General features: G+C 64.2%; 47 protein-coding genes and 2 pseudogenes (2 of these 49 cut by a window edge). 18 read left to right on the forward strand and 31 right to left on the reverse strand.

Annotated features, from left to right (window positions below):
• The 12 genes from miaB to BAC01S_RS33695 form a co-directional block, all read left to right on the forward strand.
• A protein-coding gene (gene miaB / locus BAC01S_RS08065; RefSeq protein WP_027794302.1) for a tRNA (N6-isopentenyl adenosine(37)-C2)-methylthiotransferase MiaB crosses the window boundary here: on the forward strand, window positions 1-996 show its 3' portion. 378 nt of this gene lie to the left of the window's left edge; 996 of the gene's 1,374 nt are visible here — the last part of the coding sequence; its start codon lies off the left edge, out of view; it ends in the stop codon at window positions 994-996.
• A gap of 34 nt (window positions 997-1,030) precedes the next feature.
• Entirely contained in the window at window positions 1,031-2,137 is a 1,107-nt protein-coding gene (locus BAC01S_RS08070; protein WP_027794303.1) for a PhoH family protein, read from the forward strand.
• A gap of 35 nt (window positions 2,138-2,172) precedes the next feature.
• Entirely contained in the window at window positions 2,173-2,634 is a 462-nt protein-coding gene (ybeY, locus tag BAC01S_RS08075) for an rRNA maturation RNase YbeY (protein ID WP_027794304.1), read from the forward strand.
• 30 nt (window positions 2,635-2,664) lie between these two features.
• Window positions 2,665-3,339 carry a gamma-glutamylcyclotransferase gene (locus BAC01S_RS08080; protein ID WP_027794305.1) on the forward strand — a complete coding sequence of 225 codons (675 nt, stop codon included), beginning with the start codon at window positions 2,665-2,667 and terminating at the stop codon, window positions 3,337-3,339.
• Between the two features lie 136 nt (window positions 3,340-3,475).
• Window positions 3,476-4,369 (forward strand): HlyC/CorC family transporter, encoded by an 894-nt coding sequence (locus BAC01S_RS08085; RefSeq protein ID WP_027794306.1) that lies wholly within the window; start codon window positions 3,476-3,478, stop codon window positions 4,367-4,369.
• A 213-nt stretch (window positions 4,370-4,582) separates the two neighbouring features.
• Window positions 4,583-6,292 (forward strand): apolipoprotein N-acyltransferase, encoded by a 1,710-nt coding sequence (gene lnt, locus BAC01S_RS08090; protein ID WP_027794307.1) that lies wholly within the window; start codon window positions 4,583-4,585, stop codon window positions 6,290-6,292.
• 158 nt (window positions 6,293-6,450) lie between these two features.
• On the forward strand, window positions 6,451-7,458 hold the full coding sequence (gene glyQ, locus BAC01S_RS30640) for a glycine--tRNA ligase subunit alpha (RefSeq protein WP_084168343.1): 1,008 nt from the start codon (window positions 6,451-6,453) through the stop codon (window positions 7,456-7,458).
• A gap of 16 nt (window positions 7,459-7,474) precedes the next feature.
• Complete coding sequence (gene glyS, locus BAC01S_RS08100) at window positions 7,475-9,574, forward strand: glycine--tRNA ligase subunit beta (protein WP_027794308.1); 2,100 nt, start codon at window positions 7,475-7,477, stop codon at window positions 9,572-9,574.
• 30 nt (window positions 9,575-9,604) lie between these two features.
• On the forward strand, window positions 9,605-10,168 hold the full coding sequence (gene gmhB / locus BAC01S_RS08105) for a D-glycero-beta-D-manno-heptose 1,7-bisphosphate 7-phosphatase (protein WP_027794309.1): 564 nt from the start codon (window positions 9,605-9,607) through the stop codon (window positions 10,166-10,168).
• A 72-nt stretch (window positions 10,169-10,240) separates the two neighbouring features.
• Window positions 10,241-11,002: a lysophospholipid acyltransferase family protein gene (locus tag BAC01S_RS08110; RefSeq protein WP_027794310.1), complete on the forward strand. Its 762-nt coding sequence runs from the start codon at window positions 10,241-10,243 to the stop codon at window positions 11,000-11,002.
• Between the two features lie 72 nt (window positions 11,003-11,074).
• On the forward strand, window positions 11,075-11,941 hold the full coding sequence (locus BAC01S_RS08115) for a M48 family metallopeptidase (RefSeq protein WP_027794311.1): 867 nt from the start codon (window positions 11,075-11,077) through the stop codon (window positions 11,939-11,941).
• Window positions 11,942-12,073: 132 nt separating this feature from the next.
• The gene (locus BAC01S_RS33695) at window positions 12,074-12,496 is read left to right on the forward strand and encodes a serine O-acetyltransferase (protein ID WP_084168356.1); all 423 of its coding nucleotides are present in this window, start codon (window positions 12,074-12,076) and stop codon (window positions 12,494-12,496) included.
• 89 nt (window positions 12,497-12,585) lie between these two features.
• Here BAC01S_RS33695 and BAC01S_RS33700 read toward each other — a convergent pair whose 3' ends face one another.
• The 12 genes from BAC01S_RS33700 to gloA all read right to left on the reverse strand — a co-directional run bounded on the left by BAC01S_RS33700 (window position 12,586) and on the right by gloA (window position 26,802).
• A complete protein-coding gene (locus BAC01S_RS33700) occupies window positions 12,586-13,365 on the reverse strand; it encodes a heparin lyase I family protein (RefSeq protein ID WP_084168358.1) in 780 nt (259 codons plus the stop codon).
• A gap of 4 nt (window positions 13,366-13,369) precedes the next feature.
• Window positions 13,370-14,077 carry a WecB/TagA/CpsF family glycosyltransferase gene (locus BAC01S_RS08120; RefSeq protein WP_281175880.1) on the reverse strand — a complete coding sequence of 236 codons (708 nt, stop codon included), beginning with the start codon at window positions 14,075-14,077 and terminating at the stop codon, window positions 13,370-13,372.
• 60 nt (window positions 14,078-14,137) lie between these two features.
• Complete coding sequence (locus BAC01S_RS08125; protein WP_027794313.1) at window positions 14,138-15,145, reverse strand: glycosyltransferase; 1,008 nt, start codon at window positions 15,143-15,145, stop codon at window positions 14,138-14,140.
• Entirely contained in the window at window positions 15,142-16,398 is a 1,257-nt protein-coding gene (locus BAC01S_RS08130; RefSeq protein WP_043201582.1) for a hypothetical protein, read from the reverse strand. Before BAC01S_RS08130 ends, BAC01S_RS08125 begins: the two co-directional genes overlap by 4 nt.
• 52 nt (window positions 16,399-16,450) lie before the next feature.
• The gene (locus BAC01S_RS30645) at window positions 16,451-17,782 is read right to left on the reverse strand and encodes a flippase (RefSeq protein ID WP_245616535.1); all 1,332 of its coding nucleotides are present in this window, start codon (window positions 17,780-17,782) and stop codon (window positions 16,451-16,453) included.
• 80 nt (window positions 17,783-17,862) lie between these two features.
• A complete protein-coding gene (wecC, locus tag BAC01S_RS08140; RefSeq protein ID WP_027794315.1) occupies window positions 17,863-19,113 on the reverse strand; it encodes a UDP-N-acetyl-D-mannosamine dehydrogenase in 1,251 nt (416 codons plus the stop codon).
• Between the two features lie 28 nt (window positions 19,114-19,141).
• On the reverse strand, window positions 19,142-20,290 hold the full coding sequence (gene wecB, locus BAC01S_RS08145) for a non-hydrolyzing UDP-N-acetylglucosamine 2-epimerase (protein ID WP_027794316.1): 1,149 nt from the start codon (window positions 20,288-20,290) through the stop codon (window positions 19,142-19,144).
• Window positions 20,291-20,337: 47 nt separating this feature from the next.
• Entirely contained in the window at window positions 20,338-22,551 is a 2,214-nt protein-coding gene (locus BAC01S_RS08150) for a polysaccharide biosynthesis tyrosine autokinase (RefSeq protein ID WP_027794317.1), read from the reverse strand.
• Between the two features lie 3 nt (window positions 22,552-22,554).
• Complete coding sequence (locus BAC01S_RS08155) at window positions 22,555-22,998, reverse strand: low molecular weight protein-tyrosine-phosphatase (RefSeq protein ID WP_027794318.1); 444 nt, start codon at window positions 22,996-22,998, stop codon at window positions 22,555-22,557.
• Complete coding sequence (locus tag BAC01S_RS08160) at window positions 22,995-24,158, reverse strand: polysaccharide biosynthesis/export family protein (protein WP_084168362.1); 1,164 nt, start codon at window positions 24,156-24,158, stop codon at window positions 22,995-22,997. The genes BAC01S_RS08155 and BAC01S_RS08160 overlap by 4 nt, the downstream gene beginning before the upstream one ends.
• A gap of 95 nt (window positions 24,159-24,253) precedes the next feature.
• Window positions 24,254-25,663, reverse strand: coding sequence for an undecaprenyl-phosphate glucose phosphotransferase (locus BAC01S_RS08165; protein ID WP_043201587.1), 1,410 nt, complete (start codon window positions 25,661-25,663; stop codon window positions 24,254-24,256).
• A 755-nt stretch (window positions 25,664-26,418) separates the two neighbouring features.
• A complete protein-coding gene (gene gloA, locus BAC01S_RS08170) occupies window positions 26,419-26,802 on the reverse strand; it encodes a lactoylglutathione lyase (RefSeq protein WP_027794321.1) in 384 nt (127 codons plus the stop codon).
• Between the two features lie 172 nt (window positions 26,803-26,974).
• Between gloA and panE the strand changes: the two genes are divergently transcribed.
• Both panE and BAC01S_RS30650 read left to right on the forward strand, forming a co-directional pair.
• Window positions 26,975-27,922: a 2-dehydropantoate 2-reductase gene (gene panE / locus BAC01S_RS08175; protein WP_027794322.1), complete on the forward strand. Its 948-nt coding sequence runs from the start codon at window positions 26,975-26,977 to the stop codon at window positions 27,920-27,922.
• A gap of 108 nt (window positions 27,923-28,030) precedes the next feature.
• Window positions 28,031-28,970: pseudogene (locus BAC01S_RS30650) on the forward strand (DMT family transporter).
• A 9-nt stretch (window positions 28,971-28,979) separates the two neighbouring features.
• Here BAC01S_RS30650 and rsmA read toward each other — a convergent pair.
• From rsmA to BAC01S_RS08200, 4 genes are all read right to left on the reverse strand, one after another.
• Window positions 28,980-29,813, reverse strand: a complete 834-nt coding sequence (rsmA, locus tag BAC01S_RS08185; protein ID WP_027794323.1) for a 16S rRNA (adenine(1518)-N(6)/adenine(1519)-N(6))-dimethyltransferase RsmA — start codon at window positions 29,811-29,813, stop codon at window positions 28,980-28,982.
• Between the two features lie 15 nt (window positions 29,814-29,828).
• A complete protein-coding gene (gene pdxA / locus BAC01S_RS08190; protein ID WP_043201589.1) occupies window positions 29,829-30,851 on the reverse strand; it encodes a 4-hydroxythreonine-4-phosphate dehydrogenase PdxA in 1,023 nt (340 codons plus the stop codon).
• A 13-nt stretch (window positions 30,852-30,864) separates the two neighbouring features.
• Window positions 30,865-32,232, reverse strand: coding sequence for a peptidylprolyl isomerase (locus BAC01S_RS08195; protein ID WP_027794325.1), 1,368 nt, complete (start codon window positions 32,230-32,232; stop codon window positions 30,865-30,867).
• 101 nt (window positions 32,233-32,333) lie between these two features.
• Window positions 32,334-34,703 carry an LPS-assembly protein LptD gene (locus tag BAC01S_RS08200; protein WP_027794326.1) on the reverse strand — a complete coding sequence of 790 codons (2,370 nt, stop codon included), beginning with the start codon at window positions 34,701-34,703 and terminating at the stop codon, window positions 32,334-32,336.
• A gap of 221 nt (window positions 34,704-34,924) precedes the next feature.
• On the opposite strand from BAC01S_RS08200, the gene BAC01S_RS08205 reads away from it, so the two are divergent.
• The gene (locus tag BAC01S_RS08205; RefSeq protein WP_027794327.1) at window positions 34,925-35,974 is read left to right on the forward strand and encodes an aminoglycoside phosphotransferase family protein; all 1,050 of its coding nucleotides are present in this window, start codon (window positions 34,925-34,927) and stop codon (window positions 35,972-35,974) included.
• A 64-nt stretch (window positions 35,975-36,038) separates the two neighbouring features.
• Window positions 36,039-36,728, forward strand: a complete 690-nt coding sequence (murU, locus tag BAC01S_RS08210) for an N-acetylmuramate alpha-1-phosphate uridylyltransferase MurU (protein ID WP_027794328.1) — start codon at window positions 36,039-36,041, stop codon at window positions 36,726-36,728.
• A 26-nt stretch (window positions 36,729-36,754) separates the two neighbouring features.
• Here the strand turns inward: murU and BAC01S_RS08215 are convergent, their stop codons facing one another.
• Window positions 36,755-38,638, reverse strand: a complete 1,884-nt coding sequence (locus BAC01S_RS08215; RefSeq protein WP_027794329.1) for an ABCB family ABC transporter ATP-binding protein/permease — start codon at window positions 38,636-38,638, stop codon at window positions 36,755-36,757.
• Between the two features lie 210 nt (window positions 38,639-38,848).
• Here BAC01S_RS08215 and BAC01S_RS08220 point away from each other — a divergent pair, with 210 nt between their 5' ends.
• Window positions 38,849-39,250: an acyl-CoA thioesterase gene (locus BAC01S_RS08220; protein WP_027794330.1), complete on the forward strand. Its 402-nt coding sequence runs from the start codon at window positions 38,849-38,851 to the stop codon at window positions 39,248-39,250.
• Here the strand turns inward: BAC01S_RS08220 and BAC01S_RS30655 are convergent.
• On the reverse strand, window positions 39,190-42,540 hold the full coding sequence (locus BAC01S_RS30655; protein ID WP_084168366.1) for a sensor domain-containing protein: 3,351 nt from the start codon (window positions 42,538-42,540) through the stop codon (window positions 39,190-39,192). The genes BAC01S_RS08220 and BAC01S_RS30655 overlap by 61 nt on opposite strands.
• A 175-nt stretch (window positions 42,541-42,715) precedes the next feature.
• Window positions 42,716-43,198, reverse strand: coding sequence for a nitrate reductase associated protein (locus tag BAC01S_RS08235; protein ID WP_027794331.1), 483 nt, complete (start codon window positions 43,196-43,198; stop codon window positions 42,716-42,718).
• Between the two features lie 111 nt (window positions 43,199-43,309).
• Here BAC01S_RS08235 and fdhD point away from each other — a divergent pair, with 111 nt between their 5' ends.
• Complete coding sequence (fdhD, locus tag BAC01S_RS08240; RefSeq protein WP_027794332.1) at window positions 43,310-44,134, forward strand: formate dehydrogenase accessory sulfurtransferase FdhD; 825 nt, start codon at window positions 43,310-43,312, stop codon at window positions 44,132-44,134.
• 51 nt (window positions 44,135-44,185) lie between these two features.
• Here fdhD and BAC01S_RS08245 read toward each other — a convergent pair whose 3' ends face one another.
• The 12 genes and pseudogenes from BAC01S_RS08245 to ubiB all read right to left on the reverse strand — a co-directional run.
• The gene (locus BAC01S_RS08245; RefSeq protein WP_027794333.1) at window positions 44,186-44,956 is read right to left on the reverse strand and encodes an enoyl-CoA hydratase; all 771 of its coding nucleotides are present in this window, start codon (window positions 44,954-44,956) and stop codon (window positions 44,186-44,188) included.
• Window positions 44,957-45,053: 97 nt separating this feature from the next.
• On the reverse strand, window positions 45,054-46,253 hold the full coding sequence (locus BAC01S_RS08250) for an acetyl-CoA C-acyltransferase (RefSeq protein ID WP_027794334.1): 1,200 nt from the start codon (window positions 46,251-46,253) through the stop codon (window positions 45,054-45,056).
• A 38-nt stretch (window positions 46,254-46,291) separates the two neighbouring features.
• Window positions 46,292-48,733 carry a 3-hydroxyacyl-CoA dehydrogenase/enoyl-CoA hydratase family protein gene (locus BAC01S_RS08255; protein ID WP_027794335.1) on the reverse strand — a complete coding sequence of 814 codons (2,442 nt, stop codon included), beginning with the start codon at window positions 48,731-48,733 and terminating at the stop codon, window positions 46,292-46,294.
• A 136-nt stretch (window positions 48,734-48,869) separates the two neighbouring features.
• A complete protein-coding gene (locus BAC01S_RS08260; protein WP_027794336.1) occupies window positions 48,870-50,657 on the reverse strand; it encodes an acyl-CoA dehydrogenase C-terminal domain-containing protein in 1,788 nt (595 codons plus the stop codon).
• Window positions 50,658-50,724: 67 nt separating this feature from the next.
• Window positions 50,725-51,324, reverse strand: a complete 600-nt coding sequence (locus BAC01S_RS08265; RefSeq protein ID WP_027794337.1) for a TetR/AcrR family transcriptional regulator — start codon at window positions 51,322-51,324, stop codon at window positions 50,725-50,727.
• Window positions 51,325-51,563: 239 nt separating this feature from the next.
• Window positions 51,564-52,880 (reverse strand): annotated as a pseudogene (locus BAC01S_RS08270) (phospholipase D-like domain-containing protein); the annotation flags it as partial.
• Window positions 52,881-52,942: 62 nt separating this feature from the next.
• On the reverse strand, window positions 52,943-53,419 hold the full coding sequence (nudB, locus tag BAC01S_RS08275; protein WP_027794339.1) for a dihydroneopterin triphosphate diphosphatase: 477 nt from the start codon (window positions 53,417-53,419) through the stop codon (window positions 52,943-52,945).
• Between the two features lie 94 nt (window positions 53,420-53,513).
• The gene (gene aspS, locus BAC01S_RS08280) at window positions 53,514-55,319 is read right to left on the reverse strand and encodes an aspartate--tRNA ligase (protein ID WP_027794340.1); all 1,806 of its coding nucleotides are present in this window, start codon (window positions 55,317-55,319) and stop codon (window positions 53,514-53,516) included.
• 78 nt (window positions 55,320-55,397) lie between these two features.
• Complete coding sequence (locus BAC01S_RS08285) at window positions 55,398-56,027, reverse strand: DUF502 domain-containing protein (RefSeq protein WP_027794341.1); 630 nt, start codon at window positions 56,025-56,027, stop codon at window positions 55,398-55,400.
• Window positions 56,028-56,102: 75 nt separating this feature from the next.
• A complete protein-coding gene (locus tag BAC01S_RS08290; protein ID WP_027794342.1) occupies window positions 56,103-56,462 on the reverse strand; it encodes an FmdB family zinc ribbon protein in 360 nt (119 codons plus the stop codon).
• Window positions 56,463-56,613: 151 nt separating this feature from the next.
• The gene (locus tag BAC01S_RS08295) at window positions 56,614-57,261 is read right to left on the reverse strand and encodes a methyltransferase domain-containing protein (RefSeq protein ID WP_027794343.1); all 648 of its coding nucleotides are present in this window, start codon (window positions 57,259-57,261) and stop codon (window positions 56,614-56,616) included.
• A gap of 39 nt (window positions 57,262-57,300) precedes the next feature.
• On the reverse strand, window positions 57,301-57,671 hold the 3' end of the coding sequence (gene ubiB / locus BAC01S_RS08300) for a ubiquinone biosynthesis regulatory protein kinase UbiB (protein WP_027794344.1). 1,207 nt of this gene lie beyond the right edge of the window; 371 of the gene's 1,578 nt are visible here — the last part of the coding sequence; its start codon lies off the right edge, out of view; its stop codon occupies window positions 57,301-57,303.

The following is a 57,671-nucleotide window of genomic DNA, read 5'->3' on the forward strand; positions in this document are numbered from 1 at the left end:
GACATCACGTTCCCGGAAATCGAGAAGTTCGACCATCTGCCGCCCGCGCGCGTGGAAGGCCCGAGCGCGTTCGTCTCGATCATGGAAGGCTGCAGCAAGTACTGCAGCTACTGCGTCGTGCCCTATACGCGCGGCGAGGAAGTGTCGCGCCCGCTCGACGACGTGCTCACCGAAATCGCCGGACTCGCCGACCAGGGCGTGCGCGAAGTCACGCTGCTCGGCCAGAACGTCAACGCCTACCTTGGCGCGCTCACGGCCGGCGCGACCGACATCGCCGACTTCGCCACGCTGATCGAATACGTGGCCGATATTCCCGGCATCGAGCGCATCCGCTACACGACCTCGCACCCGAAGGAATTCACGCAGCGCCTCATCGATACCTACGCGAAGGTGCCGAAGCTCGTGAGCCATCTGCACCTGCCCGTGCAGCACGGCTCGGACCGCGTACTGATGGCGATGAAGCGCGGCTATACCGTGCTCGAATACAAGTCGGTGATCCGCAAGCTGCGCGCGATCCGCCCGGACCTCTCGCTTTCCACCGACATCATCGTCGGCTTCCCGGGCGAGACCGAAGAGGACTTCCAGAAAACGATGGCGCTCGTCGAAGAGATGAAGTACGACACGAGTTTCTCGTTCATCTACAGCCCGCGCCCCGGCACGCCCGCCGCGAACCTGCACGACGACACGCCGCGCGAGGTGAAGCTCAAGCGCCTGCAGCACCTGCAGGCCGTGATCGAAGAGAACGTGCAGCGCATCAGCCGGTCGATGGTGGGCAAGGTCGAGCGCATTCTCGTGGAAGGTCCGTCGCGCAAGGATCCGGGCGAGCTCTCGGGCCGCACGGAGAACAACCGCGTCGTGAACTTCCCGGCACCCCTCGCTTCGCATGCACGCCTGATCGGCCAGATGATCGACGTGAAGATCAATCACGCGTATCCGCATTCGCTGCGCGGCGAGCTTACGCTCGCGCACGAGGACACGTCGGCGCTCCCGCACTGAACGCGCGAACCCTGAACCGGAGTTCACTGCTACCTTGAAGAATCAGCAACAGCAACTCGAATTCAACGCGCCGCGCGACGACAACGCGCGGCTCGCCAACCTCTGCGGCCCGCTCGACGAAAACCTGCGGCAGATCGAACAGGCGCTCGACGTCACGCTCTCGCGCCGCGGCCACAGGATCGCGATTCGCGGCCGCGGCGCGAAACTCGCGCTCACCGCGCTCGAGAACTTCTACAACCAGGCGCGCGATCCGCTTTCCGTCGACGATATCCAGCTGGCGCTCGTGGAAACGCGCCATCGAGGCAGCCAGGCGAACGACGCGCGCAATGGCGCTAACGGCGGGAATGGCGGAAGCGGCGGAAGCGGCGGCGCTGTCGAGATCGACCCGCGCTTTCGCGGCGACCCCGATCATCCGTTCGACGAACCCGCGGGTCAGGACATCGACGCCGAGGAACTCGGCCCGAAGCTCTACACGCGCCGCGCCGACCTGCGCGGGCGCACGCCCGCGCAGCGCGAGTACCTGAAGCAGATCATCTCGCACGACGTGACGTTCGGCGTAGGCCCGGCCGGCACCGGCAAGACCTATCTCGCGGTGGCCTGCGCCGTGGACGCGCTCGAGCGCGACCAGGTCAAGCGCATCGTGCTCACCCGCCCGGCCGTGGAAGCGGGCGAGCGTCTCGGCTTCCTGCCGGGCGACCTCGCGCAGAAGGTGGATCCGTATCTGCGTCCTTTGTACGACGCGCTCTACGATCTGCTCGGCTTCGACAAGACGGCGAAGATGTTCGAGCGCCAGATGATCGAGATCGCGCCGCTCGCCTACATGCGCGGCCGCACGCTCAACCACGCGTTCATCATCCTCGACGAGGCGCAGAACACCACGCCCGAGCAGATGAAGATGTTCCTCACGCGGATCGGCTTCGGCTCGAAGGCCGTCGTGACCGGCGACACCACCCAGGTGGACCTGCCGCGCGGCCACAAGAGCGGCCTGATCGAGGCGCAGCAGGTGCTGGCCAACGTGCGCGGCATCGCGCTCACGCGCTTCACGAGTGCCGACGTCGTGCGCCATCCGCTCGTAGCGCGTATCGTCGAGGCATACGACGCTCATTCGAAGAAGGACGAAGGCAACGGCGACGCCCGCTGAGTGCCCGTCCGACCGCAAGCGCTGCTCGAGCTTTTATGGCCCGCACACCGAAACTCAAACTGACCGTGCAGTTCCCCGCCGCCAAGGCGTTCCCACAGCACAAGGCGGCGCTGCCGCGCGCGACCGTGGCGGCGTGGGTGAAGTCCGCGCTTTTCGCCGATGCCGAGCTGACCGTGCGCTTCGTCGACGCCGAGGAAGGCCGCACGCTCAACCGCACCTATCGCGGCAAGGACTACTCGACCAACGTGCTCACCTTCGCCTATGCGGAGAGCGAGGACGACCCCGTCACCGGCGACCTGATCCTCTGCTGCCCGGTGGTCGAAAAGGAAGCCGCCGAGCAGGGCAAGCCGCTCGCCGCGCACTACGCGCACCTGCTCGTGCACGGCGCGCTCCACGCGCAGGGATACGATCACGAGGACGAGGCCGAAGCCGAGGAAATGGAAGGCATCGAGACCGAAATCCTGACCTCGCTGGGCTTTCCCGATCCGTACAAATAAGCCCCGGCGTCGCTGCCCGGCCTGCACGAGATGAGCGCGAAGACCCCCGATCCGCTTCACGAACCGCCCTCGGGCGGCACCGCGCCCGCCCCCGGCGCCGGCTACCCGCCGGCGCTGGGCGAGCCGCGCCTGCTCACCGAAGCCGAACTGCGCGCCTCGCTCGAAGACACGCTTGCGGACTGGGACCGCGCGGGCGACCTGTGGCTCTTCGGCTATGGCTCGCTGATCTGGAACCCGGGGCTTCCCACCGTCGAGAACGTGCGCTCGCGCGTGCACGGCTTTCACCGCGGGCTCTACCTGTGGTCGCGCGTGAACCGCGGCACGCCCGAACAGCCGGGGCTCGTGCTCGCGCTCGATCGCGGCGGCTCTTGCGCGGGCGTGGCGTTCCGCCTCGCCGCCGAGGGTGTGATGCCCCACCTCGAAGCGCTCTGGCGCCGCGAAATGCCGATGGGCTCGTACCGGCCGGCGTGGCTGCCCTGCGCGCTCGACGACGGGCGGCGCGTTGCAGCGCTCGCCTTCGTCATGCGGCGCGACGTGCCCACCTACACCGGCAAGCTCACCGACGACACCGTACGCACGGTGCTAGGCTGCGCGAGCGGGCGCTACGGCACGACGCTCGACTACGTGCGGCGCACGGTCGACGCGCTGCGCGACAGCGGCATGCCCGACCGGGCTCTGGAGCGGCTGCTCGCGCGCTGCGCCTGAGGCATCTGCACGACATCTGCGTTACGATTGGGTGGCCGGCGCCCCTGGCTTACACAGACGCGCCACGGGCATGATGTATCCTTAACCTTCCGCAACAGCGCGCCCGGCCATCAACTGGCTTTCAAGGCGCACCACCATGAACGACTCCTATCCCAGTCGACGACATACCGACAAACCGCAGGAAAAGCGCTCGCTGCTCGAGCGACTGACCGACTTCATCTCGCCCGAGCCCGACTCGCGCAGCGAGCTTCTCGAAATCCTCCAGGACGCGCACGCCCGCAATCTCATCGACGCCGACTCGCTGTCGATGATCGAAGGCGTGTTCCAGGTCTCCGAACTGTGCGCGCGCGACATCATGATCCCGCGCGCCCAGATGGACGCGATCAACATCGCCGACCGTCCCGACGACTTCATCCCCTTCGTGCTGGAGAAGGCGCACTCGCGCTACCCGGTGTACGAGGGCAATCGCGACAACGTGATCGGCGTGCTGCTCGCGAAAGATCTGCTGCGCTACTACGCGCAAGAAGAGTTCGACGTGCGCGGCATGTTGCGCCCGGCCGTGTTCATTCCCGAATCGAAGCGGCTGAACGTGCTGCTGCACGACTTCCGCGTGAACCGGAACCACATTGCGATCGTCGTCGACGAATATGGCGGCGTCGCCGGCCTCATCACGATCGAGGACGTGCTGGAGCAGATCGTTGGCGACATCGAGGACGAGTACGACTTCGACGAGGAAAGCGGCAACATCATCGCCGCGCCGGATGGGCGCCACCGCGTGCGCGCGCTCACCGAGATCGAGCAGTTCAACGAGGTGTTCGGCACCCATTACCCCGACGAGGAAGTCGACACGATCGGCGGTTTCGTCACGCACCACTTCGGGCACGTGCCGCACCGCGGCGAGAAGGTGCGGATCGGCGACCTGATCTTCGAGGTGCTGCGCGCCGACGCCCGCCAGGTTCACATGCTGCTCGTGCGCCGCGACCCGATGGCCGGTCAGCGCGAAAGCGAGCTGCAGCCGCCGGGAACCTGAGCGGCCCGCCAACCAGGCGACCGACGACGCCAGCCTCCGGGCTGGCGTTTTTGCTTCGGACGCCAGGGGACCGCGAGCTGGCCCCTGGCGGTTCCAGACGACCGTCCCGGTAACGACGCACGAAAATGCTATCGTTGCGCTCGTCCCGCAATTCGCGCTCGACGCGCCACCGCCGCGCTCGCGCTTTTTTACTGCAGCACTTCTTCGCACCGTATGGCCGAACCCATTGATAACCGCGCGCGCTCCCAGGCGCGCGCGACCGAAACCGCTAACGGTGTCGCGCGCCGCGCGCTGCCCGTCTGGCACTATCTCGCCACCGCTGCGCTGGGCGCGCTCAACACCCTTTCCTTCGCGCCCACGCCGCACGGCGGCTGGCTCGAAATCGCCATCTTCGCGGGCTTCTACTTCTGGCTCACGCGCACCGCGGGCTGGAAGAGCGCGCTCTTCACCGGTTGGGCATTCGGCTTCGGCAACTTCGTGATCGGGGTGTGGTGGCTGTACGTGAGCATGCACGACTACGGCGGCATGCCCGCGCCGCTCGCGGGCGCCGCGCTCGCCCTGTTCTCGCTCTATCTGGGGCTCTATCCAGCCCTGGCCGCCGCGGTCTGGTCGTTCTGCGCGGGACATGCCCGCAACGGCCGCGCGGACGACATTCCGTTCTCGCCCACGTGGCACGGCGCGTTTGCCTTCGCGAGTGCATGGGCGCTCGGCGAATGGGCGCGCGGCTACGTCTTCACCGGCTTCCCGTGGCTCTCGAGCGGCTACGCACAGGTGGACGGACCGCTCGCCGGCTATGCCCCCATCGCTGGCGTGTACGGCGTGGGCTGGGTGCTCGCCCTCGTCGCGGCGCTGGTCACGCAGGCGCTCGTGCGCGCATGTGCGCTGAAAGGACGCCCCTTCGCCGACGCGCCCGCGGCACCGGCGCGACGCCGCGGGGCGCCGCGCGCCGCCGTCGCGATGCCGGCCGGTGTCGCCGTGGCCGCGATCGCCGCCGGAATGCTGCTGCCGCTCGTGCCGTGGACCGAACCCAGCGGCGCGCCGCTGAACGTGCGCCTCCTGCAAGGCAACGTCAAGCAGGAGATGAAGTTCTCCGAAACCGGCACGATGGCCGCCCTCGACGAATTCCAGCAGCTCATCACCGAAAAGCCGGCCGACCTCATCGTCACGCCCGAAACCGCGATCCCCGTGCTGCTGCAGGACATGCCGCAGCCCTTCGCCCTGGCGATCCGGCGTTTCGCCGACTCCACCGGCACGGCCGTCCTGTTCGGCGCCGTCGGCGGCACGATCACGCCGGAAGGCCGCGTCGTCGACTTCACGAACAGCCTCTTCGGCATCACACCGGGCAAGCCTGGGCTCTATCGCTACGACAAGCACCATCTCGTGCCCTTCGGCGAGTTCGTGCCTTGGGGCTTCCGCTGGTTCGTGAATCTCATGAACATTCCGCTCGGCGACTTCGCGCGCGGTGCGCCCGTACAGCCGCCGTTCCTCGTGCACAACCAGCCCGTGGCCGTCGATATCTGCTACGAAGACATCTTCGGCGAAGAGATCGCCCGCACCGTGCACGAGAACGCCGCCTCGCCCGGCATCCTCATCAACTCTACGAACCTCGCCTGGTTCGGCGACACGATCGCGCTCGACCAGCATCTGCAGATCGCGCGCATGCGCTCGCTCGAAACCGGCCGCCCCATGCTGCGCGCCACCAATACGGGGGCGACAGCCGCCATCGACGCCCACGGCCGCGTGATCGCGCGCCTGCCCACCTTCACGGCGGGTTCGCTCGACGTGCGCGTCGAGGGCACGGCGGGATTCACGCCTTACGTGACGAGCGGCAACAATACCGTGGTCGCGATTTCGCTCCTGATGCTGGCGTTCGGCTTCGCCTTCGGGCCGGGACGGCCGGGGCGCGGCAAGACTCCGCGCTAACCCCGCAATCGCCGCCCAGGTCTCAATACCGCGCCAATCCGGTAAAATTCAACGTTTTAGCACCAGGCCGTCTTCCGGCCCGGGCTGCCGGGCCCTCGCCCGCGCGCGCCGCCGGAGCCGTGGTTTCCTGCCCCAAAAAAGCAAACTGCAGGCATTTCATGCTCACGTTTCAGCAAATCATCCTGACGCTCCAGTCCTACTGGGACAAGCAGGGCTGCGCGCTGCTCCAGCCGATCGACATGGAAGTCGGCGCCGGCACCTCGCACGTCCACACCTTCCTGCGCGCGATCGGCCCCGAGCCGTGGCGGGCAGCCTATGTGCAGCCGTCGCGCCGCCCGAAAGACGGCCGCTACGGCGAAAACCCGAACCGCCTGCAGCACTACTACCAATACCAGGTGGTGCTCAAGCCCGCGCCGGAAAACATTCTCGACCTGTACCTCGGCTCGCTGGAAGCGCTCGGCTTCGACCTGAAGCAAAACGACGTGCGCTTCGTCGAGGACGACTGGGAGAACCCCACGCTCGGCGCCTGGGGCCTTGGCTGGGAGGTGTGGCTCAACGGCATGGAAGTCACGCAATTCACGTACTTCCAGCAGGTGGGCGGGCTCGACTGCAAGCCGGTGCTCGGCGAAATCACCTACGGGCTCGAGCGCCTCGCGATGTATCTGCAGAAGGTCGAGAACGTGTACGACCTCGTCTGGACCGAGTGGGAGGAACAAGGCCCGAACGGCCCCGAGATCCGTCGCCTCACCTATGGCGACGTGTACCACCAGAACGAAGTCGAGCAGTCCACGTACAACTTCGAGCACGCGAACGTCGACCTGCTGTTCACGTTCTTCAACGCGTACGAAGGCGAAGCGAAGCGCATGATGGAGCAGCAGCTCGCGCTGCCCGCCTACGAACTCGTGCTCAAGGCCGCACACACGTTCAACCTTCTCGACGCGCGCGGCGCGATCTCCGTGACCGAGCGCGCGGCCTACATCGGCCGCATTCGCGCGCTCTCGCGCAGCGTCGCGCAGTCGTACTACGAATCGCGCGAAAAGCTCGGCTTCCCGATGCTCGGCAATCCGGTGCACGGCGTGCCCGGCCTCACCACCGACGAACAGGAAGCCGCGATGCCCGCGTGGGCGCCGCCGCTGAAGGTCGAACGCAAGTTCGACGAGGAATGACCGGATCACCAGAACAATGACCCAAGCCCATCACGCCACCCTCCTCGTCGAACTGCTGACCGAGGAACTGCCGCCGAAGGCCCTCGCGCGCCTCGGCGACGCCTTCGCCGAAGGCATCGCGCAGCGCCTCGCCGCGCGCGACCTGATCGAAGGCAATCTCGCGTTCGAACGCTACGCCACGCCGCGCCGCCTCGCGGTGACGATCAAGAACGTGCGCAGCGTCGCGCCCGAAAAGCAGGTGCGCGAAAAAGTGCTGCCCGTCTCGGTCGCGCTCGACGCCAACGGCCAGCCTACCGCACCGCTCGCGAAGAAGCTCGCGGCGCTCGGCTTCCCCGACTTCCCCGTGAGCGACCTCGAACGCGCCTCGGACGGCAAGAACGAAGCGTTCTTCCTGCGCTACGCGGCACCCGGCGCGACGCTCGCCGACGGCCTGCAGGCCGTGCTCGACGAAGCGCTCACGAAGCTGCCGATCCCGAAGGTCATGACCTACCAGCGCCCGGACGGCAGCAACGTGCAGTTCGTGCGCCCCGTGCATCGCCTGACCGCGCTGCATGGCGACCAGATCGTGCCGGTGAGCGCATTCGGCGTGGACGCCGGCGACACCACGCGCGGCCATCGCTTCCTCTCGGAAGGCACGATCGCCATCACGCGCGCCGACGACTACGCGCACACGCTCCAGCACAAAGGCTTCGTGATCGCGAACTACGCGGACCGCCGCGAATCGATCCGCTCGCAGCTGATCGCCGCGGCCGGCGGCGACAAGGCCGTGATGCCGGAGGCGCTGCTCGACGAAGTGAACTCGCTCGTCGAATGGCCGGTCGTGTACGCATGCAAGTTCGAGGACGAATTCCTGCAAGTGCCGCAGGAATGCCTGATCCTCACGATGCAGACGAACCAGAAGTACTTCGCGCTCACGGACGAGCAAGGCCGCCTGCGCTCGCGCTTTCTGATCGTCTCGAATATCGCGACCGACACGCCCGCCGAGATCGTCGAAGGCAACGAGCGCGTCGTGCGCCCGCGTCTGGCCGACGCCAAGTTCTTCTTCGAGCAGGACAAGAAGAAGCCGCTGGCCGACCGTGTGCCGCTGCTCGCGAACGTCGTGTATCACAACAAGCTCGGTTCGCAGCTGCAGCGCGTGGAGCGCCTCGAAGCGCTCGCGGGCGAGATTGCGCAACAGTGCGGCGCCGACGTCGCGCTCGCGAAGCGCGGCGCGCGTCTCGCGAAGGCCGACCTGCTGACCGACATGGTGGGCGAATTCCCCGAGCTGCAAGGTACGATGGGGACGTACTACGCGCGCCATGACGGCGAGCCCGAAGAAGTGGCGATCGCCTGCTCCGAGCACTACCAGCCGCGCTTCTCCGGCGACGCGCTGCCGGGCACCCCCACGGGCACGATCGTCGCGCTCGCGGACAAGCTGGAAACGCTCGTGGGCATCTGGGGCATCGGCCTCGCGCCCACCGGCGAAAAGGATCCGTTCGCGCTGCGCCGTCATGCGCTGGGCGTGCTGCGCATTCTCGTCGAAAAGCAACTGCCGCTCGACCTCGTTGAACTGCTGCGCGCGGCTCAAGGCCAGTTCGCCGACGTGCCCGCCGTAACCGACTCGACGGCCGCGATCTACGAATTCTGCATGGACCGCCTGCGCGGCTTGCTGCGCGAACGCGGCTACGCCGCCGCCGAAATCGACGCGGTGCTCGCGCTGAACCCCACGCGACTCGACGACATCGTCGCGCGCCTCGACGCCGTGCGCGAATTCGCAGCGCTCGCCGAAGCGGCCTCGCTCGCGGCCGCGAACAAGCGCATCTCGAACATTCTCAAGAAGTCCGAGATGGCCGACGACGCCGGCGTGCAGATCGCGCTCTTCGTCGAAGCCGCGGAAAAGGCGCTGCATGCGCAGCTCGAACAGGTCGCGCCGCGCGTGGAATCGCAGCTCGCTTCGCGCGAGTACACGGGCGCGCTCACGGCGCTCGCGGCGCTGCGCGAAACAGTCGACACGTTCTTCAACGACGTCATGGTGAACGCCGAAGACCCGGCGCTGCGGGCCAATCGTCTCGCGCTGCTCAAGGCGCTGCATCGGCAGATGAACAGCGTCGCCGACATCTCGCGGCTGGCCGCCTGATGTTGCCGGCCCACTACTGAACGCGACGCCATGCCGACCAGCTCCAGCAGAAAACTCGTGATCCTCGACCGCGACGGCGTAATCAACGTCGACTCCGACGCGTACATCAAGTCGCCCGACGAATGGATCGCGATCCCCGGCAGCCTCGAAGCGATCGCCCGCCTGAACCAGGCGGGCTACCGCATCGCGGTGGCGACGAACCAGTCGGGCATCGGCCGCGGCCTGTTCGACACCGCCGCGCTCAACGCCATGCACATCAAGATGCACCGCCTCGCGGCTGCCGTGGGCGGACGCATCGACGCCGTGTTCTTCTGCCCGCACACGGCGCAGGACCACTGCGACTGCCGCAAGCCGAAGCCCGGCATGCTGAAGATGATCTCGGAACGCTTCGAAGTGGCGCCGGAGGACACGGCGGTGGTGGGCGACTCGCTGCGCGACCTGCAGGCGGGCGCCGCGCTCGGCTTTCCCACGCACCTCGTGCGCACCGGCAAAGGCGAAAAAACCCTCGCTGCGGGCGGCCTGCCCGAAGGCACGCAGATCCATGACGACTTGCGCGCGTTCGCACTCGACTTTCTTGCCAACGAGTCCGCCTGAACTCATGCGACGCTAACCCGACCGGGCAAGGCGCACAACGGCGCCACCCGCTCAATCCTCCCGGCCCGATCGATGCGCTTTCTCCGTTCCCTGCTGCTGTTCATCTACTTCATCGTGTTCACGATGCCTTACGCGACGGCGTGCTTCATCGCCTTCCCGTTCATGAACGCCGACCGACGCTACTGGATGGCAGTAGGCTGGTGCCGCACGACGCTCTTCGTCACGCGCTGGCTCAACGGTATTCGCTACCGCATAGAAGGCCTGGAGAATCTGCCTGACGGACCGGCGGTGATTCTCTCGAAGCACCAGTCGGCCTGGGAGACGCTGGCCTTTCCCGCACTGATGCCGCGGCCACTGTGCTACGTGTTCAAGCGCGAACTGCTCTACGTGCCGTTCTTCGGCTGGGCGCTCGGCATGCTGAAGATGGTCCACATCAATCGCAAGGAAGGCAAACACGCTTTCGATTCGGTGACGCGCCAGGGCAAACAGCGCATGGCCGAAGGCGCGTGGGTCATCATGTTCCCGGAAGGCACGCGCACGCCCACGGGCAAACAGGGCAAGTACAAGACCGGTGGAGCACGCTTCGCCATAGAAACCGGCGCGCCGGTTGTGCCGGTCGCGCACAATGCGGGTCGCGTCTGGCCCCGCAACTCGTTCATCAAATATCCGGGTATAGTCACGGTGTCGATCGGCAAGCCGATCGAGACGACCGGACTCTCGCCCGATGCCGTGAATACGCGTGTGGAAAAGTGGATCGAAGCCGAGATGCGGCGCATCGACCCGGCGGCGTATCGCGAGACCGATGGCGCGTCGGCCAATACGGCACGCATCTGATGTGCGCGGGCCGCAACTGGGCGACGCGAGCATCGCGCAAGCAGCACACGCTCAATCGCACCCGACCTGACGATGCAGAAGTCCAACACGCCGCGGCCTGCTGCGGCGCTCGATAACCGGCAGCTCGATTTGCCGCTTTTTGGCGAGGCGGCGCCGGACGTCCTGCCGCGTTCCCCCTCGCCTACGCCGACACCCTCCCAACATCCGAATAAAGTGCCGCTCGCTCCGGACGGCACGCGGCTGCGCAGCGTCGCCCTGGGCGCTCGCACACTGCATTACCGGCTCAAACGCTCGTCGCGTAAATCGATCGGCTTCGTGATCGACAGCACCGGGCTTGCCATCACGGCGCCGCGGTGGGTGACACTTGCCGACATCGAAACGGCGATCGCCGAAAAGCAGCGGTGGATCTTCGCGAAACTGGCCGAGTGGCAGACGCGCGTGGAGCAGCGTGCGCTGCCGCGCGTGGAGTGGGGGGACGGGGCGGAACTGCCTTACCTTGGCAAGCCGATACGGTTGCGGCTTGGGGCTTCCGTTCTCGCCTTCGACGAAGAAACGCGAGTGCTCGCGTTGCCCCTGCCTCCCCACGCGGATTCGCAGCAGATCAAGGACCGCGTGACTGGGTGGCTGCAAGGCGAAGCGACGCGGGTTTTTGGCGACCGGCTTGGCGTCTATGCGGCGAAGCTTGGGGTCGCGTTCCGGTCTTATGCGCTATCGTCTGCGGCCACGCGCTGGGGTAGCTGCTCAAGCGAAGGGCGGATCCGGCTCAACTGGCGGCTGATTCACTTTCCGCTTTCTGTTGTGGACTACGTCGTGGCGCATGAACTCGCGCACCTCCGGGAGATGAATCATAGTCCGCGATTCTGGCGGACCGTAGAGTCGATTTTTCCGGAGTTTCGGGAGGCGAGGAAGGTGTTGAAGCAGTGTCCATTGGAGATGTAATGACGAAACGGCACAACGTCGCTTCCCGGTCATCCCGCCGGCTGAAGAAGACGATTTGGGAACTTGTACTATAGAATCATTCAAACGCGTGTGAGATGCTGGCGAGTCGCATCCTTATCACTTGCCAGTGAGATGATATATATCTTCCGATTGTCGAACTTACTCTATCGCTACCACGTGCCTTTCCTGCCGCGGCTTCTTAAAATCGTCAATCGCATCCTCTTTTCCGTTTCGCTACCGCCGTCGGTTCAAGTCGGAAGGAACGTCACGTTCGGCTATCAGGGCTTAGGTATCGTTGTGCATCGGCATGCCAAGCTGGGGTCAAACATTATTATTTCCCCGAACGTCGTTATTGGAGGTCGAGGGGGCGGCCGTCCTGGCGCACCAATCATCGAAGACGACGTCGTTATCGGGGCCGGTGCGTGCATTCTTGGCTCCGTAACCATCGGCCGCAATGCAGTGATCGGTGCGAATGCCGTTGTTCTAACAGATGTTTCGCCTCACACGACAGTGGTTGGAATCCCGGCTCGACCTGTCGAAAAAAGCGCTCAATAAGTCCGACGCTGGATCGGTTGGCATCACGCCCCGAAGATATGGCAGCCGCCACTAGTCTGCTATGCTTTATTTATATCCCGCCCAAAAAGTCAGGGCATGCCGTCAACACGCCTGACCTCCACGTTGCCGAAATAAAGAGTCCGATCTTCAACATCCGTCGGGCGTGATTTCCACCACCATTTGTATATGCCGATTTTCAGATATGAATCGGCATCTCCTTTATATGCATTTCCGCACCCCGGGCAGTTAACGACGCGCGTGCCATTCATATACAGTTCGGTGATGGAATTCACGCCGGAATGATCTGCTTTGTAAATCAGCCGCCAGTTGATCATCTTGCCTCGATCTGAAGCCGGATTGCCGAACACGAATATATGCGCAGGATCATCGCGTGCGTCCCTGATTTCCACCTGATAGCGGCCATTGACAAATCTGATCGAAAAAGGCGGAGACCCCAATCCTCCTTTGGGCCCTTGCAGTATCTGCGTAAATAATTCCGGCTGCCGCGAGTCAAATTGATAATTCTCCGGAATCCCTGTCGACCACGCCACCTCGTAGGTAATTCCCGGTATGAAATGAAAGATTTTTGCAAATGCCAACTCTGCTCTCGGCGTACCGTTCGCGACACCGTTGAAGTTGTCGCTGCGGCGAACAGATACCCTCACAAGCGACTTGTCTGAATTATGCCCTTGCACAACCGATATCGCTCCCGGCGGTGCCTGTACGACGACGCGCTCATCTATGCCGGATTTCCAGCTGCTTCTGAAAATATATTCGCCTATTCCGGCATCTTTCGACGGACCAGAGCAATCGACGAATATGAGCGGCGTGATTATCGCCAGCGCCAAAATTCTGTAGATGCTGTTCACACACTTACCCCAGCGTGGGCTTAAACAGGGTCATCATTCTTTCGCGCAAAAGCATTACGCTAAATTTGCAATTGGTAATCAGGTATCTTTTCCACATCCGACGAGGTTCCTGAATCACCCTGAACAGCCATTCCAATCCTGACTTCTGCATCCACAACGGCGCCCGTCGGACTTGCCCGGCGATTACGTCGAACGTACCGCCCACGCCCATAACAAAATTCACGCCAAGCTTATCTTTCCAGCGATCGATAAAAATCTCCTTCTTCGGCGAGCTGATGGCCACGAATAACAACCTCGCCCCAGATCGGGCTATCTGATTTACAACCGCTTCTTCATTTTCCTCAAAATATCCGTGATGAAGCCCGGCGATCTGCAATTTTGGATACCCTTTCGCTAATATTTCGCCTGTCTTTTCCACGACCGCCTGAGTCCCACCCAAAAAAAATACCGGCAACCCCTCTTCCTCAGATTTTGCGATCAGATTACTAAATAGATCGATTCCGGCCACCCTCTCAGGAACGTCGTAACCTAAAATTCGAGCCGCCCAGACAACGCCCATACCATCGATATTGATGACGTCACAGTTGCGAACCGAATCGGCAAGACGGCGGTCAGAACGCATATTGACTATCTTGGCGACATTAACAACAACATGTTGGGTAAAGATCCGCTGCCTCACCCGATCCGAGATCCAGCACACCATCTCATCCATCGTCGCCACATCCATAGGGCAATTAAATATATTCATTCTTCGCATGTTCGTTCCTGCTATTTAATTAATTTCATTCGTCCTGGTCCCGGCACCGCTATTTCGGTCAGACAGCTGTCCTTCAACAACGTCCTCGTAGAGCCTCATTAATCGACAGGCAATATTCCCGGAAAAATATCCCAGCTCGGACAACCGATCACGCCCTTTGGAGCGCGTACCCAGCGTCAGTATTCCAGCCACCTGCTGGGCCAATATCTCGGGATCCCGACTTGCAACGACGGCATTGCCCGGACAATCCTTCAACATAACGCCGACATCCCCGACGTTCACCGACACAACGGGCAATCTCATCGACATGGCCTCTTTGACAGACTGCGGGGACCCTTCCCTATGGGACGTCATCAACATACAATCCGCGGTGTCTAGCAGCTCGCGCACAGCCACTCTGGATAAACCGTCGATATGGCGTTCGGTAACGTTAATTCCCCATCTGGAGCGGACTATTTCAAGTGTTTTGGTAAATAGCGGGTAGTCTTTTTCGGCTCGCTTCGGTGAAGACGGGAAAACTACGACCTGGCCTTGTTGATCGCGGTCCTCTCGATTGAGATTCGGTGAAAAGAAAATCTCATTGACTGCGCATGGAATGACAAAACATGCCTTGGGGATCGCTCCAAGTCGACCTCGAATTTCTTCGCTCACCACAATACAAACATCTGAAAATTTTGCCGCCAGCAGTGAGGCGATTCGCGTCAAACCACCTCCCATCACGTCTGATCCGTGAAAGGTGACGAATACCCGAGCTCCCGTACCAAGCTTGACCAACGGCGCGGATATAGCCGAGAGGCCGAAGTGATAGTGCACTATGTCGTATCTTCGCCTTTTTACCGCCCACATCACCCGAACCAGGCTTTCCAGGTAGCTGAACTTACGACGGAATCCGTCTATCGTCAGGACGTCGACATCCCCCCCGGCGACTCGAAGCGCCTGAACCTGCTCTTCAACAAAGATCCCTTGCGTAACGTGATTCTGATTTGCACCGGGATACATGTTTGTCACGACCAATATCTTCATCGGGATGCTCGCCCCGCAAGTGATACAGGCATCCGGGAATTGCTGCGTTCCTTCTGTTCAGATATCCAATACATAACCAGCAGCGCCGGGAAAACGTAGGATGGCGATAAGATTGCGAGCGAAAATGCGTTGTCGAACAAGAAAGCTGCAACCACATAGATCCATATTCTATTTGTCACATAGCGCTGTCCATACATTACGACAATAAATAACCACAACACTCCACCCAGCAGCCCCAACTCGACGAACAAATGAGGATAAAACGTATCAGTTGTCTTAAGAATATCCTGCATACCGTACCAATTGAAATGATAATAGCTGTATAACGGAGAATTATATTTCACCGATGCGGGACCACCAAAAGATCCAAGCCCTTCACCCAGGAAATTTCCCCGAATAAGCGACTCCCACATGACTCTGTACGATTCCGCCCGGGCAGAATTTCCCGCCACGATATAAAACGATATCTTCGATTCAGCAAGGGCCAGGATCTGATCAAAAAATCCAAGCGTGAATGCAAAAACAACGAGTGCTATTCCGGCGAGCGCCAAAATATATGCCTTTCCCCTGATCGTTTTCAACACGACCGGATATGCAAGAAGAACCACAAATAATTTAAAAGAGAAGCTAAGAATTGAAAATATCACGATGCAATATTTCCACAAACCAGTTCGCTTTCTGTTTTTTCCCAGTGTCAACAATAGTAATGCGCAGAAATTCATGAACCCAAATTCCGAGAAAAAACCTATCCACCCCTGAGCACGGAGGTAGAGACCAGAGTCGATTCGGACAGGGAGCAGTAGCGGCAGCTTCAGAATATAGGCTGCGTAAAAATAGCACTGAAAGATATCGTTCGTTACAACAACAAAGAAAAACATGAGTACGACGACACGCAATCTATCTCTGTACGCATAAAGCGCAATGGTTATTGCAATTGGAAATATGAACCTTTGCAGCTCGTCGATACCCGCGACCAAATTGAATGAACGGATCAGCCCAATCATAAGAACCACGATTAGCGGACCGATCAGCAGGATATATTTATGGAACCGCGGCCTCAGGGCGACGCTCATCCCCAACAAACCAAATGCTGCCAACTTCACCACAACCGATCTGTCATCTTGAACGGACAGCATCATGTCTGAAATGCAGAAAGTCAGATAGGATAATGCGATAAGCCATGCACCAAATGCTGATGCACTTACTTGCCTATCTACCACATGCGGAACATCCTGATATTGACGGGAAATCATTTCATTCAAAACCTGATCTATGCCGATTCGAACATATCGAATGACACATCCACTACGAACAAATCCATCTCTTCAATGGCACACAGCCGGATATGCAATAGCGCCTCAATTCCCTGTTTGAAATAATCAAAATTCCATACAGAAGAAGGACAATGGCTTCTGAAATCAACAGCGAAACAGCGGCGCCTTTGGCTCCGAACCGGGGGCTCGCAAGGATCACGGCTACGACATTCACTATCCCCCCTATCAGCATGATCAGTGAGCGCTTCCGTGCGCCTCCGAAGGGAACCAGTATCTGCAAACCGATAAAATATGAAAGGTTGCCTACCAGAGCGCACAAGGCAAGCAACTTCAGGATTTCGGCCGAGCCGTCGTACTTCGCGCCGAGGACAAAGTTCGATATATTTGATGAACCACAGAAAAAGCCGGCGACCACAACAATGGTCGATAGCTGAACGGCTCCCACCCCGAGGACCGTCAATCGTGCAGCCTCGTTACGACGCGCCTTGAAAAGGGCAGATATTCGCGGGAAAAAGACCTGATTGATCTGCGCCGGTATAATATTCCCGACATTTCTTATTTTGTCCGCAGCCGAGTACACACCAACGGCATATGCGCCTGCGGTCGTACCAAGAATAACAATGTTCGCTGAGCTAAATAAATTTACTGCTGCGGTCGCGACAAACATATCCGCTCCCTGCCTCAACCTCCTCCAGATCGCCCTCGGGGATACCGCGGGACGCCGCAATACTCCGGTTTCAAATGCGACAAGAAGAGATAACAGTGCAGCGGCCAAAGGGCCGCCGGCCTGGATCATGGCAGCCGCAACAACGTCGCCCGGCCCTTTCACGAAAATGAAAGTCAGCGGCAGCATAGTGGCACGAGCGATCAGCACCACAATGGCCAGTGTCTTAAAGCGCTCCAACCCCTGCATAAGCCAGTACATCGTAAAGACATTGGCTACAACGGCAAGCCATGAGCAAAGCACAACCTTAAAATCAGCTGCCAGCTGGGTATTGAATTGGAGCGCAATGATAAGGATAACGAGAGAAGTGACGCACAAAATTGCCTTGCCGCCGATGATGGACCAGATCAACTCATTCAACGCGTCCTGATTGGTCCGATTTTCAACGACAGCTTTGGGCCCACTTAAATTGAACCCCCATTCCGTCAACGTAGTGCCATAGGTTGCGGCAGCCGTCGCAAATCCGAAGACACCGAACTCGTGCGGTCCTAGCACCCGCGCGAGATACGGAAATGTCGCAAAGGACATGACGTATGCGCCAAGCTGGAGAACCATCATTGCGATGAAGTTTCGTCCAATGCCGGCGGCAGCGCCTCGTTCCTCGGTACCGTTATCTCGCTTGGCCAATTTTTTTCTCAACACATCACGCGGTATGCCCCACAAAATGGAGAGCTACCGCGTTCACATAATTACGGATCAGTTCTGGTTGATCGTCGGACTCAGGCCGGCGTACTGCTCAGAACACCACGCGTATCAATCACCACCTTTGCCTGCAAGCGAATCGGGTCGACCTGTTTAAACTGGGAGTGGTCGACAAGGATCACGATCACATCCGCTTCGGCCATTGCCGTGCGTAGGTCACAGAGGCCAACACGCCCATCGAGTTCGGGCGGCAGCTTGCGTATATTGGGCTCCACCGCAACCACCTGCCCCGGGAATTTCCCCGCCAGTTCCTTTGCGATTTCAACCGACGGACTCTCGCGCAAGTCATCGATATTCGCCTTGAACGCCAATCCAAGGCAGGCAATCAACGGTTCGCGGAATCGCCTGGCCGCACGTTCCGCGCGCTCGACTACCCAATGCGGCTTATCGTCATTCACCGTCCGTGCCGCACGAATGAGCCGTGCCTGCTCGGGCGCCGAATCGACGATGAACCACGGATCGACCGCAATGCAATGGCCGCCCACGCCGGGGCCAGGCTGCAGAATATTGACGCGCGGATGGCGGTTCGCCAGCTTGATGAGTTCCCACACGTTGATGTCCAGCCGATCGCAGATCAGCGAAAGCTCGTTGGCGAAGGCGATATTGACGTCGCGAAACGAGTTCTCGGTCAACTTGCACATCTCGGCGGTCCGCGCGTCGGTCACGATGCACTCGCCGCGCACGAACACCTGATACAGGTCGCGCGCGGCCTCACTGCAGCGGCGCGTCATGCCGCCGATGACACGATCGTTCTCGACCAGTTCGCGTATCACGTGCCCAGGGAGCACGCGTTCCGGGCAATGAGCGACACGCACATCCGACGCGTCACCCATTTGCTGCGGGAACGTCAGATCCGGACGCATCTCCGCCATCCACTCCGCCATTTTTGCGGTCGCGCCGACGGGAGAAGTCGATTCAAGCACAACCAGATCGCCCTTCTTCAGCACGGGCGCGACGGCACGGCTCGCCGCTTCGATATATGAGAGATCGGGCTTATGGCCGTCGGTAAACGGCGTCGGAACTGCGATAAGGAATGCGTCGGCCGGTTCCGGGGCCGTCGTCGCCCGCAGATACCCCTGCGACACGGCCGCGTGCACAAGCATGTCGAGTTCCGGTTCGACGATATGAATGGCGCCCCGGTTGATCGTATCGACAGCATGCTGGTTGACGTCAACACCAATCACCTTCTTCCGGCGCGCTGCAAACGCAGCCGCAGTAGGCAGTCCTATATAGCCCAAGCCGATAACAGAAATCGTTTCAAAGTTCATCATGATCTAGCCTTTTATCCCGACGTGGTCATGCCGCACGATCTGCGGCTCCCAACCAGTCACTCACCACCTTCGCAATCCGGTCGCACGCGTACCCGTCGCCGTACGGGTTGTCACCCCGGCTCATCGCTGCGTAGGCGCCGCGGTCGTCGAGCAGCTGCCCCACACCGCTCACGATTGCGTCTACATCCGTGCCAACGAGACGCACCACGCCCGCATCCACGGCCTCCTGCCGCTCGGTTGTCGCGCGCATCACGAGTACAGGCTTGCGCAACGAGGGCGCTTCCTCCTGAATCCCTCCGGAGTCGGTCAGGATCACCCAGGCCCGATCCATCAGACTGACAAACGGCAGATAGTCGAGCGGTTCGACAAGATGCACATTCGGAATGCCGGTCAGCAGACGATTGACCGGTTCGCGAACGCTCGGATTCAGATGAACCGGATAGACGATGTCCACTTCCGGCCGGGTTCGAGCCAGTTGCGCGAGCGCGGTGCAAATGCGTTCGAACCCGTCGCCGAAGCTCTCGCGGCGATGCCCCGTCACGAGGATCAGGCGCCGAGCCGGGTCGAGACGGGGGAGCGCACGCTGCGCTTGTTCGCGCAGTCCGGCGTCGGCTGCAAGACGCTCTCGCACTTGAAGCAACGCGTCGATGACGGTATTGCCCGTGACGACAATTGAAGTCGCCGGTACGCCTTCGTCCAGCAGATTGCGCTGCGCTCTTGCCGTAGGCGCGAAATGCAGCGCGGCAAGCGCGCCGGTGAGCTTGCGATTCGCCTCCTCCGGCCACGGTGAGAGAAGATCTCCGGTCCGCAAACCGGCTTCGACATGCGCTACGGGCACGCGGGTATAGAACGACGCGAGCGTCGCCGCCATCGTCGTAGTCGTGTCGCCGTGGACAAGCACCAGATCCGGCCGCGCCTCCGCGAGCACGGCGCGCATGCCGCTCAGGATGGAGGTCGTAACGTCGTAGAGATCCTGGCCTCGCTTCATGACGTTCAAGTCGAACTCGGGCTCTATCGCAAACAGGCTGAGCACCTGATCAAGCATCTCTCGATGCTGCCCTGTCACGCAGACCTGGCAGCGAATACCCGGCTCGCGCTGAAGGCGCCTGACAAGCGGCGCCATTTTTATTGCTTCCGGCCTCGTGCCAAACGTTAGTAGTACTTTTCTTTCCATTGATGCTGTTCCTCGCGAACGACGCCTCGATTTCGAGGCGTACGGCCTCAGTCCGGCTTCTTGCCGTAGTTCGAATATGCGCCGTAGGCTGTTCCGCGCTCGGGTACGTCCGTCAGCAACAAGCCGTCTACGCTCACACCCGCGCTCGCCAACTGCCGCGTGCATTCGCGCAGCTCGGCGGCGGAATGACGGCCATGCCGCACCACCATCAAGGTGGCACCGGCGTGCTTGCCGATTACGACCGGATCCGTGACCGCCAGCACAGGCGGCGAATCGACGATAACCATGTCGTACACGGTGGCAAGCTCCTTGAGCACTTCGCCTAGCCGATCGCGAAGGAGAAGCTCGGCCGGGCGATCCGGGATCGAGCCGGACATCATCACGTCGAGATTCGGCAAGACTTCGCGATGAATCACGTCCTTCGGACTTCGTCCCGTAAGAACCTCGGAAAGGCCAGGCTTGTTATTGATCGAAAAGTACGTGTGGACGTCACCGCGCCTCATGTCGGCGTCGATCAGCAGAATCCGCTTGCCCGTTGCCGCCAGGACGGTTGCGAGGTTGACCGAAACAAACGATTTGCCCACGCCCGGCCGTGGCCCGGTCAACATCACGATGTTGTTCCCGGGTTTGAGCACGCCGAACTGCATGGCTGTACGCAGGCTGCGCAGGCCCTCCACGGCGACGTCGTCCGGATGAGCGGCTGCCAGCACGGCCGGCCTGGTCGGATTGCGGCGCACGGACTGACGAAGCGCCAGCTCCTTGTCGCTATGCGAAATGATGGCGTAGACCGGAATATCGACCATGCGCTCGATCTCCGCCGGACTTTCCAGACCGCGATTCAGCATGCGGCGGCCCAGCGCAATCGCGCAACCCAGCAGCAAGCCGAGAACGGCGGCGATGGGCAGCACGAGAATCTTCAGGGGGCGAACAGGTTCTTCGGGCAGAACGGCGTAGTCCACGGTCCGCACGTTCCCGAGCTGCCCCGCCCTCAGCACGCGCAATTGCTGCGTGCTGTCGAGCAGTTTCATATACAGATCGGTGTTGACCTTCACATCCCGCATCAGGCGCAGAGCTGTCTGCTGCGTCGCGGGTAAGGCCGTCACCTGCTGTTCGTACTGGTCCAGCTGATGCTCCAGTTCGGCAATACGCGCATCCACGGCAGCAACCGACGGATGGGATGCGGTGTAGCGCTGAACCAGATCGGCTCGCTGCTGTTGCAACTGGATTAACTGGGTCTTCGTATCGACGACCGTCTGCAGCAGGAGCTTGCCCTGCGCGTCGAGATCGATGGCGCCCGACTTCTCGCGGAAGTCGTTATATCGCGCTTCGGATTGGTCGAGGTCGGCACGAAGCTGGGGCAACTGGTCACCCAGAAACGTCAACATCTGCTGCGCCTGTGCCGACTTGCGGTCGACGTTGCGTTGTACGTAGATGCTCGCAATCGTGTTGACGATAGCGGTGATGCGCTGCGCGTCGTCGCCGTCCAGTTTCAAGCTGATAATGCCGGACTGCTTCGTGACTTCCGCGATATCCAGCTTCTTCTGGAGCCTGGCGACAGTCTCTCGGGTGGAGTAGCGTCGCAGATCGAATCGCGTACCGGGCCGCGCGAGCAGCGACGATAGTTTGAGCGTGACGGGGCCATACTGGGTATTTCCCACCGTGGTCGCTCCAACCCGTCCGCGGATCGCAACATGGCCATCCGGGTCGGTCAGTTCGAACTGTTCGCCGTCAAGCGCGGTCAGTTTGAACCTCTTCTCGTACAGCGCCGCAGGCACGTCGAATTGACCGACGTTGATCCGCTCTCCCCCCCAGGCGTAGCGGGTCATCCCGAGCATCGGGGGTAGGAGTTCGTCGGTGAATTGCGACCTGTAACGCGCGACGGGCGCACCGATCACCGGGAAATAATGCGGGCGGGCGTCGATATCGACATGCAGCTTGCCAACCGTATCGCCCACCACCATCCGCGACCGGATCAACTCGATTTCGGCATCGGCGGTTGCCTTCGACTGAAACAACGAGGCGAGATCACCCAGCTTGTCGTTGATCGAGTCCATGCCCGAATCATCGTCCACCTGGATCAACGCATCCGCGCGATAAACCGGCGTACCGAGAAACGCATAAAGCGCGCCGATCGCGAACACAACCGCCGTAACGATTCCGATCAGCGTGGCGTTCTCCCGAAGCACGCCAAGCAACTCCGAGAGATCGATTTCGTCATCATCCGCCGCATCTGCCACGGTGTTTTGCTTAAGAAGAGTCATGATTCAATGAACCTGCTGTCCTGCCAGAACGTCGCGCCAGTGCGCGACGCCATGTTCGATCTGCGCAACCGCCAGGTCGAACGTTGCCCGATGCCGTCGATACGGATCGACAATGTCAATGCCCTCGCCTTCGATCAGGCGAAACACTTTGCCGCGCGCGTAGGGCCATGCGGATTCGATCCGTTCACGCTGCGCCTTCGTCATGGTGATAATCAGATCGGCGGCGCGCACGCGTTCATCCGTAAGCGGCGTCGCCACGTGGCTCTCGAGCCTCACTCCACGATCGCGTGCCAGCTCGACCATGAGCGGGTCCGCGCCCTCCCCCACCAGCGCGTGCGTGCCGGCCGAACTGAAGCCGATGCCGGGCAGCGACCGCGCCAGCATCGCGGCCGCCAACGGACTGCGGCAGATGTTGCCTTCGCAAACAACCAGAACGGTTTCGATCATTTCGCCACCAGGCCAGCGGTCAATCCCGCGTTGATTGCCGGAATCAGCAGCGTCAGCACACGGTTGAAGCGGACAAGGCCATTGCCGTCGACATAGACAACGTCTTTGGGCTGCAGATCGAATTCCTTCGCCACGAGCATGGCCACCGGCGATCGCCCGTCCAGGTGGAATACCTGCGGCTTGTCGTTCAACGCGCCGCGAATCACGAACATTTGCGCCGCGTCCGCGGTCGACGAGTTCACGCTGCCCGCCTGAGCGATCGCGTCGGCCAGTGTGATGCGCCCCGTGCGTTTCGGAATGGCCGACATGGGCTTGTTGACTTCGCCCATCACGTACACGTCGTTTTCGTCGCGTGCAACAACACGCAGCATGTCGCCCGGCTTGAGATACAGCCGCGACGGACTGAGGCCGCTCGCCACCATGTCTGTCAGGTTGAGGCGGAAAGACTGTCCACCGCGCACGAGTTCGATATCGCTCTGGTCCGCCGTGTCGGCAAAACCGCCGGCCCGCGAAATCGCCTCATACAGCGACATCGGTACATCGTTGACGGCGATCACGCCAGGGCTGCGCACCTCTCCGTCGACATACACCTCATGAGCGCGGTAGGACGCCATACGAACGGTCACCTGCGGCTTCACGAAATAGTGAGCGAGCGCCGCCGCCAGACGACGTTGCACTTCTTCCGCGCGAAGACCCGCAACGTGCATCGTGCCCGCGTAGGGGAACGTCAGGTCGCCCGATTGGTCGACGACGAAGCCCGAGAAGGGGTCGCCGGGGCGCGTGGACGCCTGCGACTGCGTACCGCCAACAGCCTGAGCGAGCTCAGGGTGATCCCACACTACGATCTGCAGGACGTCCCCAGCGCCAATCGCATAAGGCTGCGGAACAGCCGAAAGCAGATCCGCCTGCTGTTTCCGCTGGTTCACGCGCGCTTGCTGAAGTTGCTTCACGTAAGCAACGTCGAGTTCCGTGATGGGCACTTCCGGCGTAGCGGAAGTTGCGTCCGCCACGTTCGTTGCCGAGCCTCCGCCCACGGTTGACGAGATGCCTGGCTCAGCGCCCGCGGCGCCGGGCGAAGTCGATTGACCCGGCGAAACCGGCATACGCATGCCCGGGGCAACCGCGCAGGCGCCCAGCGCCGCGCAGAGCGCGATGACCATGCTTGCGCCTGCGAGTCGCGCGGGGACGTCGAACCCCGCCGGGCGGCCAGCACCCGTTTTCTTTGATCGTTTCAGCACTTCCACTTTCCAGCCATTCAATAAGCGTTGCGATGTATCAGTCCCTTGAACACCGTCGCGATTACGATGCGCATGTCGAGCCCGAAGGACCAGTTACTGAGGTAATAGAGATCATGTTCGACGCGCCCCTGCATCTTCTCGACGCGATCTGTTTCGCCGCGAAAGCCGTTCACCTGCGCCCAGCCCGTGATGCCGGGCTTGATGCGGTATCGATGGATGTAGCCCTCGACGATGTCCTGGTAGAGCGTGTCGTGCTCGATGGCGTGCGGCCTCGGTCCGACGACCGACATCTCGCCGCGCAGGACATTGAAAAACTGGGGCAGTTCGTCGAGGCTCGTGCGGCGCAAAAACGCACCGACACGTGTGATGCGCGGGTCGTTGCGCGTAGCCTGCTTGACGACGCCATGGGCCGTTTCATGCACGCGCATGCTGCGAAACTTGTAGATTTCGAACACCTTGCCGTTCGCACCTTTGCGCTTCTGCGTGAAGAGCACCGGCCCATGCGACGAAATCTTCACGGCGATCGCGATGATCAAAAGCAGCGGCGAGATCGCAAACAACACCATCAATGCGAATGCGCGATCGAAGATATTCTTCGCAAGGAGCGCGTCCGACGATAGCGGCGAACCCACGAGGTTGATGGCCGACGTGCCGTCGAGGTCGACCATTTCGCCCTCGAAAAGCGCAAGCCCTCTCACGTCGGGAATGAAACGAATGTTGATCAGATCGTTGCGAAACAGTGCGATAAATTCGAGAATCGTTTGCTGTTCCGTGAGCGGCAACGCGAGCCACAACTCCTCGACCTGGTAGCGACGCACGTATTCCACGAAGCCGAAGCGGTCGCGAAAGGCAGGGATGGTGCCCGGTGCTGCGCCCGCTTCCAGGCCGGTGTCGAAGATCGTCGAAACGAGGTAGGCCGAATCGGGCGCCGACCCGACCTTGCGTAGCAAATGCCCGCAATGAGCGCCGCTGCCCACGATCGCGACTGCGCGCGTGCGGGCTCCCTGGTCCGTGCGCCGCAAGCTGAGCCAGCGTTCGAAGAACCGGCAGATAACGAGACCAAGCCCGGAAATGAGCGCCCAGCGTGCAAACCAGCTGCCGGCGGGACGATAGGGATCGAGCAGGATGATAACGAGCAGCATGGCGACGGCGAGCACCATGATCCACGCCAACGCAGGCATACAGACGCATCGCCAGAAGACCTGCCGGCGGGCGATCCGGTACAGGCCGAATACCGGAAACAGGAAAGCGGAAGTCAGCAGTGCAAACGCAATGAGGGCGCTGTCGTAGCCGGGCTGGCCGACGTTCGCCTCGAGACGCAATGCAACAGACGCCCCAAGGGCAATCACGACGATGTCCAGCAGACGCGCCAGCGTGCCGCTACGGCCTCGCGGTGCGCCGGCATCGCGGTGAGCGGGCAAATGCATGGAGCTTTCCAGGGATGAATGGATAGCCGCATCGCTGCCGATACGGTTCGTCATAGCGGGCGCAGACCTGCTGCGACGGCTTGCCGAAGGTTCATTCGAAGGGGTTCCAGCCACGCGGTACATCTGTCAGGGAAGAGAAATAAGAATTACAAGAAGGCCGATAAGCTGCCGACACGTCGCCCATTCCTCTCTCCGTGAATTCGGAGACGCTTGCGTGCGCATAGGAAAACTGTCGCCATACGTACCTGAAGGTGGGCACCTCGGACACCACCTTTCACGCACGATTCACGCGCGAGCCTTTATCGACGAATCGCTTTATGGTTAATGACCGACGAAGTAATTCTCGTAGGCCATTACTTTTGCGTATATAGGATTAGTCTGATAAGAACCCGCGCGCGGCAGCGCACACAGCCCTCACGTCATCTCGATATCACTTCAGCACTCGATGTGACGCGGCCCTGACCCGCAGATCACTATCTGGAAATTGTCGATGCGAGGGTTTGTTTCGAAATATTTCGGTCTAGGCGATACGAGCGGAATTACCCGATGATGCGGACAAAACGAGAACTATTGTGCAAACCGCGCAACGCGCAGATAGCCGCACTTATTCCTTCGTAAAAAAGGCAGAATTTTAAATTTCTGCAAATCGCCCGATATTGTTTTTCTATTTGTCGAGCGCAATATCAATTACAAATAAATCTTGACAGCATTCCAAGACGGCATCGGAATTTTCCGACACCGTCCACGGTCCATCCCTACTTCTTCTGAATAAACTCGATCTTGTATCCGTCCGGATCGGTCACGAACGCGATCACCGTCGTTCCGTGCTTCATCGGGCCGGCCTCGCGCACCACGGTGCCGCCCTGCTCCTTGATCTTCGCGCAGGCGGCATAAGCGTCCTCGACCTCGACCGCCAGATGCCCGAACCCCGTGCCGAGGTCATAGGAAGGCGTATCCCAGTTGTGCGTGAGTTCGATCACCGTGCCGTCGCGCTCGTCGGTATAACCGACGAAGGCCAGCGTGAACTTGCCGTCGGGAAAGTCTTCGCGACGCAGCAGTTTCATGCCGAGCAGTTCGGTGTAGAACTGGATTGAGCGATCGAGGTCGCCGACCCGGATCATCGTGTGAAGGAGGCGCATCGTGTACTCCGTTTTGCCGTCGTCAAAAACGGGACTGTACCAAAATCCCCTGCGCTGTGCCGACGCCGGCAAGTGCAGCCGATTTGCTCTAGCATGAACGCCATCCCGAATTTGCCGGCCGGATCGGCAACGCGGCGGCAAATCAGGCAGTCAATCGATTCGAGGAGCGGACATGCGGATTCTGGTAGTGGGCGCAGGGGCGACCGGTGGTTACTTCGGCGGCAGGCTGGCCGCCGCCGGGCGTGACGTGACGTTTCTGGTCCGGCCAGCCCGCGCCGCACAGTTGCGCGAGGCAGGGCTCGTGATCCATAGCCCGCATGGCGATCTCCATCTGCGCGACGTGAAAACGATCACGCAGGACGGACTCGAGGCGGGAAACGCGCAGCCTTTCGACGTCGTGCTGCTGAGCTGCAAAGCCTACGATCTCGGCGGCGCCGTCGACTCCTTCGCTGCGGCGGTGGGCCCGTCCACGCTGATCCTGCCGCTCCTGAACGGCATGCGTCATCTCGACGTGCTGCAGGCGCGCTTCGGCACGCAAGCGGTGCTGGGCGGCGTCTGCCTGATCGCTTCGACCCTCAACGCCCAGCGCGAGATCGTGCATCTGAACGACGCGCATGCCATCACCTTCGGCGAGCTGGGCGGCGGTATCTCCGCAGGCGTGCAGGCTGTCGCCGATACTTTCTCGAATGCCGGCTTCAACGTGAAGGCCAGCGAGCGGATCCTCCAGGAGATGTGGGAGAAGTGGGTATTCCTGGCCTCGCTCGCGGGTTCGACGTGTCTGATGCGCGCGCCGGTAGGTGTCATTCTCGCGACGCCCGACGGCGAAGCGATCATCGAGCGCCTTTTCGCCGAATGCCGCGCCGTCGCCGCGGAGAACGGCCATGCGGTGCGCGATGCGTTCCTCGAACGTTCGCGCTCGATGCTGTTCGCCGCCGGCTCGCCGCTCACGGCCTCGATGCTGCGCGACGTGCAGAACGGCTCCCGCACGGAAGCCGACCACGTGCTCGGCGACCTGATCCGGCGCGGCGCCGCGGCGCAGGCCGGCGACGCGCTTTCGGTGCTGCGCGTCGCCTACAGCCACCTGAAGGCCTACGAGGCCCAGCGCGACGTAGCGAACTGAAGGGCCAGCCGGGGCAGCGCTCCCTGCCCGCGTCAGGGGTATCGGCGTTCCTTACAGACGGATTTGTTATCGTAACGATCCGCCTTACAGCCGTTCCCCGACCGACCGATGAGCACCGTTGCCCTTCCAGCCCGCCGCGCGCCAGACAGCCAGGCAGTGATCCTGATGGTCGTGCTCTGCGCGATCTGGGGCTTGCAGCAGGTCGCCATCAAGAGCGCCAATGTCGCGCTGCCGCCCGTGTTTCAGGCCGGGCTGCGTTCGGCGATCGCAACAGTGCTCGTGTGGGGGTGGGCGAGCCGGCGCGGCACGCCGCTCTTTCGCGAAGACGGTACGCTCGGCGCCGGCCTGCTCGCGGGCGTGCTGTTCGCCGGCGAGTTCGTCTGCATCTTCCTCGGGCTCACGATGACGAGCGCGTCGCGCATGGCCGTGTTCCTCTACACCGCACCTTGTTTCACGGCCCTCGGCCTGCACTGGTTCACGCCGGGCGAGCGCATGCGGCGCACGCAGTGGATCGGCATCACGGTGGCGTTCGCCGGCATGGCGCTCGCGTTTGCGGATGGTTTCGCACGCAACGGCGCGGGGGGACTGGCGCGCGACGCTGACCGGTCTTGCCGGCGACGCGCTCGGCGTGCTCGGCGGCGCGCTGTGGGCCGCGACTACGGTGGTCGTGCGCAGCAGCACGCTCGCCCATATCAGCGCGAGCAAGACGCTTTTCTATCAACTAGCGGTGTCGGCGGTGGTGTTGCTCGCGCTCGCGGCGGGGCTCGGCCAGCTCGAAGTGCATACGGTCACGCCGCTTGCGATCGTGGCGCTCGGCTATCAGGCCATCGTCGTCGCGTTCGCGAGCTATCTCACCTGGTTCTGGCTGCTCACGCGCTATATGGCGTCCCGGCTTTCCGTATTCTCGTTTCTCACGCCGCTCTTCGGCGTGACGTTTGGCGTGCTGCTGCTCGGCGAGTCGTTCAGCGGCCGCTTCCTGCTGGCCGCCTTGCTCGTGCTGGCCGGCATCGCGCTGGTGAACGCGCCCGCCAGGGCGCAGGAGCGCTAACGACGCGGCTCAGCTGCCCGTCTGCCCGGCCGGTCCCAGCGCCTGGGCAATGCGCACGTACTCCTCCACCGGCACCTCTTCCGCCCGGCGGGCCAGATCGAAGCCGAGCGCTTCGAAGTCGAGGCGCTCGCGGTAGTCGCCAAGCGTGTTGCGCAGCATCTTGCGCCGCTGCGAAAACGCGGCGGTCACGAGCTCGCCGAGCATCGCCTCGTCGACCTCGGGCAGTTCGTGCGGCGCATACGGAATCATGCGGACGATCGCCGAATCGACCTTCGGCGGCGGCTGGAACGATTCGGGCGGAACGTCGATCAGCTTGTCGATGACGTAGCGGTACTGCAGCATCACGGTGAGGCGCCCGAACGCCTTGCTGCCGGGCTCCGCGACCATGCGCTCCACCACTTCGTTCTGCAGCATGAAGTGCTGATCGATCACGCAAGGGGCGAATGCGGCGAGGTGAAACAGCAGCGGGCTCGAAATGTTGTACGGCAGGTTGCCCACGATGCGCAACGACGGTTTCTCGCCCGGCGCGGCGAGCGAGCTGAAATCGAAAGCGAGCGCGTCGCCCGCGTGCAGCTCGAGCAGCGCGCCGAACTTCTTCGTGAGTCGCGCGATCAGGTCGCGGTCGAGTTCGACGGCATGCAGCGGCGACTCCGGGGTCGCGAGACGCTCGATCAGCGGCTCGGTGAGCGCGCCGAGACCCGGCCCGATCTCGACCATGCGCTCGCCGCGCTGCGGGCGAATCGTGTCGACGATCGAGCCGATCACGCCGGTATCGACAAGGAAGTTTTGGCCGAAGCGCTTGCGCGCAAAGTGGCCCTGGTGCTGTCTGCTGCTGTTGGACATCGTCTGGAGTATCAATCAGAGGGCGCGGCGGTGCCGCGCCATCGAAACGGCGGTATCGATCGCGGCGATCAGGCTGCCCGCGTCGGCACGGCCCGTGCCGGCGAGGTCGAGCGCGGTGCCATGATCGACCGAGGTGCGGATGATCGGCAGGCCCAGCGTCACGTTGATGCCCTCGCCGAACGTCGCGTATTTCAGGACCGGCAGGCCCTGGTCGTGGAACATGGCCAGCACGCAGTCCGCATCCTTCAGGTAACGCGGCTGGAACAGCGTATCGGCGGGATAGGGGCCCCGGACGTCGATGCCCGAGTCCGAGGCAAGCTTCAGCGCCGGCGTAATCGTTTCGATCTCCTCGCGGCCCAGGTAGCCGTTCTCGCCGGCGTGCGGATTGAGCCCCGTGACGAGGATGCGCGGCTGCGGCACGCCGAAATGGCGGCGCAGGTCGTGATCGATGATGCGCAGGGTCTCGACCAGCCCGTCTATCGTAAGGGCAGCGGAGACGTCCTTGAGCGGCAGATGGGTCGTGGCAAGCGCGACACGCAGCGGCCGCGCGCCGGTGCCCGCCAGCATCATGACCACGCGCGGCGTGCCGGTGCGCTCGGCGAGGTATTCCGTATGGCCGGTGAACGGCACGCCGGCATCGTTGATCGTGCTCTTCTGCAGCGGCGCGGTGACGATGGCGTCGAATTCGTGCGCAAGCGCGCCGTCGATTGCTCGGTCGAGCAAGCTCAGTACATAACGGCCGTTCGCGGCATCGAGCTTGCCCGGCTGGGCGGGCGCGCCAAGCGGCACATGTTCGGCCCGCACGCGGGAGCCGGCCTGAAGCGCGGTCCAGTCGACGTTCACCGCACCCGCGCGCGCCGCGAGGAGATCCGCGTCGCCGAGGACCACGAACTCGGCATCGGGCCAGTGGGCCGCCGCGCCGGCAAGCGCCGCCGCAGTCAGCTCCGGGCCGACGCCGGCGGGTTCGCCGGTGGTGATGGCGATACGCAGCGGCCCCACCCCTCGCGGAGCCGGCAACGAGGATGCAGGGGCGTTCACGGCGCGTTTTCCTTTAGTTCTGCGGCGGCGTCATGCCGGGGATCTTGTAGTCGACGTAGGCGCCGTCACGCAGCTCGCGCAGCCAGTCGGCATAGGCCTGTTCCGCCTTGCGCTGGCCGATGGCCTGGCGAGCGAGATCCATCTGCTGCGCAACCGAGCCTTCGGCGTCGCGGCGGCCCAGCACCTGGATCAGGTGATAGCCGTACTCGGTGCGCACCGGATCGCTGATCTGGCCGTCCTGCAGCGAGTTCATGGCGCGCTCGAATTCAGGCACCGTCTCGCCCGGGCTGATCCAGCCGAGATCGCCGCCCTGCGAAGCCGAGCCGTCCTGCGAGTAGGTCCGCGCGAACTTGGCGAAGTCGCCGCCCGCCAGCACCTCGCGCTTGATCTCCAGCAGCTTCTGGCGCGCTTCCGGCTCCGACATGCCCTCGCCAACACGCAGCAGGATGTGGCGCACATGAGTCTGCACGAGCGTCGGCGCGGCGCCGGCCGTACCCTGGCTCGTGCGGCGGTCGACGAGGCGGATGATCTCGAAACCGTCGTTGGTGCGGATCACATCCGGGCTGACCTCGCCCGGACGCAGTGTCGCGGCGGCGGTCACGAATTCCGGCGGCAGCTTCGACGGGTTCAGAAAGCCCATGTCGCCGCCCTTGCTCGCGTCGGGCGCCTGCGAGTTCGACTTGGCGAGCTTCGAGAACTTCTCGCCCGACTGCGCCTCCTTGAGCAGCGCGTCGGCCTTCGCCTTCGCGGTATCGATGTCGGTCTGCGATTCGTTCAGCGGCGCCTTGATGAAGATGTGCTCGAAGTGCAGATCGTTCTGCTGGCCCACGTTCGGCCCGCGCTGGCTCGCGATGTAGTTCGCGACTTCCGCGTCCGTGACCGAGATCTTGCTGTCCACTTCCTTCTCGCGCAGCTTCGAAAGCGTGAGTTCGGTGCGCGCGTCGCGCGTGAACGTGGTCCAGGGCACGCCTGCCGCCTCGATGCGGGAACGGTAGGTCGCGAGGTCGAGGCCGTTGGCCTGCGCGAGACGCTCGAGCGTGCGCTGCACGGCCGCGTCGTCGACGGTGATGCCGTCATCCTTCGCCTTCTGGAGCTGGATGCGCTCGAGCACCATCTGGTTGAGCACCTGGGCGCGCATCTGCTGCATCGGCGGCACCGGAGCGTTCTGCTGCTGCAGGCGATGCACGATGAGGCCCACGCGATCGTCGAGTTCGCGCTGCGTGATCACGCCGTCGTTGACGACGGCGGCGATCGTGTCCACGGTTTGCCCCGGATTGGCGGGCAGACCCTGCGCTTGCGCCGGTGCGGCCGGCATGAGACCCGCTAAGGCGAGGAAACTCGCAGCAAACGCTGCCAGGCGAAGCTTTTTCATGATTCCCACAGATACTCCAATGTTGGCGGGCAGCTTCGCCCGTCTCTATGCACCGACCCCGCGATGCCCCGCGCGCCTTCCGTTTCCGGAAAAGCGCGACGGATCACGCGTTATTGATAATCCGAGAAGCGCGACTGCGGCGGCGGCATCGCGGGCAGCGGCGTGTAGCCTGCCACGCCGGCCTGGAACGCCGCCGTCAGCCCGTTGTCGACCTTCGCCAATCCCTTCAGCGTCAGCTGCGCCATGAACCGCGTGCCCGAAGTCTGGGCGCCTGCTGAGTCGACCCCGTCCGAATAACGCTGCAAACCGATGCCGAGCGTCCAGCAGTCGGCGTCGTACTGGAGACCGACGAGACCGTCCACCAAGGCGTGGCCAACCAGATCGTAGTTGATGCGGCCCACGGCGTACACCCGGTGCGAGAACGGCCATTGCGCCGAGATCAGCAACTGGTTGATCGGCGTGTAGTCGAGCGTGGTGTTCGCGCGCGTGTAGCGGTACGCGATGTTCAGCACGCGGCCGGGGCCGGCGCTGTATCCGAAACCGACGCTCGCCTTCGTGAGCTGATTATTGTCCGCATTATATTGGAACGCCGTTTCCGAAGCGAAACCGCCCCCGATCTTCAGCGCCGCACCTGCGATCAGATCGGAGTGCGTCGCTTCCGCCGGCGTCTCGCCCGGCAGAAGCGTCACGCGCTGATCCTGGAAGTAGTACTGCTGCGCGATCACGAAGCGCGCGCGCTCGTCGCCGGTCGCCGGGTCGATGAAGCGCGTGGTGAGCGCGGCGGTAATGCGGTTCGCGTCGGCAATGCGGTCGTCGCCGACGAACGTGTTCGGCGTGAAGATCTCCGCGAGCCCGAAGTCCGACTCGGCCGTGTCGAAAAGGGGCGCGAACTCCTGGTTCCGGTACGGCGTGTACACGTAGTACAGGCGCGGCTCCAGCGTCTGGATGTAGTCGCTGCCGAACAGGTGGACGTTGCGCTCGAACACGAGCCCCGAGTCGAAGCTGAAGGTGGGCACCTGCTCCGTGAAGTCCTTCGGCTGCCCGACGGGCGAACCCGAGCCGATTTCGCTCAGGTTGTACGACGCGAAGTGCCACTGCACCTTCGGCGTGACGAAGTAGCCCGGCCCGATCACCGAGTACGACAGGTACGGACTGAAGGTGATACGGTCGCCTTCGGTCGAGTCCGGGGTCGTGATGGTGAAGCGCGAGTAGTCGGCCGTCGCTCCGAAGTCGAAGCCATCGACGTTGTACTTGTTGTACTTGACGTTCAACTCGGGCTCGCGGCCGTACGGCGCCGTGGACGGCGCGAGCGTCTGCCAGTTCTGGATGCGCGCGAGCACCGACCATGGCCCGTTGTTGTACGTGAGGCCGGCTTCCTGCTGATACAGCAGCTGCGTGCCGTTCAGGAACTGGCTAGCCGGCGACGCCAGGTCTTCCGGATACTGGCTGTCCGAAACCTTGTTGTAGTAGATGTAACCGCCGAACCCGTCACCGAAGTTCTGGTTGTGCTGGATGAACAGCGCGTAGCGGTTCGTGTGCGTCTGCGAATCGTCCGGCAGGAACGTGCCGGTCATCGTCCCCGAGTAGTTCGGCGTGAGATACCGGAAGTTCGCCGTCGTGAACAGGCCGCGCTTGGACATCAGCTCCGGCGTGACCGTCGCGTCGTAGTTCGGCGCGATGTTGAAGTAGTACGGTACCGCGATGTCATAGCCGTTCATCGAGTCGATCGAGAACGTCGGCGGCAGAAAGCCGCTGCGGCGATCTCCCGAGAGCGGGAACGAGAGCCACGGGCTCGCGAAAATCGGTATGTTCTGAAAATACAGGACGCTGTTGTGCGCCACGCCTTCGTCGGCGCCCGTATCGAAGTCGAACTCGCTGCCCTTGATGTACCACGACGGATTGGTGGTGCACTGGCAAGTCGTGTAGGTGCCGTTCGTCAGCACCGAGCGTTCGCTGTCGAGCAGGTCCGCCCGCTCCGCGCTGCCCGAACCCCCTGTGAGCGTGAAGTGATACTTCGGCGCCGGCATGAAGCCTTCGTTCGCTTCGACCTTCAGGTGCCCTTCGGGTCCCGCAAAGGTCGTGCCGTCCTGCGACACCACGACGTGGCCGTACGCGTCGGCGATATCGGTGTCTTCGTCGTAGTGCAGCGCGTCGCCCTTGACCGAGTTGGTGCCCTGGCGCAGTTCCGCCGCGCCCTTGGCCGCGAGGTCGGTATCCGTGGTGCCCGTGGTCGAGTCGCCGAGCACGAACGTGGCCGGATGCTGGCCCGGCACCGGGGGAAGGTCTTCGAGCTGCGGTGCAAGACGCAGGCTCCACGGACCGTCCAGCTGCTCGGGCTGGGCGGCCGCACCCGACAACTGGGCGTGCGAAATCGCGGGCATCAAGCCCGGCACGGCCACGAGCGCCGCGATGAGCCGCCGCTTGCCCGGCACGCCGTCGTCACTTCTGGAGATCGTCTGGAAAAGCTTTCTGGGCGGCATGTATGGTTTTGGCGAATCGGCCCGGCCATCAGCCCCCGGTCAGGGACACCCGCTTCTCGCGCGGGCCCCGGCTCAGACCGGGCGCACAGCGGAAGCGCCTTGCATCGGACGATGAAGGCGGCAAGCGTACCGTCATGCGGGCTTTGGCGCGAGTCGCGTCAAAAAAGTCGTGGGGTATTATATGGCAAGACGTTGATCCACTGATTCTGCTCCCGGTTTTCATGACTCCAATCGCCGTGCCCCGCGTGGCCGACGCCCGCCTCGACCTGCTCGCCGCCTGGCTCGCCTCCCACGCGCAACGCTACGCCCTCGATCTCGCCACGCTCGCCCCCGCTTCCGCCGACGCGAGCTTCAGGCGCTACTTCCGCATCGGCAGCGCGGGGGAGCACGGCGCCACGCTGATCGCCGTGGACGCGCCGCCGCCCGAGAAATGCCGCGAGTTCGTGCAGATCGCCGAACTGCTCACGGCCGCGGGCGTGCACGTGCCGCGCGTGCTGGAGGCCGATTTCGACGCCGGCTTCATGCTCGTGACCGACCTCGGCACCGCCCCCTACCTGAAGGCGCTACAGGACGCCGGCCCCGGCCCGCGCTCCCGCGAGCTGATGCACGAAGCGCTCTACGCGCTCGTGCGCTGGCAGCTCGCCTCGCGCGAGGGCGTGCTGCCGGCCTTCGACGAAGCCTTCCTGCGCCGCGAGATGGAGCTGATGCCGGAGTGGTACCTGCAGCGCCACCTGGGGCGCGAGGTGGACGCGGCCACGCGAGGCGTGCTCGACCGCACCTTCGCGCTGCTCGTCGAGAACGCGCTCAAGCAGCCGCAGGTCTTCATGCTGCGCGATTTCATGCCGCGCAACCTGATGATCGCGAGCCCGAACCCGGGCGTGCTCGACTTCCAGGACGCCGTGTACGGCCCCATCACCTACGACGTGGCTTCGCTGCTGCGCGACGCGTTCATCGGCTGGGACGAGGAGTTCGAGCTGGACTGCTTCGCCCACTACTGGGAACGCGCGAAGAAGGCCGGCCTGCCGGTGGATGCCGACTTCGGCGAGTTCTACCGCCAGCTCGAATGGACGGGCCTGCAGCGGCATATCAAGGTGCTGGGCCTCTTTTGCCGCATCAACTATCGCGACGGCAAGCCGCACTACATGAACGACCTGCCGCGTTTCCTCGGCTACGCGAGCAAGGTCGCGCACCGCTACCGGCCGCTCGCGCCGTTCGCGCGGCTCGTCGACGAGCTGCGGGGCACGGTCGCCGGGGCCGGCTACACCTTCTGACTCCCCCATCCCGACCCATGACGAGGCCGAATCCATGAGCCGCGCCCGCTTCGAGCGCACGGCGATGATCTTCGCCGCCGGGCGCGGCGAGCGCATGCGCCCGCTGACCGACTCCTGTCCGAAACCGCTCCTGAGCGCGGGCGGCAAGCCGCTGATCGTCTGGCAGATCGAGCGGCTCGCCGCGGCGGGCTATACGACTATCGTGATCAATCATGCCTGGCTGGGCGAGCGCATCGAAGCGGCGCTCGGCGACGGTACGCGCTTTGGCGTGACGCTGCGCTATTCGCCTGAAGCCGAGGCGCTGGAAACGGCGGGCGGCATCGCGCAGGCGCTGCCGCTGCTGGAGGCGCATGGCGAGCCTGCCGTGTTTCTCGGCGTAGCCGGCGACATCTTCAGCGATTACGATTTCGCGCGCCTCGCTACGCATGCCGAAGCGCTCGCTGCGAGAGCCGAGCCGGGCATGCATCTCGTCATGGTGCCGAACCCGCCATTCCACCCGAACGGCGACTTCGTGCTGGGCGAGGACGGCGTGCTCGCGCTCGACGGCGCACCCCGCCGCACCTTCGGCAGCATTGGCCTCTACGACACGCGCATGTTCCGCGACCTCGCAACCGGCACGAAGCGCGCGCTCACGCCGTACTATCGCGAGACGATCGGACAGGGCCGCGCCACCGGCGAGCTCTACGACGGCCGCTGGGAAAACGTCGGGACGCCGGCGCAACTCGCCGCGCTCGACGAAGCCTTGCGCGCTTAACCCTGCGCCGGCCCGGGCGGCGAGATTCACTCGCCGCCCGCCGCCGCCTCGATTTGCGCGTCCGGCTGCGCCGCGCGCTGCTGCTGGAGCGCCCACATCTGCGCATAATGGCCGGCCGCGGCCAGCAGCTCGGCATGTGTGCCGCGCTCGACGATGCGGCCGTGGTCCATCACGATGATCTGCTGGGCGTGCACCACCGTCGAAAGCCGGTGCGCGATCACGAGCGTCGTGCGCTCGCGTGCGATGTGGTCGAGCTCCTGCTGGATCGCGCGTTCGGAACGCGAGTCGAGCGCCGAAGTCGCCTCGTCGAACAACAGGATCGGCGGGTTCTTCAGCAACGTGCGCGCGATCGCCACGCGCTGCTTCTCGCCGCCCGAGAGCTTCAGTCCGCGCTCGCCCACCGGCGTGTCATACCCCTTCGGCAAGCTCTCGATGAACGCGTGGATATGCGCCGCGCGCGCCGCCGCGATCACTTCGTCGCGGCTCGCCGTGGGCCGCCCGTAGGCAATGTTGTAGTAGATCGAATCGTTGAACAGCACCGTGTCCTGCGGCACGATGCCGATCGAGGCGCGCAGCGAGTCCTGCGTCACGTCGCGGATATCCTGTCCGTCGATCGTGATGGCGCCGCCCGTCGTCCGGTCGAGGTCGTAGAAGCGGAACAGGAGGCGCGAGAGCGTCGATTTGCCCGAGCCGCTGTGCCCCACCACCGCGGTAGTCGTGCCCGCGGCGATCGTAAAGCTCACGTCGTGCAGGATCTGCCGCGCCGGCTCGTAGGCGAAGTTCACGTGCGAGAAGCACACCTCGCCGCCGCGCACCGCCAGCGCCGGCGCGCCGGGCTCGTCGGCCACCTCGCGCGAGACCGTGAGCAGCGTGAACATGCGGTCCATGTCGGTGAGGCTCTGCTTGAGTTCGCGATACACCACGCCGAGGAAATTCAGCGGAATGTAGAGCTGCAGCATGAACGTGTTGATGAGCACAAGATCGCCGAGCGTGAGCCGCCCCGCCATCACGCCTTCGGTCGCACGCCAGAGGATGAACACGAGCCCGGTGCCGATGATCGCCTGTTGCCCGAAATTCAGCGCGGAAAGCGAATGCTGCGACTGGATCGCGGCGGCGCGGTAGCGATGCAGGTTCTCGTCGTAGCGCTTCGTCTCCCATTCCTCGTTGCCGAAGTACTTCACGGTTTCGTAGTTGATCAGCGAATCGATCGCGCGCGAGTTGGCGCGCGAGTCGAGCTCGTTCATCGTGCGGCGGAAATGCGTGCGCCATTCCGTGACCTTCACGGTGAACACGATGTACGCCGCCAGCGCGACGAGCGTGACGATTGCGTAGTACGCCTCATATTTCACGACGAAGAAGCCGAGCACGAGCCCGACTTCCACCAGCGTCGGCAGGATGCTGTAGAGCGAGTACGAGATGAGCTGCGTGATGCCGCGCGTCCCGCGTTCGATGTCGCGCGACATGCCGCCCGTCTGCCGGTCCAGGTGAAAGCGCAGCGAGAGCCCGTGCAGATGCCGGAACACCTTGAGCGCAAGCTGGCGCACGGCGCTTTCGGTCACCTTCGAAAAGAGGATTTCGCGCAGTTCGGTGAAGAGCGAGGTGGAGAGCCGCACGACGGCGTACGCCACCACGAGCAGCCCGATGCCGCCCACCAGCACGATGCCGGGCGCGTGCTCGGCGCGGCCGAGCGCCGCGAGGTGGCGCACGGAAGCGAGGCCGTCGACGATGTGCTTCATCACGATCGGCACGCCGAGGTTCGCGACCTTCGCGCCGATCAGGCAGGTGAGCGCGAAACCCACGCGCCACCGGTAGGCGGTGAGATAGGGCAGCAGCGAAACGATGGTCTGCCAGTCGTTGCGTGGCCCGGTGGCGGGCAGCGGCGGTTCGTTGGAGGTGGGAAAACGGCGCATGACGACAGCGGGAAACCGCGTGATGGATGGGGGACTTCGGGCGACGGGATCGGCGCGAACGCCCCGCGGCGGCCGGCCTGGGCCCCGCTTTCCCGTACAATTCATAATTACCGTATTGTCGCAGAAGGCGCCCGGCGCCGCTCAGGCCAGCCTTGCCAGGCCCGCCGCGGCACTCTCCCCGCGACACTCTCCCCTTTTCCTGGACGACCGATGACCGACGCCCTCCCGCTCCCCCCCAAGCCGCCCGCGCTGCGCGTCGTGCCGCAGCCCTCGGACGCCAACGTGCATGGCGACGTATTCGGCGGCTGGATCATGGCCCAGGTGGACATTGCCGGCTCGATTCCGGCGAGCCGCCGCGCGAACGGCCGCGTCGCCACGGTCGCCGTGAACTCGTTTCTCTTCAAGCAGCCGGTGTTCGTGGGCGATCTGCTGAGCTTCTATGCCGAGATCGTCAAGACCGGGACGACCTCGGTGACCGTCGAGGTCGAGGTGTACGCCCAGCGCATGCGGCTTGCCGACGAAGTCGTCAAGGTGACCGAAGCGACCCTCACCTACGTCGCCACCGGCAACGACCGCCGGCCGCGCCCGCTGCCGCCGCTCGCCGGCACCTGATCCGGGCCCGGGCCGGGCGCGTGCATCCCGGCCCCTTCTTCGTACGCGATGCTCGCGCCAAGCAGTGTCGCGACCTCTTCGCCCGGCAGCGGCGGCGCGAAGAAGAAACCCTGCATCTCGTCGCAGGCGCGCTCGCGCAGGAACGCGTACTGCGACGACGTCTCCACGCCCTCCGCCACCACCAGCAACTGCAGTTCGTGCGCCAGCGCGATGATCGCCGCGGTGATGGTTTCGTCGTCGCCGCCCGAGCCGATATCGGCCACGAACGAGCGGTCGATCTTGAGCCGGTCCACCGGCAGCCGCTTCAGGTAGCTCAGGCTCGAATAGCCAGTGCCGAAGTCGTCCACCGAAAGCCCGATGCCGAGCGCGTGCAGCTCGTTGAGCATCGACACCGCCTCTTCGGCGTTGCGCATCAGCGTGCTCTCGGTGAGTTCGAGATCGAGCCAGCAGGCTTCGAGACCGGTTTGCGCGAGCACCTCGGTCACGAGCTGCGCGATATTGCGCTGATTGAACACGCGCGCCGACAGGTTGACCGACACGCGCACCGCCGGCAGCCCCGCGCGCTGCCACGCGCGGTTCTGGCGGCAGGCCTCGCGCAGCACCCAGTCGGAGAGCGGGCCGATCAGCCCGCTCTCCTCGGCGACAGGAATGAACTGCGAAGGCGGCACGACCCCGGTTTCCGGGTCGTGCCAGCGCACGAGCGCCTCCATGCCCACGATGCGCCCCGTTCCCACCTCCACCTGCGGCTGGTAGTGCAGCCGGAACTCGCCGTCGCGCAGCGCGCGGCGCAGGCGCCGTTCGAGGTTCATGCGCGCGCCCACGCTCGCATTCATCTCCGGCTCGAAGAACTGGAAGGTGTTGCGCCCCATGTCCTTGGCGCGGTACATCGCGACATCGGCCTTCTTTAGCAGCGCCTCGGCGTCGCCGCCGTCCTGCGGGAAGAGGCTCGCGCCCATGCTGCAGCCCACGTAGAGCTCGGTGCCGTCGAGCCACACGGGCTCCGAGATCATGGCCCGCGCCCGCTCCATCCAGTTGATCAGCGACTTTTCGTCGAGGGTGTCGGTCAGCACGATCACGAACTCGTCGCCGCCGTGGCGCGCGACCGTGTCGCTCGTGCGCGTGCAGCGCGCAAGGCGCTCGGCCACGACGCGCAGCAGCCGGTCGCCGACGCTGTGGCCCAGGCTGTCGTTCACGTTCTTGAAACCGTCGAGGTCGATGAACACCACGGCCACGCCGCGCTCGTGCCGGTGCGCGGAAACCAGCGCCTGCTGCAGGCGGTCGCGCAGCAGGTTGCGGTTCGGCAGCAGCGTGAGGCTGTCGTAGTTGGCCTGGTATTCGAGCTGCTCCTGGTAGCGGATCAGCGCGGTGACGTCGTTGATGATGCCGATGTGATGCGTCGTGCGGCCTCCGAGATCGGGCACCGGCGCGATCAGTAGCTGGTTCCAGAAGAGCCCGCCGTCCCTGCGGTAGTTGCGCAGCACGGCGCTCACCTCGCGGTTCGCGGCCAGCGCCTCGCGGATCGCGACGAGCCCGTCCTGGTCGCGGTCGTCGCGCTGCAGCAGACGGCTGTCGAGCCCGATCACCTCGGCCGGGTCGTAGCCCGTGATCCGCCCGAACGCCGGATTCACATATTCGATCAGGTTACTGCCGCCCGGCCCCGGCGCCGTGATGAGAATCGCGTTCACGCAGGCGTCGAGCGCGCGGCTTTGCAGGCGCAGCGCGAGATCGGCGCGCTTGCGCTCGGTCGTGTCCGTGAGCGAGCCCAGCACGCCGATCACGCGGCCGTCGCCGTCCAGCATCGGCAGCTTGCTCGTGAGCGTGGTCTTGTGCACGCCGCCCACCGTCATGTCCTCTTCGAAGTTGATGTTCGGCAGCCCCGATTCGAGCACCTCGCGGTCCTGCGCCCGCATGACCGCGGCGTAGGCGCGCCACGGCAGATCGTCGTCGGTCTTGCCGATGATCTGCTCGGGATACGCGAGCCCCGCGTCGCGCGCGAACGTCATGTTGCAGCCCAGATAGCGCGATTCGGCGTCCTTCCAGAAGATGCGCTGCGGAATGTTGTCGATCACCGTCTCGAGCATCTGGTTCGAGCGCTGCGCTTCGGCCTCGGCGAGGATCTGCTCGGTCACGTCCTCGGCGTGCACGAAGACGGCGGCGCGGCCGAGAAACGTCAGCGCATGGTGCGAGATATTGGCGCTGATCGTCGCGCCGTTGCGGCGGCGGTGATGCCACACGCCGGCCATCGTGCGCACGTTCGGCGTGAGCGTGTCCGTGCGCGCGAGGTATTGATCGAGACGCGCGACGTCCTCGTGCGCGCGGATGTCGCGGATCGTCATCGTGAGGAATTCTTCCTCGCGGTAGCCGTACTGCTGGATCGCCGCCGCGTTGACGGCGAGAAAGCCCAGCGTCTCGCGGTCGAATACGTACATGGGCACCGGATGGGCGTCGAACAGCCCCTGGAACCCCTCGCTGATGACACGCGTGCCGTGCAGCTTTTCGCGGGCCGCGCTTTCGCGCGCGCCGAAGGTATAGAGCAGCAGCGTCGCGCCGGCGAGCATGGTCACGATCAGGAGGATCGAAGCATGGCTCGACGAGCGCGAGGACTCGCTGAGCGCGGCCGACAGCGCCAGGTCCTGCGCGCCCTGCAGCGCCGAGAGCCGGGCGTCGAGCCGGTCCACGCCCGCGTCGAGGCGGATGTACTCGGTGGTGGCCCAGGTGGCGGCGTCGGGGGCAAGCGCGGCAAGCGGCGAAGTGGGCGTGGCCGCAGGGATGGCCGCAGGGATGGCCGTGGGGATGGCCTCGGGCGCGGCCGCCTCGGCACCCGCAGGCGCTACGGCGCCGGCAGGTTGCGTCATCGCCCCCGCGGCACCGGCTTGCGCCCGCGCGTCGGCAACCCGCTGCTCGACGCGCGCAAAGGTGTCGTCGACATCGCGCGCCAGCGCCAGCGCATCGAGCGCCACCGTGTCGAACCGTCCGCCCAGCGCGGGGTTGCCGGCCAGTTCGGCGCTCACCGAGCGCGCGGCCTGCTCGAGCGTCGCGGCGCGCCGCGCGCGCGCGTCCGCCGGCTCGGTCTCGCCCGTCGATTCATAGCGGCCGAACGCGGCAAGACCGCCGCCCAGCGCGCCGCGGAAACGATCGAGATCGTGCCTCACGCGCGCCGCCTGGGCGGCCCGGGCGTCGATCTCGCGTTGCGCGCCGATCTGCGTCCAGGCGACGAACGCATTGGCCCCGACGGCTGCCGCAACGACCGCCAGATTAATGAGCTGGCGTCTTGGAAAGAGAAGGTTCATTGTGTGCCGAACGTCGTTCGTCCCCCGCTCGATACGCGCGGAACGAAGGAAAACGACCTGCGTGCGAATGGCTGGCGTCTGCTGCGCCAAACCGGATAACGGCACGCCTCGGCAAGGCTTGAGGAAAAAAGGGCAAAAATCCGACGATTAGAGGGGGACTTAAGACGAAAGGAGCCTAAAGCGGCGCCGCCAGGCCGAACTCGTGCATGGCGGGCGCGAAGTCGTGGTTGCTCTCGGGCTTGCGTGCGAGCTTGGCCAGCACGTAGCGCTGGAACGGCGCGAGCCGCGCCCACGCTGCGACGCCGGGCTCCGCGAGGCCGGCCAGCGCCGCCTGGCGCCCGATGCCGTCCGGCACCGCGCTCACGTCGCGCCAGGCCGGCGCCGCGTCGGGCTCGAACCATTCGGGCTCGACATTGGCGTGCGTGCGCAGCATTTCGAAGAGCGCGTGGTCGAAATTCGGCTCGATTTCGACGTCCTCGTCCACGGGGAAGCGCGCGAGAAGGCGCCGGTCTTCCCACGGCAGCAGTTGCCACTGGGCGAGCGTGATGCGCAGCCCGAAACGGTCCAGATTGAAGCGCACGCACATGGGGATGAAAGTGAGGTTTTCCGACGATTCGACCTCGAACCCGAAGAGAAGCGGAGCTTCGTTCAAAGACATGGCAGTATCCTCGCTGGGCGGGCGCGAGCGGGGAACGCCCGCCTGAGGTATTTTAGAACCTTCCGCGCGGCGCGCGAGCCGCGCTGCACAAGGCTGCATGGAGCATCACGCTTGAACCCACTGGAAACCGAAGGCCAGCCCGGCGCCGTCGAGCTGCGCGTGCACCGGCACCGCGGCGGCGCGGTCGAAACGACCGTGGACCGCGTCGGCCAGGAATGGCCCGTCGCGCTCGTATTCAACGGCATCTCGCACGCGGTGATGATGTGCACGCCGTGCGATCTGGAAGCGTTTGCGGTGGGCTTTGCGATTTCGGAAGGGATCGTCGGCCGCAACGCCGACATTCAGGACATCGAGGTCCACCTGCGCGAGGACGCGGACCTGCCCCACGCCGAAGTCCATCTCACGGTCGTCCAGCAGGCGTTCGCCGGCCTCAAGGAGAAGCGCCGCGCGCTCGCGGGGCGCACCGGCTGCGGCGTGTGCGGGATCGAGAGCATCGATCTGCTCGACCTCGAGCCCGAACAAGTTCCGGATACGGGGTTCATGAGCCGCCTCGCCCCTGAAGCGATTGCGCGCGCGGCGCGCGAACTGCCGCGGCATCAGGCGCTCACGAAGCTCACCGGCGGCTTGCATGCGGCCGCGTGGTGCGACGCAGAAGGCGCCATCCTCCATGCGTTCGAGGACGTCGGCCGCCACAACGCGCTCGACAAATTGATCGGCCAGCTCGTGCTCGAGCGCGCCGACACGCAGCAGGGCTTCGTGTTCCTGTCGAGCCGCGCGAGCTACGAGCTCGTGCGCAAGGCGGCGCGCGTCGGCATTCCGATGCTAGCGACCATCTCCGCGCCATCCTCGCTCGCGATTGCCATCGCGAAGCGCGCCGGGCTGCGGCTCGTGAGCTTCTGCCGCGAGTCGGGTTACGTGGACTACGAAACGGCCTGAGGGCGCAACGGCCCCGCCGGAAGCGGTCCGGCGAGGCCTCGCGCTCGCGCTTCAGTCGAACTGGCGGAAATCGGGCTTGCGCTTCTGCAGGAAGGCCGTGAACGCCTCGCGCGCCTCGGGCGCGAGCAGCATCTTGCCGAAGTGCACGCCCTCCTCGCTCATGCGCGTCTTGATCTCGTGCTCGCTCGCCTGCTTCATGAGCGCTTTCGTCACGCGCAGCGACGCGGCCGGCAGCGCCGCGAGCTTCGCCATCTGCCCCGCCACGAAGGCGTCGAGCTCGGCGGCCGGCAGCACACGGTTCACGAAGCCCATGCGATGCGCTTCGGCGGCGTCGAAAGTCTCGCCGAGCAGCAGCTTCTCCGCCGCCGCCTGGTAGCCGGCAATGCGCGGCAGGAGCAGCGAGGACGCCGCTTCAGGGCACAGCCCGAGCTGCGCGAACGGCACGGCGAAGCGCGCGTTATCGGCGGCATAGACCATGTCGCAATGCAGCAGGAGCGTCGTGCCCACGCCGATCGCGGGACCGGCCACGGCCGCGACGAGCGGCTTCGTCGCGCTGGAGATGGCGTCGAGGAAGCGCATGACGGGCGACTCGCCGCCGGTGGGCGGCGTCTTCAGGAAGTCTTCGATGTCGTTGCCGGCCGTGAAGACCTCCGCATGCCCGCGAAGCAGCACCGCGCGCACGGCGGTGTCGGCGTGCGCGTCCTTCAGCGCGTCGAACATCGCCTGGTACATCGGCGGCGTGAGCGCGTTCTTGCGCTCGGGCCGGTTGATGGTGATCGTCAGCACGCCGTTGTCGCGGGCGATCAGGATTTCGTTGCTCATCCTCTGGTCTCCTTCGTCGATACGAAAAACGGCCCGCAGACCGCGAGGCCTGCGAACCGTGTCGTTGATGCGCCTGCCATCCGGGCGCCCGAAGCGCTTACAGCCGCTCGATGATGCCCGCGGCACCCATGCCGGTGCCCACGCACATCGTCACCATGCCGTACTTCAGGTTGCGGCGGCGCAGGCCGTGCACGACCGTCGAAGCGCGGATCGCGCCCGTCGCGCCGAGCGGGTGACCCAGCGCGATCGCTCCGCCCAGCGGATTGATCTTCGAAGGATCGAGGCCGAGGTCCTGGATCACCGCCAGCGACTGCGCGGCAAACGCTTCGTTCAGCTCGATCCAGTCGAGATCGTCCTGCTTGAGGCCCGCGGCCTTCAGCGCGGCCGGGATCGCTTCCTTCGGGCCGATGCCCATGATCTCCGGCGGCACGCCGCGCACCGCGAAGCTCACGAAGCGCGCGAGCGGCGTGAGGTTGAACTGCTTGAGCATCTTTTCGGAGACGACGATCAGCGCGCCGGCGCCGTCCGAGGTCTGCGAGCTGTTGCCCGCCGTCACCGAACCCTTGTTCGCGAACACGGGGCGCAGCTTGCCGAGGCCTTCGAGCGAGGTGTCCGCGCGCGGACCTTCGTCGAGCGCAATCCGACGCTCCTTCACCTTGACTTCGCCCGTGGCGAGGTCCGGGAAGCGTTCGACGATGGTGTACGGCGCGATCTCGTCGTTGAATTCGCCGGCCTGCTGCGCGGCCAGCGCGCGGCGGTGCGACTCCACCGCGAACGCGTCCTGCGCGTCGCGGCTCACCTTCCAGCGCTCCGCCACCTTCTCGGCCGTAAGACCCATGCCGTAGGCAATGCCGATGTTCTCGTTCGAGTCGAAGATATGCGGCGACATCGAGGGCTTGTTGCCCATCATCGGCACCATGCTCATCGACTCGCAGCCGCCCGCGATCATCGCATCGGATTCGCCGACGCGAATGCGGTCCGCCGCCATCGCAAGCGCAGTCAGTCCCGAGGCGCAGAAGCGGTTGACGGTCACGCCGCCCACCGTGTTCGGCAGCCCCGCGAGCAGCGCGCCGATGCGCGCCACGTTCAGGCCCTGCTCCGCTTCGGGAATCGCGCAGCCGATGATGGCGTCTTCGATCACCTGGGTGTCGAGGCCCGGCACCTGCGCCACCGCCGACTTGATGGCGTGGACGAGCAGCTCGTCCGGGCGGGTGTTCTTGAACGCGCCGCGCGGCGCCTTGCCGATGGGTGTGCGGCTCGCGGCGACGATGTATGCGTCTTGCAGCTGTTTGCTCATCTGTAACTCCGATCCGTAATGTGCATGCGTCGTGCCGCTTAGTTGCGCACCGGCTTGCCGGTCTGCAACATGCCCATGATGCGTTCCTGCGTCTTCTGCGTGCCGAGCAGGTCGACGAAAGCGCGGCGCTCGAGCGTGAGCAGCCATTCTTCGTCGACGAGGCTGCCCGCCTCCACGTCGCCGCCGCAGACCGCCTCGGCGATGCGGCTCGCGATCAGGAAATCGTGGTCGCTGATGAAGCGGCCGTCGCGCATGCCCACGAGCGACGCCTTGATCGTCGCGATGGCCGACCGGCCCGCCACCGGAATCTGCGTCGCGCGCAGCGGCGGACGGTAGCCCGTGGCGGAGAGCGCACGCGCTTCCTTCTTCGCCGTGTCGAGCAGTTCGAACACGTTGAAGACGATCGTGTCGGTCGGCTTCACGTAGCCCATCGCACGCGCTTCGAGACCCGAGCCGGACACCTTCGCCATCGCGGCGTTCTCGAACGACTTCTGCAGGAAGCGCAGCAGGTCGCTCGGCGCGGCGCCCACGGCAGCGGCCGCGTCGGCGGCGCGCAGCGCGGCTTCCTTCAGGCCGCCGCCAGCCGGCACGAGGCCCACGCCCACTTCCACGAGACCGACATAGCTCTCGATATGCACGACGCGCTTCGCGCTATGCAGCATCAGCTCGCAGCCGCCGCCCAGCGCGATGCCCGACACGGCCGTCACGACCGGCACGTTCGCGTACTTCACGCGCATCATGCTGTCCTGGAACTTCTTCACGAACGGCTCGATGCCCTTGGCGCCGCCCATCATGAAGGCGGGCATGGCTTCTTCGAGGTTGGCGCCGGCCGAGAACGGGCCACCGGGCGCGCCGAGCTTCAGCGACGTCGGTTGCCAGATCACGACGCCCTTGTAGCCTTGCTCGGCGATCTCGATGGCCTTCACGAGGCTGTCGAGCACACCCGGGCCCATCGTGTTCATCTTGCTCTTGTACGAGACGATGACGACGTCGTCCTCGCCCGCGCGGTCGTCCACCCAGGCGCGCAGGTGCTCGTTCTCGAGCAGCGTTTTGCCCCAGGTCTTCGGATCGCGCGCATTCGATTCGCCGAACAGCGCGGCGCGGAACACCTGGCGCTCGTACACGGGCAGGTTCGAGCGCGGCACGAAGCGTTGTGCAGCCGGCGACCACGAGCCCTCGGCGCCATGCACGCCGCCGTTTTCAGCGACCGCACCTTCGAACACCCATGCCGGCAGCGGTGCATTCGAGAGCGTCTTGCCGGCGTCGATGTCTTCCTTGACCCACTCGGCCACCTGCTTCCAGCCGGCGGCCTGCCAGCCCTCGAACGGGCCTTCGTTCCAGCCGAAGCCCCAGCGGATCGCGAGGTCGACGTCGCGCGCGTTGTCGGCGATCGACTGCAGATGCACGCCGATGTAATGGAACACGTCGCGGAAAATCGACCACAGGAACTGGGCTTGCGGATGCTGCGTCTCGCGCAGCAGCTTCAGGCGTTCGGCGGGCGGACGCTTGAGAATGCGGCCGACGATTTCGTCGGCCTTGCCGCCCGCATCGACGTACTCGCCCTTCTCGGCGTCGAGCACCTTGATCGCCTTGCCTTCCTTGCGATAGAAGCCGCCGCCGGTCTTTTGACCGAGCGCGCCCTTGGCGACGAGCGCGGCCAGCACGGCCGGCGTCTCGTAGACCGGGAAGAACGGATCGTCCTTCAGGTTGTCCTGCATCGTCTTGATGACGTGCGCCATCGTGTCGAGGCCGACAACGTCAGCAGTCCGGAACGTCGCCGACTTCGCGCGGCCGAGGCGGCTGCCGGTCAGATCATCCACTTCGTCGAAGCGCAGACCGAACTTCTTCGCCTCCGCAATCACCGCGAGGATCGAGAAGATGCCGACGCGGTTCGCGATGAAGTTCGGCGTATCCTTCGCGCGCACGACGCCCTTGCCCACCACGCTCGTCAGGAACGTTTCGAGCTGGTCGAGGATTTCCGGCTTCGTGTGCGCGGTCGGAATCAGCTCGACCAGATGCATGTAGCGCGGCGGATTGAAGAAGTGCACGCCGCAGAAGCGCGCCTTGAGCGCATCGTCGAAGCCTTCCGAGAGCGCCGTGATCGACAGGCCCGAGGTATTGCTCGCGAAGATCGCGTTCGGGGCGATGTGCGGCGCGACCTTCTTGTAGAGGTCGTGCTTCCAGTCCATGCGTTCGGCGATCGCCTCGATCACCACGTCGCATTCCGCGAGCTTTGCGATGTCGTCTTCGTAGTTCGCGGGCGTGATGTACTGCGCGTCGTCCTTCACGCCGAACGGCGCGGGCGACAGTTTCTTCAGGTTCTCGATCGCCTTCAGCGCGATGGCGTTCTTCGGGCCTTCCTTCGCGGGCAGATCGAACAGCAGCACGGGCACGCGGGCGTTGATCAGGTGCGCGGCGATCTGCGCGCCCATCACGCCGGCGCCGAGCACGGCCACCTTGCGAATATTGAGATTGCTCACGTTGTTCCTCCAGCGGATATGCAATGTCGAGCGGATTTGAGATGAGGGCGACGCGCAACGCATGAAGCGCTCGCGCCGCTTTCGGACATCGGGGAAGCGGAGCGCCGCGCGCAGCACGCGGGCGCCCCGTAGGCTGTTAGAACAACGCTTCGTCCACTTCCATCAGCGTCTTCGAGCCCGCGCGCGCCTGGCGGATCGAGGTCGCCGTTTCCGGCAGCAGCTTCGCGAAATAGAAGCGCGCGGTGGCCAGCTTCGACTTGTAGAACGGATCGCCCGAAGCTTCCTTGTCGAGCGCGATGCGCGCCATGCGGGCCCAGAAGTACGCGAAGACGAGGTGACCCGCCGTGCGCAGGTACGGCACCGCGGCCGCGCCCACTTCGTCCGGGTTCTGCATGGCCTTCATGCCGATTTCCATCGTGAGCTTCTGCACCTTGTCGCCGATATCGGCGAGCGGGTTCACGAACTCCTGCATCTCCGGCTTGATGCCTTCGGCCTCCACGAAGTCGGTCACGAGCTTGCCGAACTTCTTGAGCTTCGCGCCCATGTCGCCCAGCACCTTGCGGCCCAGCAGGTCGAGCGACTGGATCGTGTTCGTGCCTTCGTAGATCTGGTTGATGCGCGCGTCGCGCACGTACTGCTCCATGCCCCACTCGGAAATGAAGCCGTGGCCGCCGAACACCTGCATGCCGAGGTTGGTGCTCTCGAACGCGTTGTCGGTCAGGAAAGCCTTGATGATCGGCGTGAGCAGCGCGACGAGATCCGCCGCTTCCTTGCGCTCGGCTTCGTCGCCGTGCGAAAGCTCCTTGTCGATCTGCAGCGCCGACCAGTACGTGAACGCGCGGGCGCCTTCGGCCCAGGCCTTCTGCGTAAGCAGCATGCGGCGCACGTCCGGATGCACGATGATCGGATCGGCGGCCTTGTCCGGCGCCTTCGGGCCGGTGAGCGCGCGCATCTGCAGGCGGTCCTTCGCGTAGGCGAGCGAGTTCTGGTACGCGACTTCGGTGAGGCCGAGACCCTGCATGCCGACGCCGAGGCGTGCCGCGTTCATCATCACGAACATGGCGTTCAAGCCCTTGTTCGGTTCGCCGACGAGCCAGCCCTTCGCGCCGTCCAGGTTCATCACGCAGGTGGCGTTGCCGTGAATGCCCATCTTGTGCTCGATCGAGCCGCACTTGATGCCGTTGCGCTCCCCGGGTTCGCCCGCGGCGGTCGGAATGAGCTTCGGCACGACGAAGAGCGAGATGCCCTTGGTGCCCGGGGGCGCATCCGGCAGGCGCGCGAGCACGAGGTGGACGATGTTCTCCGACATGTCGTGCTCACCGCTCGAAATGAAGATCTTCGTGCCGGTGATCGAATACGAGCCGTCGGCGTTCGGCTCCGCCTTGGTGCGCAGGATGCCGAGGTCGGTGCCGCAATGCGGCTCGGTCAGACACATCGTACCCGTCCAGGTGCCTTCCACGAGCTTCGGCAGATAGGTCTGCTGCAGCTCGGGCGTGCCGTGCGCGTGCAGACACTCGTAGGCGCCGTGCGAGAGACCGGGATACATGGTCCACGCCTGGTTCGCCGAGTTGAGCATTTCGTAGAGCGCGTTGTTCACGAACGCGGGCAGGCCCTGGCCGCCGTATTCGGGATCGCAGCCGAGCGCCGGCCAGCCGGCCTCGACATACTGCTTGTACGCTTCCTTGAACCCCGCCGGCGTGGTGACGACGCCGTCGCCGGCATACGTGCAGCCTTCGCGGTCGCCGACCTGGTTCAGCGGAAACAGCACCTCGGAGCAGAACTTGCCGGCCTCCTCGAGCACCTGGTTGATCGTGTCGGCGTCGAGGTCGGCGTGCTTCGGCATCTGCTTCACTTCGCCTTCCACGTTCAGCAACTCGTGCAGCACGAACTGCATGTCGCGCAGCGGCGCGGTGTACTGTCCCATCTCTACTCTCCCAAGATTGAGCGTTGCCAGTTTGTTGCCGCCGCGACGCAACCGCCGCCGTCAGCCGCTACTGGCTTTGGCTCTGATACGAAACAATCAGTTTTTCGAGCGCGGCCCACGCATGATCGACGGCGTCCGGCAGATGCAGGAAGCGGCCATCATGATGCAGACCGAGCGTGACGCTATAGAGTTCGAACAACATCAGCTGCGGATCGGTATCGCGGCGCAGATGGCCTTCCTCGATCGCCTGCGAAATCGCCCGCAACAGCGCGGCGCGCCACATCGTGACGCTCTCCACCAGACGCTCGCGCACCTGGCTGTCGGCACGATCGTCGTACTCGACCGCGCCGCTGATGTAGATGCAGCCGGTCGTGACTTCGTGAATGCGCTTTTCGAACCACCGCGACAGCATCGCACGCAGACGGGGCAACCCACGCGGTTCGCGCAAGCTCGGAAAGAAGACTTCTTCCTCGAATCGGCGGTGATACTCGCGCACCACCTCAGCCTGCAGATCCTCGCGCGACCCGAAATGCGCAAAGACCCCGCTCTTGCTCATCTGCATGCGCTCCGCCAGCAGGCCGATGGTCAGACCTTCCAGTCCGTCCCGGCCCGCCAGGTCGAGTGCTGCATCCAGAATCGCGGCTCGTGTCTGTTCGCCTTTTCGCATAGCTTTTTTACCGTAACGATATGGCCCGTTCGGGCCTGAAGTAAAAATCGAACGGCCGTACTATTGTTGGCGACAGCCGTCCGTGAGACAAGGAATTTATTAGAAACCGATTTCTAACCGGTTCTCTAATTCTGGAGCATCGGAAGGTGCGCACAAGCGGTCTTTCCCTCCGGATTTTTCCCCGATTGCTCCCCGGTTAATTCGTATGGCAGATGCAGGCAGGCGCACGGGCCGTGATCCTAGTCGTAGCCGCCCACGGTGAGCAGCTTCATCACCGCGCGATAGCCCGCGTAAGCCAGCCAGTTCATGGCCCGCTCGATCACCGGGCGCGCCTCGTAGCGCGCGCGGTCGATCTGCGTGGCGTCGCCGAATGCCTCGAGGATCGCGTCGCGCAGTTGCTGGATCTGCGGATGCAGCACCATCAGCACGTTCGCCTCGTTGTTGAGCACGAGGCTCAGCGCGTCGAGATTCGAAGAGCCCACGGTGCCCCAGCGCGAATCGACGACGGCCACCTTGCCGTGCAGCATGGTCTTTTCGTATTCGGCGATCTGCACGCCCGCCGTGAGCAGCGCGTGATACAGGAACGGCACGCCGTAGTCGAGGACCTTGAACTCCTTTCGTCCGATCAATAGCCGCACCGAAACGCCACGCCCCGCCGCCTCGACCAGTGCGCGGCGCAGCCGCCGTCCCGGCATGAAGTACGGGTTGGCGAGCAGCACCTCCTCGCGGGCTTCGCCGATGGCGTCGAGATAGGCCTTCTCGATCGCCCGCCGGTTGACGACGTTGTCGCGCGCGACGAACGCCACGCACGGCACGCGCGCGCTGCGCGGGTCGCGCACACTGGCGCGCAAACGCGCACGCAAGCGCTCGATGACGCCCGCCGCACGGCCCGGTGGCACGACGGGGGCGAGCTCGCGCAGCATCTCGTCGAGCGCCTCGGCGGGACGGCCCGCACCATGACCGGTGGGATGCGGCGCCATGAAGCCCGCGCTCGCGGGTACGCCAGGAAAGCGCGGCACGGCCGATGGCTGCGGCAGCGGCGGCCGGTGGCCGAGCCGGATGCGGCGCCACTGCAGCTCGATGGCCTCGCGCACGTCCACCACCACCGGACCGCTCAACCCGACGCCGAAGTCCCAGCGCGGAAACGGCAGTTCGTGACCGTCCTGCCAGAGATCGTCGACGACATTGATGCCGCCGCAATAAGCGTACCGGTCGTCGATCACGGCCAGCTTGCGGTGGGTGCGCGAGAAGCCGAACTGGCCGAAGATGCGCGGGTTGTAGACGCGATGCTCGACGCGGGCCGCGGGCCACGCGTCGAAGAGCGCGATATGCGGGCTGCCGATGCCGTCGGTGATCACGCGCACGCGCACGCCGCGCGCGGCGGCACGCACGAGCGCGTCGGACAAGGCGCGGCCGATGCTGTCGTCGCAGAAGATGTAGGTCTCGAGCGCGACGTCGCGCGTGGCGGCGTCGATGCCCTCGATCATGGCGCCGAACAGCGCCGCGCCCGAAGCAAAGAGCCGCACCTCGTTGCCGCTCGTGAAGCGATAGCGCGAGCGGTAGCGCTGCCCCAGCAGCAGGTCGCGCAAACGGACGGCGCGGCGTGGGTCGATATCGCTCACGCGCGCGCTCCGCGAAGACGGTCGGGCAATTGCAGGATCGCTTCGCGGTTGGACGACGAGAAGCACCGCGCGGCCGCTTCCTGGTACGGCAGCCACAGATACGCGAGATGCTCGCGCGGCGAGAGCCTAATGGGCGTGCCGAGCGGCACTTCGAGGCTGAACCAGTGTTCGGTGTTGCGCGTGACGCCAGGCGCATAGCGGTGGCGCCAGACGGGATAGATCTCGTATTCGATCTCGTGGCGCCAGTCGAGCAACGCCTCTGCGCTCACCCCGCCCGATCCCACGACGATGCCGGTTTCCTCGGCCACTTCGCGCGCGGCCGTCTCGGCCAAGGGCTCGTCGTGACGATCCTTCGAACCCGTCACCGACTGCCAGAACCCGGGGCGGTCGGCACGCTCGATGATGAGCACGTCAAGCTGCGGCGTATGGATGACGACGAGTACGGATTCCGGGATCTTCGGCGGCTTCTGCATGGTGACGGAGCGTGGGTGGACCGCTGTAGGAAATGTAACGCAAAAAGCAAAAAAGGCGCACGATGCGCCTTTTCTGCATTGCGTCGAGTCGCGCTTACTGCGCGGCCTTCTGCTCGGGCTGACGCAGACGGATATGCAGTTCGCGCAGCTGGCGCTCGTCGACGGGACTCGGCGCCTGCGTGAGCAGGCACTGGGCGCGTTGCGTCTTCGGGAACGCGATCACGTCGCGGATCGAGTCGGCACCGGCCATCATCGTGACGATGCGGTCCAGACCGAACGCGATGCCACCGTGCGGCGGCGCGCCGTACTGGAGAGCATCCAGCAGGAAGCCGAACTTCGCGCGCGCTTCTTCCGCATTGATCTTGAGCGCGCGGAACACCTTGCTCTGCACGTCTTCCTGATAGATACGCACCGAGCCGCCGCCGATTTCCCAGCCGTTCAGCACCATGTCGTAAGCCTTCGCGAGGCAGCGGCCCGGATCCGTTTCGAGGTATTCCAGGTGCTCGTCCTTCGGGCTCGTGAACGGGTGGTGCGCGGCCACGTAGCGGTTCTCTTCCTCGTCGTACTCGAACATCGGAAAGTCGATCACCCACAGCGGCTTCCAGCCCTTCTCGACCAGACCGTTGGCCTTGCCGAATTCCGAATGGCCGATCTTCAGGCGCAGCGCGCCCAGGCTGTCGTTCACAACCTTCGCGCGGTCGGCGGCGAAGAAAATGATGTCGCCGTCTTGCGCGCCGGTGCGCTCCATGATGGCGGCAATCGCCGCATCGTGCAGGTTCTTGACGATCGGGCTTTGCAGACCGTCACGGCCCTTCGCGGCTTCGTTGACCTTGATCCAGGCCAAGCCCTTCGCGCCGTAGATGCGCACGAATTCCGTGTAGCCGTCGATGTCGCCGCGCGAAAGCTCGCCGCCCTTCGGCACGCGCAGCGCCGCGACACGGCCGTCCTTCGTGTTGGCCGGTGCGCTGAACACCTTGAAATCGACGTCCTTCATGGCGTCGGTCAGCTCGGTGAATTCGAGCTTCACGCGCAGGTCCGGCTTGTCCGAACCGAAACGGCTCATGGCCTCGGAGTACTGCATCACCGGGAACTTCGCGTCGAGCTCGACGCCGATCGTTTCCTTGAAGACGTGGCGCGCCATATCTTCGAACAGGTCGCGGATTTCCTGCTCACCGAGGAACGACGTTTCGCAGTCGATCTGTGTGAATTCGGGCTGACGGTCGGCGCGCAGGTCTTCGTCGCGGAAGCACTTGACTATCTGGTAGTAGCGGTCGAAGTTCGCGACCATCAGGAGCTGCTTGAAGAGCTGCGGCGACTGCGGCAGCGCGAAGAACTGGCCCGCGTTCACGCGCGACGGCACGAGGTAGTCGCGCGCGCCTTCCGGCGTGCTCTTCGTGAGCATCGGCGTTTCGATGTCGATGAAGCCGAGCGCGTCGAGATACTTGCGCACGGCCATCGTCACACGGTAGCGCAGGCGCAGGTTGTGCTGCATCTGCGGACGGCGCAGGTCGAGCACGCGGTGCGTGAGGCGCGTGGTTTCCGAGAGGTTGTCGTCGTCGAGCTGGAACGGCGGCGTGACCGACGCGTTGAGCACCGCGAGCTCATGGCACAGCACCTCGATCTTGCCGCTCGTGAGGTTCGCGTTGACCGTGCCTTCCGGACGGTTGCGCACCACCCCTTTGATCTGCACGCAGAACTCGTTGCGCACGCCTTCGGCAACCTTGAACATCTCGGCGCGATCCGGGTCGCAGACCACCTGAACGAGACCCTCGCGATCGCGCAGGTCGATGAAGATGACACCGCCGTGATCGCGGCGGCGATGCACCCATCCGCACAGCGAAACAGTTTGGCCCAGCAGCTGTTCGGTCACCAGACCGCAGTATTCAGATCTCATCGACATGATGTTCGTCTTTCGTTATGCATGAATTGAACGGGCGGGACGCACACGGCATACGGGCTGCCGGCGCGGCGCCCGGTATTACATCGGAGGATCGATGGGACGGCGCGCGGGCGCAGCCGGGGCGACGACGCCCATCGAGACAATATACTTGAGCGCGGCGTCGACGGTCATGTCGAGCTCGATCGCCTCGCGTTTCGGCACCATCAGGAAGAAGCCCGACGTAGGATTCGGCGTGGTCGGCACATAGACGCTCACGTGGTCTTCCTGCAGATGGTTCGCCACGTCGCCGCCCGGGATGCCGGTGAGGAAGGCAATCGTCCACGACCCCTTGCGCGGGTATTCGATCAGGAGCGCCTTGCGGAATGCGTTGCCGTTGCTCGAAAGCAGTGTATCGGAAACCTGCTGGACGCTGCTGTACAGCGGTCCCACGAGCGGAATGCGCCGCACCAGCGCGTTCCACCACGAAACGAGCTTCTGGCCGATGAAATTCTGGGTGAAGAGCCCGACCACGAAGATGAACGCCAGCGTGAGCACGGCGCCAAGGCCGGGCAGGTGCTGCCGCGGCTGCCACGCTTCGGGCAGGAGCAGCAGGGTCTGATCCATCGTGCCGATGATGAGGCTCAACACCCACAACGTGATGCCGAGCGGCACCAGCACCAGCAAACCGGTCAGGAATATCGTCTTGAGCGTCGCTTTCTTCGTCGTCATGTGCACCGCCGTTGGGGCCGCAGCGTAGCGCGGCATCTCGTGCGGCCCGGTTCGCGAAAACCGGGCCGCGGGTTCTCAGGTGGTTCCCGCCGTGCTTGCCGTGGAGCTTGCGCCCGCCGGGGCGCTCGAAGCTGCCGGCGCCGCCGCGCTCTCTGCCGCCGGCTTGCTGCTTTCCGACGACGAGGACGCGCCCTCGGTCGCCGCCTTCTCGCCGGACGCCGCGCCGCTCGCGCCATTGCCACTGCCGTTATTGCCGCCGCGGAAATCGGTGACGTACCAGCCCGAGCCCTTCAACTGGAAGCCGGCCGCGGTGACCTGCTTGCGGAACGCGTCCGCGCCGCAGTTCGGGCACTGAGACAGGGGCGCATCGCTGATCTTCTGCAGCACGTCTTTCTGAAAGCCGCACGACTCGCAGCGATAAGCGTAGATCGGCATGATCTCTATCCTGATGAAATTCTGGTAATTGCCTGCAAAGCCTTGAATTATAGCCGCAAATGCTCCCCCGCCCCGGCAATGGCCGGGCGAGCGGCGGTTGCGGCCAATGTCATGTTAGTTTGGGGCGGAGGCCGGCGACATCAAGGGAAGGTCAGAGAGCCCGAGCAGGCAGATCGTTGCGCCGCCATGCCATCCAGCGCTCGCGGCCCTGGAACACCGGCAGCGAAGCCGTGGCCGGCTGATCGTCGAGCAGCGTGAAGTACGGCGCGAGGAGCGCGTCGAGTTCCGCGCGCACCATCGGGAACGGCGGGCCCTTCTGCGGCTCACCGATAAAAAAGTAGCCCGCCAGCAGCGCGCCCGGCTGGAGAAGCGCCGCCATGCGCTGTGCGTAGTGCTCGCGCTGCGCGGGCGGCAGCGCGCACAGGAACGCGCGCTCGAACACCCACCGCGGCGCAAACGGCGGTTCGTACGAGTAGAAGTCGGCCTCCTCCACCACGGCTGCGTGCTTGCCGAGCGCCGCACGCGCGCTCGCAACCGCCGCGCTCGCGAAGTCGATGGCTCGCACCTCGCGCCCGCGCTCGGCGAGCCAGCCGGCCTCCCAGGCGTTGCCGCAGCCAGGTATCAGCACGGCGGCGTCAGGATGGGCATTCGCGAACGCCTCGAACTGCGGCTGGACGCCCGCCTGGTCCCAGGGCGTGAATCCGCGCTCGAAGCGCTCGTCCCAGAACGACGGTTGCGCCGGATCGCGCGTGGCGAACTCCGGGGCGGCGGGCGCCGGAGGAGGGGTCGATTCGTTCATGCTGTCTCTCCTTGACTGTACGACGCCAGGTGCGCTGCTTCAGCCGCCCATGGCAAATACAATCCACGCGCGCGCCGCTACCATGCCGACCCCCACCGCGATGCCGAACACCAGCAATCCCTGCAGGAGCCGGTTCGTGCGCCGCTGTTCAAGTAGTAGCGCACGGATCGTCTCGTCGCCGGCCGCGTGCCCCGGGTCCTGCCGATGCATCAGCACCTGATGCACGAGACGCGGCAGCTGCGGCAGCGTTTTGCTCCACTGCGGCGCCTCTATTTTGAAGCGTTCGTACCAGCCACGCAGGCCGATCTGCTCGGCCATCCAGCGTTCGAGATACGGCTTGGCCGTTTTCCAGAGATCGAGTTCCGGATCGAGCGAGCGCCCGAGGCCCTCGACATTGAGCATGGTCTTTT

This window comes from Paraburkholderia acidipaludis NBRC 101816 (genome assembly GCF_000684975.1).
Taxonomy (GTDB): domain Bacteria; phylum Pseudomonadota; class Gammaproteobacteria; order Burkholderiales; family Burkholderiaceae; genus Paraburkholderia; species Paraburkholderia acidipaludis.

Coding starts and splice junctions, on each gene's coding strand:
- ybeY (WP_027794304.1), top strand. CDS start 2,173: ATGGCCCGCACACCGAAACTCAAACTGACCGTGCAGTTCCCCGCCGCC.
- BAC01S_RS08080 (WP_027794305.1), top strand. CDS start 2,665: ATGAGCGCGAAGACCCCCGATCCGCTTCACGAACCGCCCTCGGGCGGC.
- BAC01S_RS08085 (WP_027794306.1), top strand. CDS start 3,476: ATGAACGACTCCTATCCCAGTCGACGACATACCGACAAACCGCAGGAA.
- lnt (WP_027794307.1), top strand. CDS start 4,583: ATGGCCGAACCCATTGATAACCGCGCGCGCTCCCAGGCGCGCGCGACC.
- glyQ (WP_084168343.1), top strand. CDS start 6,451: ATGCTCACGTTTCAGCAAATCATCCTGACGCTCCAGTCCTACTGGGAC.
- glyS (WP_027794308.1), top strand. CDS start 7,475: ATGACCCAAGCCCATCACGCCACCCTCCTCGTCGAACTGCTGACCGAG.
- gmhB (WP_027794309.1), top strand. CDS start 9,605: ATGCCGACCAGCTCCAGCAGAAAACTCGTGATCCTCGACCGCGACGGC.
- BAC01S_RS08110 (WP_027794310.1), top strand. CDS start 10,241: ATGCGCTTTCTCCGTTCCCTGCTGCTGTTCATCTACTTCATCGTGTTC.
- BAC01S_RS08115 (WP_027794311.1), top strand. CDS start 11,075: ATGCAGAAGTCCAACACGCCGCGGCCTGCTGCGGCGCTCGATAACCGG.
- BAC01S_RS33695 (WP_084168356.1), top strand. CDS start 12,074: ATGATATATATCTTCCGATTGTCGAACTTACTCTATCGCTACCACGTG.
- BAC01S_RS08120 (WP_281175880.1), bottom strand. CDS start 14,077: ATGGATGAGATGGTGTGCTGGATCTCGGATCGGGTGAGGCAGCGGATC.
- BAC01S_RS08125 (WP_027794313.1), bottom strand. CDS start 15,145: ATGAAGATATTGGTCGTGACAAACATGTATCCCGGTGCAAATCAGAAT.
- BAC01S_RS08130 (WP_043201582.1), bottom strand. CDS start 16,398: ATGATTTCCCGTCAATATCAGGATGTTCCGCATGTGGTAGATAGGCAA.
- wecC (WP_027794315.1), bottom strand. CDS start 19,113: ATGAACTTTGAAACGATTTCTGTTATCGGCTTGGGCTATATAGGACTG.
- wecB (WP_027794316.1), bottom strand. CDS start 20,290: ATGGAAAGAAAAGTACTACTAACGTTTGGCACGAGGCCGGAAGCAATA.
- BAC01S_RS08150 (WP_027794317.1), bottom strand. CDS start 22,551: ATGACTCTTCTTAAGCAAAACACCGTGGCAGATGCGGCGGATGATGAC.
- BAC01S_RS08155 (WP_027794318.1), bottom strand. CDS start 22,998: ATGATCGAAACCGTTCTGGTTGTTTGCGAAGGCAACATCTGCCGCAGT.
- BAC01S_RS08160 (WP_084168362.1), bottom strand. CDS start 24,158: ATGGTCATCGCGCTCTGCGCGGCGCTGGGCGCCTGCGCGGTTGCCCCG.
- BAC01S_RS08165 (WP_043201587.1), bottom strand. CDS start 25,663: ATGCATTTGCCCGCTCACCGCGATGCCGGCGCACCGCGAGGCCGTAGC.
- gloA (WP_027794321.1), bottom strand. CDS start 26,802: ATGCGCCTCCTTCACACGATGATCCGGGTCGGCGACCTCGATCGCTCA.
- panE (WP_027794322.1), top strand. CDS start 26,975: ATGCGGATTCTGGTAGTGGGCGCAGGGGCGACCGGTGGTTACTTCGGC.
- rsmA (WP_027794323.1), bottom strand. CDS start 29,813: ATGTCCAACAGCAGCAGACAGCACCAGGGCCACTTTGCGCGCAAGCGC.
- BAC01S_RS08200 (WP_027794326.1), bottom strand. CDS start 34,703: ATGCCGCCCAGAAAGCTTTTCCAGACGATCTCCAGAAGTGACGACGGC.
- BAC01S_RS08205 (WP_027794327.1), top strand. CDS start 34,925: ATGACTCCAATCGCCGTGCCCCGCGTGGCCGACGCCCGCCTCGACCTG.
- murU (WP_027794328.1), top strand. CDS start 36,039: ATGATCTTCGCCGCCGGGCGCGGCGAGCGCATGCGCCCGCTGACCGAC.
- BAC01S_RS08215 (WP_027794329.1), bottom strand. CDS start 38,638: ATGCGCCGTTTTCCCACCTCCAACGAACCGCCGCTGCCCGCCACCGGG.
- BAC01S_RS08220 (WP_027794330.1), top strand. CDS start 38,849: ATGACCGACGCCCTCCCGCTCCCCCCCAAGCCGCCCGCGCTGCGCGTC.
- BAC01S_RS30655 (WP_084168366.1), bottom strand. CDS start 42,540: ATGAACCTTCTCTTTCCAAGACGCCAGCTCATTAATCTGGCGGTCGTT.
- BAC01S_RS08235 (WP_027794331.1), bottom strand. CDS start 43,198: ATGTCTTTGAACGAAGCTCCGCTTCTCTTCGGGTTCGAGGTCGAATCG.
- BAC01S_RS08245 (WP_027794333.1), bottom strand. CDS start 44,956: ATGAGCAACGAAATCCTGATCGCCCGCGACAACGGCGTGCTGACGATC.
- BAC01S_RS08250 (WP_027794334.1), bottom strand. CDS start 46,253: ATGAGCAAACAGCTGCAAGACGCATACATCGTCGCCGCGAGCCGCACA.
- BAC01S_RS08260 (WP_027794336.1), bottom strand. CDS start 50,657: ATGGGACAGTACACCGCGCCGCTGCGCGACATGCAGTTCGTGCTGCAC.
- BAC01S_RS08265 (WP_027794337.1), bottom strand. CDS start 51,324: ATGCGAAAAGGCGAACAGACACGAGCCGCGATTCTGGATGCAGCACTC.
- nudB (WP_027794339.1), bottom strand. CDS start 53,419: ATGCAGAAGCCGCCGAAGATCCCGGAATCCGTACTCGTCGTCATCCAT.
- aspS (WP_027794340.1), bottom strand. CDS start 55,319: ATGTCGATGAGATCTGAATACTGCGGTCTGGTGACCGAACAGCTGCTG.
- BAC01S_RS08285 (WP_027794341.1), bottom strand. CDS start 56,027: ATGACGACGAAGAAAGCGACGCTCAAGACGATATTCCTGACCGGTTTG.
- BAC01S_RS08290 (WP_027794342.1), bottom strand. CDS start 56,462: ATGCCGATCTACGCTTATCGCTGCGAGTCGTGCGGCTTTCAGAAAGAC.
- BAC01S_RS08295 (WP_027794343.1), bottom strand. CDS start 57,261: ATGAACGAATCGACCCCTCCTCCGGCGCCCGCCGCCCCGGAGTTCGCC.